Raw genomic sequence first — 45741 nt, forward strand, 5'->3', positions numbered from 1 at the left:
ATTTCACTTTCGCCTCTACCCCAATCTGATGGGAAATAATATTTGTGCAACTTTTTTGTTGAGCTATACAGACTATTTATTTTACCCTGCAATCGTTCTATTTCTTTACGTGTCCCCAATTTATCACTTTGAGGTACAACGTTACCATCAACTACAGCAAGGATGTAATAAAGCTTTTCATCGGATTGATCTGTCATATTGCTTTTTTGAATATTCATCATAGCACTTTCAGCAATTTCTACCGAACATAAATTCACATCCGAAACTGACAAATTCTGGTCTTCTTTCTTATTTTCCTTTACATATTTTTCTTTTCTGCCATGATTGCGCATCATTGGGGGAGCGATTTCGAAAACACCCAGCCATGCAGCACCCTCGCTATATATTTCATTTTCAGGATTATGCTCTTCTTCAACTTTTTGTTGCAGCAGTTGATCGCTTAGATGTACCTGCTCAAGAATACCGGCCAGAGTTGAAGCCAAGCTATACATCTCTTTATTTACGCCCTTATTCTTGCCAACATAGCCTGCCTGAGCTTTCATCAATCGTTCACGAATTGCCACAACGTCCATGTTGTTTTCGCGCCCAAAACGTCTGGCTTCACTCATAATCCCACGAGCATTTGAAATCGTATTCCAAACAAGACCAGAGACAAAATCTGCCCCATTAATGCGGAGTACGTCGATTTTCTGATTAATGAGCGGCTTTGAGGAACCAGCTTGGCCGCTGTTTCCTCGCGCTATATGAGAGCTTTTAAATTTCTTTATAACAGAATCGATTACCTTGTTCGTCATTTCGCGCCCTTACCCCAAAATTACAGGCGTGATCACGATCACAATTACATCACGTTGTGAGTTGCGATTTCGTTCACCGCCAAGACCCCAGAATGACGCACCACCAATACCTGATTTATTTCCTGTATCTGCTGCCTGCTCGTAACCCGCCATTACCAGCGTCTGCCCACTACGGAGTTTCACTCGCTGACTAAAAACTCGGCTGTCAACTTCCGGCATCTCAATTCCATCAGTATCTGTACCGATTTTACGGATCTGAATCAGTGAACTAAGATTGATTGTGTATTGAAGGAGCAGATCGCGTGTGTCAGGCATGATGTACGGCAACAGCGTCATATTGAAACCGGTAGTCACTGCACCCGGAGTCAGGCTTGTCTGGCTACCTACGTTCGCAGAGGTTGTTGTAGAGCGTTCCGCAAGGTAACTGGTCGTTCTGGCAACCTGTACCGGCGCAGGTTGTAAATTAAGTGTTGTGATTGACGGACTAGTGACAACTGATACCTTACCTTGCTCAGACAGCGCTGAAATCAGGGCTGATGTGCCAGAGAACCGATCATTGGGATCGATAATTTTGATTGAACCAGATGTTAAGCCGGTGCTAACTGAACTAAAGGCATTGGTAATGTTAAAACCCCATTTACCGCTCATGGATTTGTAAACAAGATCCATATTGACGCCTAACTCATCAGTGTCTTTTAATGTGACTGAGAGAATTTTTACGTTCAGCAAAACTTGCTGAGTTATTTTTTTATTCTCATTATCAACATAACGACCAATTCGCTGTAATGCAGCTGGCGTGTCAGTTACGGTTACGTTTCCGGTTGAAGCAGAAAGCTGTAAACGCCCAACATTTGGCGTCAAAAGACTACGCAGGTTTTTTTCAATATCAGCAAGCAGATCACTTTTAATTGATGACGAAGTAGACGAGTTAGAACCAGAGTCGCCACTCACGCCACCTGAGCTTGATGAACTGCTCCCAGATGCACCACCGGATGCACCGGTACTTGTCGAAGTGCCTGCCGTCACACGAGTAGCTGTTTCTGTCGCTGAGGGCATAGCCATGATTGAGAACGTTTTGGAATCAATATATGACACTGTAATGCCAGTGCTGTCATCATAATGATAGAACAGCCCCGCCAGTGATGTCAGTCTGTCCATAACACCGGCAAGTGTACCCTGATACGAAAATTTGAAGTTCTGAACAGAAGATGGTCGAGAGCTGTACGATGTAGTTAAACCTGTATTACCATTAGGTACAGGCGGTAATGTCACATTGCCAGGTATCTCTGGCGGTGCAGGAATTTGGGTAGAAGGTGAACCGCTCACAGGCACACTGGCTGTGGATACGGATGACAGTAAACCTACCGCATCTGGAGTAAGCCGGATCGCAACGCCACAGTTTGACGAAATGGTCTCAATTGCGTCAAAAAAGCTGATGGGCATTTTAGGCGCATATGTACAAGGCCGGTTAAGCGCAGCGGGAATATTCTGCATGGACTTTTGCTCAACGACTTGAGTATCAACCCAAACGCCATTCTTAATAGTAAATCCAGAATCAATGTCAGATCGCTGATTACGCATACCACTGGCAATACGTGTTGTCTGATTTGCAGTATTGTCTGCTTTAGCAATTGTATCGTTAATGTTTTTATAAGCGCATCCAGAGAGTGAGGCAATTAAGAACGACAATAAAACTGCTTTAGATAGTGCTAATTTTAATTTCATAATTAACCTTTATTATTACCCTTAAGTGTCACTACTAACAATTTCTGACCAGGATATGCTTCAGTATTAAACGGGTATGGTGCTGAGTCATATAGCGCTAATACTTTTTTCATCGCTTCCATAAAACCTGCATCTGATTTATCTTTCGAAGTGACCGTAAATGGCGTGATAATGTTGTAGTCTTTTTCTTGAGTGCGCCAGACTAACGTCCAGCCTTGTTCAGCTGTCCATTCCGAAACCATCGCTGAAATCATGACACCACTTCTGGCTGTCCAGGTAGACAACGTCACGGGCTTATATGAAACTACAGGTTTTATTTCATTTTCAACTTGAATTTTTTTGCCAGCCAATCGTGATGGGGAGTTTATATTCTGGTCATTAGTAAACGGTGACTTTGAATTTTTTTTATTAGCAATGACTACAATGTTATCTGAAGACTTCCCTGGTGATTTTAATGTAGCTGAGACAACTGTAGTTTCAGAATAAGGAATTATTTTTTCTTTTTCTTGACTTACGTATATTTTTGAATTAGACCAATCAACAACCGCTTTAAGATGATTGTTATCAAGGACTTTATCTAATGAGATTAACCACCGCTCACCACTACTCCAGATTATATGTTGTTTGGTATATTTTTTCTGAACAGAGGGGTACAGCAACACACCATAACCGGTAGGGATGATTTTCTGCAAGCCCCCGCTGAGTGTGGAACTGCTTCCTGTTGACGCAGTTAAAGGGATGGTGGCGGGGAAATTCCCAATAAAAGTAATATGGTTAAGGCTCTTGGATAACGCCTGAATTTCGGTAGCAGACATTGATGACGCCGGTAATGATTTTGGTGTAATCGAATTATTTTTTACTGCCGGACTTGGAGGCAGCATACGTACAGGTGAAACATTCCGGGTGTTGGCTAATTGACCTGCCTGATATGGTTCATCAATAAAAATATTTTTTTCAGGACTCACATTCTGAAGTGCCTTTGTGCTTTGAATTACCGGAGGTTTAGCACCGGTATACTCATAACTTGGGATAACGTCAAATCCAGCAAAAGCAGATGGAATATTGCAATATGAAAATAGTGCCAACGCAAAGGCTGAAACATAATGTTTCATGGTTTTCTCCAGAAAACTTTTAAATTATTAGGTTCATAATTATTCAATTATCTATTCTAAAAAAATATTATTCAACCTAATTTAAAATCAAAACACTTTTATTTAATTAACGCTTACATAAACAACATCACCATTTTGAATCACTGAGGGTAATGTAACCCCAGTAACATTTTGCCCTTTCACATTAAACTGCCCATTACTTGAATGACCAACATTTAATGAATTATCTGTTAACTCGCGAAGACGACCTTCCAAACCACCAGGGCATCCCCCCGTGCAATAAACAAAACCACGCCCCCCGCTTAAATAGTTTCTAATACGAACATCTCGCCCAGAAAACCATTGTGGAACATTTAATTCACTGTCTGTAGCAGCCCCAGATTTGGCAGGGTTAGTCCGCGAATACGATGATACATACCCCCGATAACTAGCCATCTGATTTGCAAGAGAGTCAATCTGGCCTATGACATTAATATTTTGTTCATCATTAAATAGCTTATTCCGACCTGACGCAGTAACGATCAATATTAAAAAGGCGATTGCAGTAATTACTTGTCCAGGTGTCATTAAAATTGATTCCAGTAGATTTGTATTGAATTACATATTAATATAATACCAGTTAATAAATAAAAAACTCTTCATAAATAAACTAATTTTTCGGAGATTTATATGGATGGTTTACCACCGCTTTCTAATGCTCAGATTGAGCATATGCGACAGCTCGAACCCTGCGTAAAAATGGCCTCGGAACGCTATCGAATAAATACTGAAATATTCAGAGCAATAGTTCTGACCGAATACACTAAGCCAGGACAGGTTGTCAAAAACAAGAACGGATCTGTTGACATGAGTGTGGCGGGAATTAATTCAATTCATCTCCCTGAACTCAAAAAATTCCACATTGACAGAGATGTTTTGGTTAACAACACCTGCGTAAACCTGATGGTAGGTGCCTGGATACTTGCTCAAAGAATGGCTGAAGTCAATACAAACGATCCAAAGCAGCTCTGGAGGGCAATTGGCGCTTATAACTCTAAAACAGAGAAATGGAATTTTATTTACCAGAGACTCGTCTGGAATAATATTCAACGCTTGCGCATCTATTATCCTCAAATAAATTACACCTTTAAGGATATGAAAATTGCATCTAACTAAACGATGTTTTGAGTTCACATTATCATCCTTGCTAATTATAAGCCTGGGTGTAACTGTTGATTTTTATTCTGGTGCATTCTTAAACAATAGCATCTTTTTTTTTGTATCAGTTATATATGCATTCATATCACTACCGCTTATGGCAATGACTATGTATTATTTCCCCAAAAAAATAATTATTGAACATATAAATTATTGTAAAAAATTTCTTGGACTAGATAAAAAATTAATAAAAAATATTTCCACCTTCCCCACTGATGACTACATTGTCAATTTTTTTACTTTATTCATATTTTCTGGTATCGCATCTGTATTAGTTGCAATAATTATTATCTTTTCTTTTATTAATTTGCCATTTGAAGTAAAATTAATTTATTTAACATTTTCCCAAACCCTTATTGTGTTGGCTTGGATTGATTTCAAGAACTTCATGATTCCTGAAGAAATAACACTTCCGTTAATGATTATCGGATTAACCATTTCAGTTACAGAATTATCTCCAGTGACTATAAATGATTCTGTAAAAGGTTTTTTATTCCCAGCACTAATTGTTGTCTGTATGAAAACCATAAAAATGCTAGCAGAAGTCTTTAGAGTTTTCCCAGACAAAGAATTTATCGGCATGGGGGATATTTACTTACTTTCCGTGTGTGGTGCCTGGCTGGGAATGTCACGAATGGTTTATATGATGATGTATATTTTAAGCTTTTCTCTAATATATGCAGTCATACTCAGAACAAGAAAGATTCCCCTGGCAGTTCCGATATGTCTTTCATCAGCAACAATTCTGCTAACTCAATTTTAAATTGAGTATTGAGAAAGGGGCGACGTTAGCCCCTTTCAATAAATTATTTATGGTGATGGAGCGTTTTCTGACTCTTGTCCTTTTGATGAAGTAAATCTGCTGATAGCTTCCCGGATTTTCTCAACAATTTCTTTGATACGCATTTTGAACTCTTCCAGTTTAGAGAACATATCTTCTCCTGGCGGTGCGTCTGCTACAACTTCTTCCATCTGCTCTCGCTGTTTTTCCAATTCAGAATCAATGTGTTCAGACGCATCATGATCAACAACTCTTTGCTGCTTATCTTTCAACACCTGGTAGGTTTCAATCCACTCGTCCAGATTATTGTCTGCGGTTTTCAGCGTATCTTTCAGCTCTGTATCATTTTCAACGGCATTCTGAATGGTTTCGCGAATGTAAGCATATTCTGGATCGTGAGATATTTTCTGATTCATCTCTGTTACGCTTATACCATTTTCTCGCGCCAGAGCCTCAATTTGCGATTTAATTGGTTTAACTTTTTCATGCGCCCAGAAAGTATCAATACTTTCACGATATGCATCACGTCGGGCTTCCATTTGACCGAACAGGAAGTTGTCTGGTGATTTTGATGGGCTTGGAAGTGAATAAATTATTGGCGAATCACTCTCAGAAAAATCCCGTTCAGACTTATTCCCCTCCACATCTGCTATGGGTTGTGTCGCTTCAGCCTCAGGTGAATCAGCTTTAGGATGCGATGGCGTCTGATTTTGCAGACCGCTACTGACAGACTTCATAAACGTCCCTGCTCTGTTAGCTAGTACGCCCGTCAGCGCAGCACCACCTCCTATAAGGGAGGCAATCCCTCCAGCAAGATGATCAACACCATTACGCACGTCTGCCATATTCTTACGATAGGTTCCCTGCGGCGCGGGAGCACCTCCCGAGCCGCCGAGAGTGAAACGCTGATGTGGCTCACCGCCATCCATGGGATCAACGTCGACATTCTCGAAATGCAGTGTCCGACTACCTGGAGGGAATGATTGTCCCTGATTTTTATAGACTGTCTGCGGATCGTCTGCTTCATTTGCTAAATCGCGCAACGTCTCTGTTCGAACATGTGCATTTTTATCGGAAAGTTTGACTTCCTCAAAATGCTCGTTTACTGAATCTGCCTTATTAAAGTCGCTGGAATCACGCTCAATTTTGTCCTTTAACTGGTTTGTGATCGTAATAGTTTCACCTGACTCAAGAAATAATGGCGACACCTTATCACTGGACAGCGAGAAATTTTGATTAAAATTTTCAAATTCGGCGTTATTTGCAATATTAGAGAAGTGTGCAATAACATGAACAATTGATACATTCTGATAAACAAGCTGTTCTTTTTGAAAAATACCATATTCCTGTGCAGCTTCCAGCTCGTCTACCACTTCCCATTCATCAGATTCGTTTTTTTTAAGGCCTCCAACAGAAAGATTTGCTTCACCACTCCCATCGTATATAGGGATATCTTTTTCTTTTAATACTTCTTCGATGTTGATTTCTGGAGTCGAAAGCGGTCGTGCCGAATTGACTTCAATTTCATTTTCTTTCGGTGTAAAAACGGGAATATCAAAATCATCATTCAGATCGTCTGAGTAACTCATAACCACCCCCTTTCAGCTATTTTAGATTAACAAAGATGATTATAATATTTAGTAGGCATCACTTGATAGCATTAATAGTATTATTAACACTCGCTTTTTTCATATCCTGACTGACTTTCTCTTTCATTCCATTTAATTGATTTGATGTCAGTAATGCCATTAACCCTTCAATGCGATCTTTCTTTTTCATTATTTGATTATCAATATAATTTTCAAGCCCCTGCGCTCGTACATAATCAAGAATGAGCGCCCGCTGCCCCACACGCGTTAGTTCTGTATTCCAGTCTGAATCAGTAAACCGACGGTATGCCTCTGTCTGCATCATTTCTGATGCAGACAGAGTGCTGTACTTTCCAATAGGTGGCTCTGGAAGCGCACCATATACCCCACTGTCCTCAACAAACGCCGCCGTACTTTCCCCGCTTGCCTGCGCTTTGAGCGCATCGCTGTTACCCGCTGCGATTTGCACATCATCAGCACCATCAACAGGTGTGCCCCCGTCTAGCGCGGAACCAAATAGGATCGCATACTGTGATTTTGTGTCCCCACCAAGAATCTTGGCATCTTCAGGATGACCGTCATTAATCGTAAACGTCTGGCAAAAATGCGGAGACGGATCGGTTTTATAGCCAATGCCCGACTGGAATTTAACAGTGTTAGAAAGGGAAGCTGGATCGAAAGTCCCCCTCAACGCCTGAGGGTTAAATGCCTTTGCCCGGACATCATTTTTATCAGACGACCCATAGGTCAAATGCAGATGTTTAGCCATCGATGTAGAGGGGGTATTCCCCGAAACACCCACCTGCTGCCCAGCTGTGATTTTTTCACCCATATGCACGTTTACCGCACTCAAATGATAAAATGCGATGATATCTTTATTACTCAGTTGCATTAGCACACCATTACCGGCTGAACCGCGAGCACCTGCGTAAACAACGGTTGCATCGCCGGGAGCCTTAACCGGCTTTGACACGCCGCTGGTTGAGAAATCCAGGCCGTCATGCATATGCGCGTTCTGGTTAGCAGACCCGAAGTTATCGGCCCCGCCGCCACGAGATTTACCAAATCGACCCGAGACAATTTCAGCATCGGTTGGAGGCATGAGACAGCTATCCGCAAGAGCATTAAAGCTGGCCATAAAACACAGCGCGACGAAGGGGAGAGAGCGTTTCATCACTGGATCACCGATTGCGTTGTAGTCGTTTGCGCACGCTGGCTGGAAAATTCCGTCTGTTTAACCTGGGCCTGAGCCTGCAAGGCGGTCAGTGCTGCAAGCTGCGCTTCCATGACTTCATACTGTTTGTACAAACGTGCTTTTTGAGCCAGCTCAAGGGATTTCACCTTCAAAACTTCAACAATCACCCCGCGTTCATTCTGAGAAACCAGTGAGCGAGTCCAGGCGGTGTAGCCATCACTGTTACCGCTATAACGTTTTACTTCTTTGTCCATCAACTGGGACATTGGAAGCTCTTTGCCCGTTTCTGTGCCATCAATCCCTGAACTGTCAATCTGAATATCTTTCAGCGCGGTAAGCGCCGGTGATACAAGCGCATCGCGCCGGTTCTTATCAAGGATGTAAGACTGCGCGTCTGCTGATTTTGAAGATGCAGCTGGCAGCGGCTGATCTGGTATACCGGCAAGATTATTGATAAAGGCATTTTTAGCGACGTACTGATCGCTTCCTTCCATAGCTGGGGTAAAGAGCGTCGCTACATTGGTATCAGCGCCCGGTAACGTCCCTTCAGATTTACACATTCCAGACGCTACTTCATCAGCGGTACAATATGCCTGATGCCGTGTTGTGAATACGTTTCGCGCATCAACCACAGAGGCATATTTGCCTGGCCCCGAGTCAATTTCCGTTCTCACCCGTTTCGTAAGTTCAGACGACAAATCAGCGTTTCGTGACGCAATGAGATTACGTCCTGCCATGATTTTGCAGGGATTATACCCCTGCCCAAACTCACCACCATAATCGAAGCGTGCTTTCTTCAGGCGCTCAGCTGTGGAAATGTCATTAAGACCCTGAGCCACCATTTTGGTGGAATTCAGTGTTGCCTCGGATACCTGGTTGGCACTCAATGCTTTCTGCTTTGTCATAACGGCAATTGCGGATGACAGACGCTGACTTTGCATTAACAAAATTGACGACAATGAAGCATCCATTGATACAATCGAACCTTTAATACTGGCAATCGCTGCCTGAAACGCAGGCGCTACGGTATTTTCCTGATACTGTGGAGGGCAATATGCATACGCCACACATGATGCCAGTGAAATAATAACCCCTGCGGAAACTCTGGATCTGAGACTTGCTTTTTTGGTCATTTATTTCACCTGCTGCATGGCTGAGGCAGAATTCATCCTCATTGCTTTATTATCGAGATTGGCTTTTAAAGGCTCTGCCATGAGTAATTCCTGAGCCGCCAAGTTAGCAATGATCCGTTGATTTTGCTCAAACTGTTTTTGGTTGATCCATGCATTTGTACCCTCCATTTTCGCTAGTTCAACGAGCAAACCGCGAGGCTGTTGTCTGGTAAGCGTTGCGGCCCATTGCAGCGCTTCCTTGCCTCCAAAATACTGATTTACCCTCATCTGGAGCATTTCATTAGGGGATTTATTGTCATAATCAGGACTACCGGTATTCGCCTGGGCAATCATATTTAGGGAATAGGCCGGTATGGATAAGAAGGCATCCTTACGTGCTTTGGATAACATATAGGTCTGCCCGGATTGCGATTTACCTGCCTTACTTGTGATTATCTGGTCAGGTGCGCCTAGAACATTTTCGATATAAGACGTTCTTGCTTGATCGACAATCGAATCTGGTGCTGCGGATTCAAAAAGCGTGGCAGCGTTAGTGTCACCACCCGGTAACGAAGAGGCTGTACATAATCCGGCTTTTTCTTCACTCGGCGTACAGAATTTGTCGCGATGTGTTTTAAGACGGTTCTGCATGGCATCATTCGTCGATGCAACCAGGTTACCACCGTACATTTCGGATCGGCGCATACGGGTTTTAACAACCTGAGGCAAACCATCCCATGCATGATCGAGGGATTTGTTTTTATAGAGCACGATACAAGGCTGATACCCCTGACCGGTACTGCCGCTATAATCAAGCACGGCCTTAACAACCTGGTCATTAGTGTTCTGCGTTGTAGTCGCGTTTAGCAATTGCTGCGCTGCCTGCATTGTCGTATCCGATATCTGGCTTGACGCAAGCGCTTCCTGTTTTGTGGAAACGGCTACAGCTGAGATGAGCTGTTCAAAGGTGGTTGTTAACTGACTACCAAAAGACGCTGTAAACGACGCTATATCAGAATTTGCAGAAGCCACTAACTGAGAAATTTGCGACTGAGTCCACATTTCTGCGGGGCCAAAACCATAAAGAGCAGCCCCGCCTGCCGATGTCAGGCTCAGCCCGATAGCAATGGATATAACCCGTTGAGATTTAGTAAGTTTTGCCATTATTTTACCGCCTCTATCTCAGGAATCCGGCGGTCTGTAAGCTGTCCAATCAAACTGTTAGCCACCATTGAATTGATAGCCGAGGACTGCATTTGAGCCAAAGTTGCTGACTGACATGCCGCACTTGTGCAGTCTTGCGAAGTAGCAATACGCTCGTCCGTTATATTTGAGACGTAGGCGTACCCCGCTAATTCTGCTTCAGGTGAAAGCGTTTCCTGATTAAACGCACCGGCATAATCGCTATCCCATGCCTGCATACCGTTAGCTTTCAGCTCACAAGCTCCAGCTGTTGCCTCGGATGCACTGCAATAGGTATCGTGATGAATGCTCAGACGCTCTGCATCTGCTTCGCTCTGTGCCGTATATCGGCGTGTCGCATAATTCTGCATGAGAACAAGCTGGTTTTTAGACGACAGCTCGCTTGCCTGAATAGCGTAAGAATTTTGCATATGAGCCTGGCAGCCATTTGAGGAAGCCTGCCCGGTAGAAGCGTCAAAGTTTGTATAGGCATCTACCACCCGGTTCGACATCTGCATAGCTCCCCGTGCAGTAGAGAGCGTTTTTAATGAGTTAGCCACTGCCAACGATTGCTGATTTGCCGCAACTGCTGCCTGTTTTGTGGCAACAGCGATTGCACTCATCCCTTGCTGCATAGTGTTTACCAGCTCAGTGACTGATAACCAGCTTGCTGCATATGAGAATGACGGAGAAAAAAATGCAACGACGACAGGACAAATAATCAATTTATTTCTAATCGTCGTCATTTAATTAGCCCTGATAATGAGGTCACATATGAACTGCCAGATGAACTACTGCTATCAGAAGCTGACGTTGATGGCGATGTTGCTGAGCTAACAGGCGCTGCTGAAGATGTAGAAGAGGAAACACTGGATTGCGTCGAATTGAACGGGTTAACATCAACCGAATAGTTGTTTGTGTTGCCCGTGTGATATTCTTTGGCAATGTCTGGATCAACTGATGACAGCCCCGAGCCTACAGCACTGTCTGCAAACGAAGAATACCCTTTAACTTTTGTGATCGCCTGGTTCACAGGCGTAGTGACAAGCGATGACACTTGCGAAACGGCGGTACATACCTTTTTAGCAGCAAATTTTACGACTGCGTCCTGCGCAGAAGCAATAATGCTGCCTAATGAGGGGATTGCAAAAGAAAGGTCGAAAAGGCTGCTTGCACCGGAAAAACAGTCAGAATTGACATCGAACAAAGACTCAACATTAGGTGTAGCAGCGGCTAATGCAGTATGTGCGTTGATCGCATCTTTAATGGCAGCACCGATGGTTCCAGCCACATCACCGGTCGCACAGGTGGCGGCTTCAGACTCCAGATTAGACTCCATCGCCGAGGACTGATTTGAAAGAAGTGTGTCGCTGCTAGTTGCAGCCACCACCGGAAAGGCCAGAAACAGAGCCAGTGCTAATATATTTTTATTTAATTTAGCTGATTTCATTGCACAGCACCTCTTCGCATCAGGCGGTTGATATATTCATACCGCGATTTTGAAAACACTTTTTCAAGGAGTTTGGTTCGGTCAACAACCTGTAACCGCTGAGAAATAATATGGCTGTCCGTGGATATAGCCGATTCGCTATCTTCAGAAAAACCTTCATAAAGAAATTTCTCAAGCATTTCTAAAAATAAAGGATTTACTGAACAAAGATAATTAATCAGGTAAAGGCAGCGAGATGTCTTTATATTAGAAAGCACATAAAAAACCTTTTTTGGGAAAAGATGAAGAAGCTCGCTATGTTGAGAAAATATTTTTTCTATGTCAGCAATGGCGGCTGATACAGCTTCATTATCACCCACCCCAAAATCAAAAGCCCAACGATCTACGGAATCCAGTTTATCGATGTAACGTTTGAGAGCATCGTAAACCCCCTGGTCGAAGAAGAAATCATTTATGTTTTCGGTTGATAAATTCAGACTTTTAACGTCTGAGTGATCGTTTTTAATTAATGACATAAAACCTCGAAAATAAAAAACCCGTATATATTTATTTTGATATATATACGGGCCTTTGACAATAATTTAGCCGGTCATTTTCATGTCTATTGTTGTATTATTTCGAAACTCTTTAGCTATCTGATTTTTTGATTTCAAATCTTGAAGAATATCAGCATGGTGCTCAGAAATATAAAACTTACTGATATGCGCACCACTAACCAGACGCTCCATAAATTCGTCAAGAATAACGATATCGAAAGTACACGTCATACTGTTTCTGTTACCAGATAACTTGATACCTAAACTCTCTGAAGGTGTTTTTTCGCCAATATCAAATATTCTCCCGTTGGTAATCAGGCCATTATTCGCCTGTTTTGTCCCTTTAACGAAAACATTCACATCATCAATATGATTGAGGATTACGATTCTGATACCTTCATCTGAATCTTGTTCACGTCGGTTAGTATTAAAAAACTCTATCTTCTTACTTAAACCAGGACGTTGTAAATTTGAGCGATGTTCACGCACATATTGAATTGCATCTTTAGCAGTAAATGCAATAGGCATATGCTTGATCTCATCAGGTGTAATCGCGGCTTTAATATTGACAGCACGTTTACGATTTCCATCGGCATCAGTGTACAGGATTGGATATCCAACCCCCTCTGTTGCCGCCATTTCACACGCCCGGTAAATATTACCTTCAAGAAGATTTCGGACAAGTGTCATTTCACCTTTTGGCGCTATATCAAATTCCTGAATGCGCTTGCTCACACGATCACGCAAAATAGGGGGGTATTCTTCAATAGCTTTCCCCGGCATGAAATCTGGAAGATGTGTTGAAAATTCAGCATCCATTCCTCGCAATGCAGCAAGAGACTTCTCAACCAGTTCATCCTTACCAGCGAAGGCCAGCTTTAGTCTGTATTTTGATAAAGTAAAAAGACCATCGTCATTATTGGGAAAATGGATTTCAGCGATAACACCATAAGTCTCTTCCTCAGTGTCTTTATCGAATAACTTAATGTGTTTCCCAATTTTTAATGATGTGAGAGTACTAAGGAGATAATCCGACTTTTCCAGCGCCGTTTTAGCACCATCAACGCCTTTATCCATATTACGGATTTCAAGCAATGAAGGTTTTTTATTTAACACTCTGACTGGAAGATGCTCATATACAAAGTTTTTTTGCATCAGTGAAAGTACATCTTTAAATTTATTAAGTCTTTTTGGCATATCAACCGAGCCATCTTCATCTGCGAAAATAGTGGAAATATTTCGAGCCATAAGGCCATCCAGCCATGCAAAGCGGATAGGCTCAATAAACTTCTTGTACTCAACTTTCACTAATTTGACAGGCGCATCAAAGGAACTATCCGACGCCTGAATATTACCTGAAATTAATTCTTCAGAGCTGACAACACTTGCTTTCCAGTCATGAACATCAATTTTGAAAGGATTTTTGCCTTCCTGCTCAAGCATTTCAATGGTTTCATTATAGCGGTCCCCTACTTCCCTGAGTATTTTCTCCTGCTGCTCAACCGAGATCATCATGAGGCGACCCATCAACTTGTTGATATAAGGATTTTCACTCATGTGTGCAAGTTCATCTCCTTTTTTGGGCATTTTAATATCAAGAGCATCAGCAACATCAGGGTTCTCGCGAAGGTAGGCCAGCGCAACGTTATCCCCTACTCTGTTTAATAAATCCTCATCGCCTTCAAGATTTTCATTTTCGCGGTTACTTGTTGTATTTGCGGATAATTTTCGCAGTTTACTGTTATGCATCATCGTCTGACGAGTTTCCGCTGGCAAGCCGCTTTCCACATTGGTAATGACCGGATGTACCACCTGGTCTTTACGGTTTACACGCCCCATCCATTGCAAAAAATCGGCAATGTTCGCTGCCTTTTGCAGCACGATAAAATTTCGCTGACGCGCATCAGAATCCGCAAAGCGCTTTGTTGCGTGAAGGCTGATGCCCGTAGAGCCTGAACGCGTAATCACAACACCATCATATGTTCCATTTTGGAATCCAGCGACTGCTGAGACAGCATCTGCTTTTTTATGGAAACTCACTCCCCAGCGGGTAACGCCATCGGCTACTCGAGGAACGAGTGAAACAGTACGACCAGAGACTTCAGCAAATTTATAGCCATGACGCGCCATAGTGTGCTTAATTTCATCGATAGGCGTCAGCGGGAGGCTGTATGGGAAGGCATGGATTTTCTCGCGTACACTTTCCTGTTTCTCCAAATACTCAGGATCGTTATCAGCACGTTCGGTATTCACTTCGCCATAGCGTCCACGAACCGTGATCTTAGCCAGGCGCTCCAGCATGACTTCAAGCAAATCGCTGAACTGCGGAGGCTGATCGAATATTACACTGGCGGTCGCTGAGGATATCTGTTTGGTAATTTCATATCGGCGTTGCTCTTCTTCCCCTGATAATTCTCCTTTGTTGTCCAGCTGATCCAGCTCATCCTCCAAGAAGTCAGTGCCTGAACTGATTGCGATCATCGCACGCAAAAGAGACTCGCCAGTATTTTCAACAGCGATAACCGGTTTCTGACCATTGTTTATTGCGGTAAGTGACGCCTGTATTGCGCTTTCAGTCTTAACAGCCAGAAGGAACTGACGGGTAATATTGTAAAGACGGGAAGAAAAATTCATCGAGCTGGCATTCATACGATTGCCAGTGCGCAGTGCTTCCGGGATATTTTCCCAGGATTCATCTTCTTCGCGGTTCATGGTATTAACAATTTTGTTTACATCCCCTGACAGATAAGACATGTCAGCAAGAATATCGGCGACATAATTCATCAATTCCCGGTTTTTATCGACCATTTCGTCAGACGGATAGAGGGTATCAAATGTCAATTTTGAAAAATCATGCTCGCGACGGATGATCGCCCCGTCGAGTGCCATATTGGTTGAAATAGCTTCCTGCAAATCTTCCCCACCTACTGCAAGGACATCAGCCAGATTCACCGTATCCACGGACGGTGGGAAGCATTTGCTGTATAATCGGAAGTTTTTAACACCCTTTATCGGCGTTGCCGATGAATAGACAACCCCGCCAGACTTACCAACGCAGTCACTGATAATGCTGGATATCTGTGATTCTCCAGCAGCGACGTGTGACTCATCAAGAAAGAGCATTGAATTTTCATTTATGACATCAAGAATTAAACCGGATTTTTTGTTTACATTCCTAGCACGAGCAAACTGTGAATAGGTTGTCATTACAAGATCAACACCATCAGGAAGTTTGCCTGAAGCCAAGGCCTGGTTAAGTTCGTTGGCTGGCGTAGCCGGGTAGAGAACCGTATCGGCGGTGCCATAAACCTTCACATCAACGCCAGTGTTAAAAATAAAAGGTTTTTTAAACAGGTGTTGGCTGTTGATATCCGTTATGTCACGGAAAATATCCGTAAACAGCTCTGGCTTAATGCTCATAAATACAGGCATTTTATCGTTCAGCTTTGCATAACGCAGAAGACCTGCAACAAACCGGCCCTTACCGATACCAGTCTGATCGGCGTTAATAATGCCAAGTCCATCTTCTACACGAGTAATGGCCAACGCGAGCGCATCAACCTGTTCTGGGCTGAAATAGCGCGGCAATTCGTCGGCGGTATACTGCAAACGCTGAGAAACAAAGTCATCAATGTCATCATGACAATCCTGAATTTTTGACAACGCCCTATAGGTCGCAGCACTCATATTAATGGGGATCATCGTGGATGGCTGACCTACCCGGCTTGCAGTCTGATAAGGAGCCTGATACTCATTAACATTGCGCAACACTGGCTTTTCAAGTACAGCCTTAACTGAAGGTTCCTGAAAAATTGCAGGCGGCTCAGATACAACGTCAGCTGTCGTTACTGTTGCTGCAACATTTTTAGGTAAACGCGAACGCGGAGCTTTAACAACCGGCTCTTTATTTGTAACAGTTGGGTTTGGTACAGAGCGGATCTTTGAAACAGGCTCTGCAACAGGTTCTATGACCTTTTCTACAATTAAGTCTGCACCTTTCTTGTATGAATCTATAAGTGTCTGAGACCAGTCCCAAAGCCCCTGATAACTGTCGATAACCGGTAATTTTTCAATCACCGGCGCTTCAACAGGATATGGACGCTTATCTCCTACAACAATGATACGAACGTTATAAGCAGACCCTGCCCTCGCATACAAACGACCATCTACTTCAACGGCACCTTCTACCTGATATAGGTCATTGATATAAGTCAGCACACTTTTAGCGGAACCTTTAACAGTACCGTCCGAACGAGCCTCATCTGCCCCCACAATGATTACCGCACGCCCCTCATTTTTACGGCTTGCCAACGCACGTAAAGCAATAAAATAATCCAGGCGCCGTACTTTTGGGAGTAAATCAAATCGTTCAGGTTGCTCCATCTGTCCAAATGGAGGATTACTGATGACGTAATCTACACCGCCACCATTTCCAAAGACCCGGTTGAAGTTTAAGCGTGTCGCATCCTCATGCATGATCGCTGCATCAGGGAATGCTAAGCGCAAGGTAGCAACACGTTTTTCGTCCAGTTCGACTATTTGTTTCTTCAGGACGGATGGAAGGCGCGTGAGTAAACCACCATTGCCACCTGTAGGCTCCAGAACAGTCGCATCAGTAGAGATAGTGTCTTTGCCGATTAACAGCAGCTGACAAACGAGCGACATTGGAAGCGGTGTTGAATATTGCTGAAGCGAAACGCTTTCAGCAGTGCGCTGACGCGCGCTCGGAAGACCAAAATAAATATTCTGACCTAGCGTGAATGCTTCTGCATCAGAAATTCCAGCCGAATGAACGGAGTAATAGCGATATGCCGCAGCCTCAATACTTTCCTGAAGCTGATGTAATTGAAGAGAACTTACTTCTTCAACATCGAAAATAAGCCTGCCAAATTTTAAAAAATCATTGTAGTTTGCACGCTGTCCCATTGCTACTCGTGCCACAAATGCCTCGCTGCACTCAGCAAGATCCTGATTACTAATGGCACGCAGAAAAAGCGACTGCTTAATAGACGCGCCACCAGAATTCTCGACGGTGACTGAAGATTTCGAGTCACGTATAAACCGCCCAAACGGAGAATCAAATACTGTATCACCAGTATGATTTACTCCGATCACTTGGTTATCTAACGTATAACGATTGATATTTAATTCAAACCGTTCGAATATTTTATTCCTGAACAAACGAGGTACGTCATCACGCAAAACTGTTTTAAGTGGGATTTTTTGCATTTTTAAGGCAGCAGCCAGAACCGATGGCTTTAAAGCTTGTTCTTTCTTGGCAAGGTAATAGATCCCTCCATCCTGCCTGAGCTGCCCTGGAATCGTGCGAAAACCTATTTCGGCAAGTTGCTCTTTTATGTCCTGCTCACCAATATAATCATCAAGATCTACGAGCATGAGACGGGATACTCCGTCAGAAAAACGTTGTTCACCAAGATAAATATTGAAGCTATCAAGATCGAGCCATTGAATCATATCTGTAGGTAACGACTTAGACGCATTCTGTTGCGCGAGATTACGTCCTAATTCCAGTTTTTTCGTTTCAATGATATCCTGGCAATAATCGCCAAACTCATTCATTAATTTAAAAGGGAAATCAAATGTTTTCTGATCTAAAGAGTATGCTTTTTTAGTAGACTGCCAAAAATTAACGATTTGCTCTGCCTTTACTGGGCTAAATTCAAATTGTTTCTCAATGAAGTTATTAATGTTATTTTTGTTTTCGTTGAGGATTTTTTCAAATGGCATTTGCAAATCATCAATGCCAATTTTATTTAGTAGTAATGCAAACATAACAGCATTTGCGACTTCATCACCTACAAACTTGCTAATTCGGGGATTGATACTGGCATGTCTGATGAAACCAGCAAAAACAGCGTTATGAACCATCCAGTCTGCGGCATCATTAAAACCTCTGACATCAGTAATTTTGTGCGAAACACCTGAATTTTCAACACTAAAACTTTCGATGTTTTCACCGATTTGCCACATTACCTTAGCCGTTGATGTTTTTAGGTTATACAGGACGAGAACTTTATCTGAGAACATCTCGCGAGCCAGCATAAGCTTCGCTGAAGTATTAACGGGAGATATTTCAAGCTCTTGTTGAAGTGAAAATGAAATTGGCTCTACAGTTAATACCAAAGAAGGATCGCGCAATCCTTCATCAGGATGAATTGAAATATTTGACTGACGGAGTCTGTCATAAAATCCAACCCAAAGAGGCCGTTTTGATAAGTAGGCATTGTATGAATAATCTTTTAAACCTTGTGGCTTCACATCGCCATTAATTTTGTTTTCGGCTTTTTGCAGGTAAATAATCGCTTCCCGCATATTTTCGTCATTAATCGCCATAGCACTACGTCCTGATCTGTTCTGTAATTAAAAGCAAAAAAAGGGGAGCAAAACGCCTCCCCTTGCCAACTATTTTCATAAATCAATTATTTTCACATTTCCGGTGCTGCATTAGCGCTTTCAGGTTCTTTTTCCGGCTCTGGGTGCTGTTGTAACGAAGTTTCTGCTTCTATTTCAATAACTGCTTCACGCGCAATGGTCGGAGAGATAAACTCTTCCAGGGTGATGTCTTTAAGAGGCTTTGGTTTTGGCCACATTTCTTCGGGTGAAGCAAACACGACGTAAGGTTCGCCATCCGGGTGGCGCATGAATGCAACAACTGTCTGGTCGTAACCTGCAACCTGGCGAATTTCATTGCTGCCTTCTGCCGAAGAGTTGATGTCATAACTCTTCAGCTGTGGTCGGAATGATTTATCTTTGAGGTAAGTTTTTCGGGAGTCAGGCCCAAAATCAAATTTTTCAAAAGAAATAATTTCTACACGCAGAGCGCCCTGTTTAACACCATGATAAATATTAAGGTCACTTGTGGCACGATTAGTGTTAAAAACGGGAACATCAAGATCCTTTAAACCTGCCACAATAGCTCGGACGGTGTCAGCCTGCTGATTAGTAAAATCACTGACGGTACTCTCTCCCGCCATCAATTTAGCAATCGTATTATCTGCATCAACCGGCTTATTAATCTCTTTACTACGCCCCATGTCATTGTCGAATACAGAGGTTTTTTCTACAGCGGGATAAAGACGAACAGTAGTTGCCACCTTTTCATTATAGATGATACGTACCGCCATAAACGGATCTCGAGCACGTTGCTGCTCATCTTTGATAGTGAGAGAGTCATGCATGAGCTGATCAATGTTTTCAGGTGTTGCTACGGCAACGCCTTTTACCATCTCCACGTAAGCCTGACCCGACCCATTTTCATTCTCACGAAGACGGATATGACCCGAACCAAAAATAACTTCTGCATTCGGATCGGTCGAAATCGTTTTACCCCAATGAGCACGATATTCGGTAACACCATGGTCAGTGCCAATTTTGATCGAGTCATCAAATGAAATTAATCTAATGTTGTTTTTCGCTTTATCCGCAATTGAGTCACGGGTATTCTCACCTGAGCGATATTGTTTTAAGATTTTTTCTTTATCAGCTTTTGGTAAGTCTGTACTGCGCTCATCAACCGTGGTCAGTCGAACTTTAACTTGCTCAGCGGGATTTTTGATTGAATGCCCAATGGCATAATGAAAACCATCATTCGGCATAAGATAGCTGTCTACACGAATAATTAAACGCTCAGGTTTAATGCGTTCAGTTTTCTGAGCCGCAGGCTTCTGATTAAAGGCATCTGGATTAAAGCTCATGCTTACCTCGAAATATAATTAACACTGTGTAATAAAAATATATAAGAGTAGAGAACATCATTCAATATATATAGATAACAGCAGTGTTATTTTTTCGCTAAGAAAACACCACAACATTAATACACGCGGCCTGACACAAATCACACATACAAAAAACGCCACTCTAGGTGACGTTTTTTGTATATAAGTAGTTTGTTTTTACCAGCTTTATATTTTAAGAACTATAACTTAAATCCAACACGATATAGATAATTCATTTATACGCCACCAACACGTCAAATTTTCGTCATTCGTCGCGAATCAAGGTGAACACTCAAGTCCTGTTTTTTTCTCTTGTCCCCAATAATTTGATAATAAGTAATGAGTTTTTCTGCATCGCGAATTGGCAGATATGCCTTATCGTCGTATTCTTTCAAATCACTCTGATACTTTTCAAGTATGGCGATACATTGACGCGCCCACTCACCTTCAGCATGAGAATCCTTTATGACTCTCGGTCGTCCGGGCAAGCGTGGACGTAAAGGTTTAGCGGTTTGCGCCTCAGTATCTGAGATAAAAACAAAAACAATACTTTGTACAGATCGACCTTTTTTAATTAGCTTGTAATTAACAGAAAGGTCAGTCTTGTTATTGATACGGTGAATCGCGGGATCAAGCATATCCCTTTTGAAAAATTTAAATTCTTTATACTTATTGTCTAAACCAGTTTTGGATTTAATATCATCTATCTCAAATGGTTCTGTTTCAAACACTCCGTCCCCACGGTTTGATTTACGCAGGCCTTTGAATTTGGACAGCCACTGATAGAGTCTCATTGAAAACGGAGTATCAAGACGGCTGACCTGCTCGAAATCAATTTTAGTAAAATTGGTCGTCAGCTCGTAAATAAGCGGCCTCAATTCTGGTGAGAAGCGAAGCTTAATTGATGAAACATCCCCTTCGGCATCATAAGCTAGACTAGTAAACCAAAGCCGTTTGGTTTTATCCATCTTCTTCTTATCTTCATTCCAGTCAAAGGTGACCAGCGGCTTCATCAAAAGTGAGTTGGCAGTATCAGCCAGGCGCTCGTGAAGTGCGTGAGTTTTGATCCCAAACGCCTCTCTGTACTCACTGACCGATACGGTAATTTCCGGCAAGAGACCATCAGGCCCAACTTCCATACGTCGATTGATTTTTTTCAAAGCGATATAAAGAAGGCGCATTTCTTCGAGGGACAGCCGATAAGCTGCATCGATCAACTTATTCGACTGTACGACAAGACCTTCATTATGACTCACGATCTTCAACTGACTTAAGCTCTTGTTCAGGGGTAAGGTATCATCATCAGATTTCATAGATATCACTGAGTTGATGTGTAAATGATGAAGCCATCATAACATTAAAGGTGATTCAATCAATAGAAAACATCACCTTTAGGAGATAATTTACTGTTAACTGTACGCCACTTCAAACAAACACCCTATTTGATGTCACCTAAGTCAGGTCATAGGTATTGATGTAGTTAGTTTATTCTTATCCAATCAAATATTAGTCATAATTTACAGTAAGATAAAAAAAATTTCTAGCATTGACTGGGTGCCTGCGGTTGCTCACAATTTATATGCTATGGCTTGAAGTGTTCCAAATAACTGATTGATATCTGGACACAAGCTCTTAAATCCATTTTCTGAAGCACTCCTAATTCTTATCACCTTTCCAGCCCTAATTGCTATCACCCTTGTATTTTTCTGTCTTCCTGCCAATCTCATTAGCGGCCTATTTGTTATCACCTTTTAGGCCTAACACATGTCACCTTTCCTACCGCATAATCGATTTCGATGCGTGAAGACAAACAGCTGTGGCAAATCACAGCGATTTGAAGATAATTAGACCTAAATGTCATCACCTGATAAATGATTTAGATAAAGTGATCACTCCAAACGAGGGCTATCAATCGCCCCTATTTGCTATCACCTTTCAGGAAATATTTTTTTAATAACTAAATAACCAATATAAACAATAACTTAATTTTCATAGGCCACGCTACACCGTCACGTCCTACTAGCTATCACCCATAAGTGAAGGATTTTATGGTTATGCAGTAAACGATTTACAATATTGGATCTGAGATCTTACAGCTAATGCCCATTTGATATCACCTTAAGACCTTTCCCCATGAAATTCGACCTATTAGCTATCACTTCAAGGCCACTTAATGAGCATGTTGCGATCAAGTGCAGACTGGACAATCATAAATGATTTATCGCAGGCTTCTCCTCCTAAATCACATCACCTTTAGCTGAAGTGACAATGTTACGGAAAGCAAAAAAATAAATTAAATATCAGAGTTATAGCAACAGAATCAGAATTTCAATAAACCTATATGTTATCACCTGAACCTATAGTTGTTTTGACGTAGCCCAAAAGCTATCACCTAATCGGTTCTAGCCAGCATGTGCAGCCAAACAAAAAAACGTAAAACGCCCTAAGACCTATCACCTAAGGCTTACTCCTCCCCTCCTAAATGCGGTCACCTTTAGGTAAAGGGCTATGGCCCTAAAGATCATCACCTTTAGAACGAACATCTATCCCAATTGCTATCACCTATGAGAGGACTAAAAACCACCCTAAATTTCATCACCTTAGTGAAAAATGACAGTCCTAATTGCTATCACCTATAATCAAGACAGTTACCCTAATTGTTATCACCAAAGGATTTTTTGCTGTCAATAAAAGTTATCCACCCCAGATCAGATCACCTATGCAACCTATTTGAGATCACCTATAACCCTAAATGACATCACCACAAAGCCTATTATTCATCACCTATCACACTCTAACTCCTTGATTCACTGGGTTGAATCCCCCCTTGAATTTAAAGAAGATCTGAATAAAAGATCTAGAAAAAATACGCTAATCGCACAGCAAGCTGTTTGATATTTTTGCTATGAATATAATCTTAAAAACAGGTCTGCCAGGCTAAGGATAACCATTAAACCGCCTCTAACGTCTTTAGGCCGTTTTTTTAACAATAAACGTGCTAGGGTAGCGATTTCAGAATAAAGCTCTCACAGAGCCTTTTAGATGGGTTATTTTAAAAAAGAGGATATTACAAAAAATGCTCACAAAACAAACAGGATCATCATTAGATCCTTTGTGAGATCCATTACAAATCTGTCTCGCTATACACTGTTAATGGAAGTAGGATCTTCACGACTTTTTCGCTAGCGATAAGGACGATCCCCATCGGTAAATTTGCCACACAGGGTGAACTCGTTTATATGGAGATCATACAACTGATACCGACCTAATTCCAGGGCAAAAGGGTGGCAATCAAAGCTAAAGTCATATGGCTACATGTGTTTGGAAGATGCCGAGGGCTTTTGTGGAAGGGATCATAATGAACTTTATCTATACGTTGACGCGAAGGGCCAGAAATCAACCCTATTTTCGGCTTCAATCACATACGTTTCGTCATCAACCAGCTTGTCGATGACGTTCCAGTCATCGAGGGCAAGGATGTCGGTCACCCTCGTTTATTAAGCCCCACGATTGTCAATCAGCAACACGCCCTCGCCGCCATCATTCGTAAGTTCATAGCAGGTGCTGTACTTGGCATCTAGCCAAGGAGAGCCGCGCTTTTCGTCACACGCCTCGGCTTGGGCAAGCTCTCTGGCTCGATCTTCCGACTCTGCACGGATCAGCAAGCCGAAATTCGTGTCATACCATTGTTCCCAAGGATTGTCGTCACTTGTCAGGTCTTCATCACGGGCCTTAAGAATCCAAAGTTTCATAAGATCCTCCATTCCATACACTAAATTGTCAGTATATACTTATTTCAGTACAAAACATGATGTGCACAAAAAAGCCGTTCAAGAGAACGGCTATATAGAGGATTTATTGAGGCTCAGGCATGAGATTATCATAGTCAGCTGAATCGCCTGGTGGTGTCTGATCTGAATAATCCTGAGGCGGCACATCATTGTCGGTTGCATTTTGAGACGCATCGCTCTTGGCGTAACGGATTATTAAAACTTCAGTTGCGATCACATCATTACGGAAATCCGTCAATGCAGCGCCTCCTTCATCGCGTCGGCTTTTAGATTCCCATGAAACGCGGCGCAGATAACCGCCAATCTGAACCTGTGCTCCTTTCAACAGATGCTTTTTCAAAAATTCAAAGCTGCGGTTACGTGCGCTGATCTGAACTGGAAACCAGTCCGTTCCATCAATCCAGTCCCCCGGCTTTTCAGGATCAGGAACGCGTGAGTTTACGGCAAGACTAAAAGATAATCCTGTGATTTCACCGGTGTTTTCATTGGAACGAATATTGCGGTCTTTGCCAACAAAACCTGTCATTCGTAATGCATTACGCAGCATGGTCTAAACCTCTCTGATTAATAACTATTTATAGGTAACTGCTAATTCATTATTTCGGTTGCGTTGAAGCCATTTACCCCACTGGACGACTAGAGGGATAAGCTTCTTCTTGTAAATGTCGTTGTACTGCTTTGTTTTACTATGGTAATTGGCAACACGCGTCCAGTAGTCCTGACCTGTATCTTCATTAATACGCTGACGTAGAAGCCACGCGGCAAGTTCAGCGTTGTAGCAACCTCGTAAAGCAACATCTTCATGTGAAATGCTAAGTCTCCCTGCGAACAGGCCGGTTTTCTTGTCCCAATTGGTTGTGTTGATTTGGAAATGACCCAAATCAATTGAACCATTGGTATTTTTTACAAACTGTCCATTCTTTCCTCGTTCAAGACTGGAGAGTGCAAGCAACACATTCGCCGGTACACCCTGCTTCTGTGAGGCTTTGACCACACAGCTTATTGTTGCTGGTCGAACACCATAAAAATCATCGAACGGTACTGATACACTTGCGTTACAAAATGAAGGGGATAACGTTGCGATAAAGAGAAATAATTTAATTTTCATACAAACCATTTCCCATATTTTAACCAGCGTAAAAAGCTTCCCTTCACATAAAGCGTGTTTGACTGAAGCTGATGGCAGCGATAACTTCGAATCATGCCTGATACAAAAAAAGGGAGAGAAATAGCAACGCAATCTATTGCCAGTATAAGATTACCACCGCTTGCTATAATGTAGATGCTATAGAAAAAGGCTGCTGTGGCGGCATAATACAAAATCCGTGATGTATACTTAAAAGAACGAATATTGTGATCAATATGTTTTGTATTTTTTTGGTTCTGAATGAAGTTAAGGTTATTTTCAACACGATACTGATAAACAATTTCGTTAATTTCAGAAGGCGTTGACGATATTCTGTAACCGCACTTAACACAGTAATATTTAACGAGTACGTTTTTATGCTCACTACGATTTACTAAAAGACCATCATGAGAATTTTCAGTGAACAATACTCCGCTTTCACATGCTGGGCATTTGGGGTTTTTTATACTTTTCCATAAATTTTTAATAACTTCATTGTTGTTTGCTAATTGATTTATTCCTAACGCTCCACCTAATGGAACACCAAGGGTAATGCGCAAAGCATTTTTTAATATAGATGATGGTTTTTTCATTTCTATAATCCATAAATCAGGCACCGAATGGGTGCCCTAATTTATGTATTATTGTATATTTTTTTAATTTGTAGAAGCATTTTCAATTAAAAAATCATCAAGAGTTTTATTTTTTTCTTCCATCTGTTTTTTAATAGGTGTTGGTGTTCTTCCCTGTCCTGTCCAAGTTTTCGTTTGCCCACTTTCATCGATATATTGATATTTAGGGTTTGTCTTCCTGGTTTTTTTATGCGGTCTCATCAGATCTCTTTTTGTCTCTTCTGTGACCAAATCATCCGGCGTTAAACCGTACTTTTCCAGCTCAGCACGAAGCAAATTTACTTTCTCAATTTTTTCCTCTTCCTGTCGCTTGGCTTCTTTTTCAGCACGATCTTTTTCCTCAATGATGATGTTTAATTTATGAACAAGATCGCGCAAATCGTTAGGTGCCATGTCTTTCAGCGCAGCCCGGAGGCTGTGCAGATTTCCCAACGTTTTGTAAAATTCGTCATTCATCTGAATGCCCTTTATCAATAACTTATTGATTTAAAAAAATTTTCATTAAGATCAAAATCCAGAAACCTATCACTGCATGGGAGGTTATCTGTCAATCTTTAAGGTTCTTAAGAACAAAAATACCACATTCTTCACCGAGTAACGAGATAGACTCTCTGATCGTTTCGGCATCTACTTTTTCAGGCTCGACGCCGTTAAGGTATGACGTGCTATTCAAAAGTCGTTGGTATTCATTTTCAACATCATCCTTAATTTCACGGATCTGACGGGCGGTAGGTTTATCCCCACGACTGAAAATTGACATCAGCTGAGCGTGATACATCGCAGACATTACAGAGCGATTTTCACTATCTAGCTTATTTAAACCAAACTGAAGCGGACTATTCTCGTTTTCAGTGGAACTGCTGCCAAAATCAAAATAAACCTTCATATGCTGGTTAAAACCTGCCACTTGTGCAGGTGACAGGTTTTTTAAGTATCGGTCATATGCATTACTATCTCGCAAAAGAGTTATATCATCTTCACTATCATTTTCTTTTTCAACAGGTTGAGAATTAACCAGTGGTAAAATCTCGGGTGCGGCATTGATACGCAGGCCTGCATTATTAAGGTTTTCACCTTCATTTAGCGTCATATGCTGAGCCAGATCTAAAAGCTCTTCGGTGATGCTGTTATCTGCCACTGCTGAGAAAACCAGTTCTGCTTCTAGTAATTCAATCTCACTAAGTGATTTAGCTTCTGTAGACAGTAAAATCTCATCATCGCCTGAATCATCGGAATAAGTTGATGGAGTGCTACCTTCTTCACTATTAACTACAGTCTTTTGTCTGACCGTTGACAGCTTGAAGGGTTTAGCTTCACCGTCAGCAAGTTTGCAGTAATACCCGAGTAATGCCCGAGTGAGGTCATTAGGTGTGAGACATGCCGAACTGCTCTTCAAAGAAATGGAATCGTTAAATTTGATGATCGCTGAAAAGTCATCAAGGACAGGTGATGATTCGATGAACTTATTCAACATTTCCGACAACTGATTTTTAGCGATCAAATTAATAAATGTTTCGAGCTGAAGCTTGGTTTCAGGTAACTCATGAGGTTCAGGGGGCTCTACCGGCACCATATCATTGATGCGCATTTCCTTGGGTGTTTCAGAAGCTGTGTAAAATCCCATTCCCCTGATAACCCTTACGCCTCCAGTTTCACCGCCCTTTTCCTTTTTCCCGATGATGAATGTGAACTCGCCATTTTCCTGAGCAGCAAAATCGTCGTAGTGAATACGCTGCTTATTGGAAAAACTGACTGAACCCGGAGTGGCAAAGCGCTCACCCATTGTACCCATAACGCGATCATATCCAGATACCTCTGCCTGTGTGGCAGTACTCGCAGCCCCAACAATGCGTTTCCATGTCTCGGATTCTTCGCCTGATGTCAATTTTCCGATTGCACGAACGTTGGTGTTCTCCCATGTTGCGTCAGCTTCTTCGGCGCTGGATTTCTTCAGTGAAGAAAAATCCTGAGCCGCAAAGGTAATTGAAAAACCGATACTACGTGCCTGTGCCGGTGCAACAGCAAAACCGGCCACAGCATAGTAACCATATTCATCTAGGATGGTGTAGAAAGGGTAATCCGAGTTAGTTGGGCGACTCTCGATAATCTCGCGCACCACACCTTCAACCCTGTTACCAAGGCATCCAGCCATCATTTGTTTGATTGCACCCACAATCATTTTACCTAGCATTTTCATGCTGTCAGGCGCACGTTCTAATGCTGGAAGAAGCGCGACCAGGCATCGTCGATTCACTACGACATCATAAAAATCTACATCACCGATTTTAACTTTGAAAATATGACCATAGTTGAATGTTAAATCATTAAATATACGTAAAAGTTGCATGGTAATGAAACCATGTTGTTCAAGCGTCTTTGTTTCCTGTTTTTTTCTTTTTGAATCCTGATAACCCGGAAGAGTTTTTAGATATGAACGTAGTGGCGCAACGATGAAATCAAAATTGTCACCATATCTTCCGTTGTGTTCGAAAACCAGTTCTTCCAGGACATGCAACTCGAAATAGTTTAAATATGATTCTGGGGATAATGTAATAAATCCTTTATCTCTCATGTATACTAGAGGTCGTGTAATTGCAGAAACGAAGGATATTGCCCTCCCTTTCCACATATCTCCCCCACCGCCAGAATCATCCATGAGAGAAACGATAAGTTCAATGAGCATACCTGATGATGTATTCCCCATCATATTCATTGTGTTGGTAATTTTATCGGTTTGCTTATCGACTAGATCACGGCCTGACATTATGAAGTTGATAATAAGGCCATCGGCCTCACGTCCAAAAAGTCTGAGTAAACGGAATACCTGGCTTTGTAGTTTAGGATCACCCTTTCCGTCTACGTAGATAAATCCGGTATTTTGAACGAGAGCATTTGCAACAAGACCAAGAAGAAATTCCGTTTTACCAGAACCAGTAGTCCCTAATACAAGATGGTGTGTGCGGCTGTCAGAGTTATCTTCATAAACGGGTAATTCAGATTCAATGTCGTTGCCAAGATAGATAATACCTTCACCTTTTTTTTCCCCTTTTTTGGAACCGTCGAGAAACTCTGCACCTCTCGGAACCCTGTAGGGAAAATCGAAGTGCATTTTAGAAAAACACAGATTATTCCTGATGAACCCAAAAAATAATAAAAGGATAAGTTCACCCATGAACGGCATAAATGAGAATATAACCATTAGTATAGGTATAGCGATGCAATAAAAAACTAACCCATCAGGAGAACCCTTAGAGTCACGATATTTTTGTAGCAGAGTTCTGGTGTCCTTTTTTAAGCTAGAACTCTTTAACTCATTTTCTTTCGATACACCTTTATATTGAACCATGTTGATCTCGAAAATTTAATGGCAAAATAGAATTATTAAATTTGCTGTAAATACTCATTAATTAATTTACTGGCGAGTCTTTCAGATGCCTGTTCAATCATCTCATCATCATCAAACTCAGTTTCTAAAGCTGTATTCATCGACATCATTCGGTCAATTGCGTCAACGGCGCTACCGCTTGGGAACTTTTGAGAAAGTAATTTAATTGCATCTTTTTTTGGCATTTTATCGAAGAGCAATGTGCGTAGCTTTCTGTCTTTAGCTGTACTGTTCAGTCGCCATAAACGCCTTGCCCCCATGGTTTGGGTAAATAGCTGGTAGTGTTTACCTTTTTTCGTCGACAAATAGGCTAAGAACGTAACACCAGTAGACGATGGCCCGGTGCAATGTGAGACCAACGCACTCTCTGCTACGGGAGAAAGACCGATTTTTTGACGAATATACTGTCGGGTTTCTTCTGTACCGGAATCAAGAAACATCATACTTGACGCAAATTCTGTCAAAGCACCAAAGTCTTCAGCTGACTGCGAACCAATGACCATCTCCATAAGCCATTTGCGATTTTCACGAGCAAAAGTTGTAATAAGGTTCGTAATATTTTCGCCGCCGCCAGTATTATGATATTCGTCAATTCCCAGAATTTTAAAATGATCAATTAATTCATTTATTAGCTTTGTATAATATCTAAGGTAAGGCTGACGAATATGCTTTAAGTCTTCACGAGATAATGCAATTTTTTTCATAAATGACTGAATGGCAATCATATACATCAATGATGTACGATGCATTTCAGAAGGACTTTTCCCTTTGACAACAACATCCTGTAAATCGAGGGAAACAATGCGTGAGCTACCAATATCGAATTGTGTTGAACCGTTGAACATAGGGTATGAATCAATAGCAGCAAGTAAACCAAATTTCAACGCTGCAACAAGTGTATTGTCATTTTCAGTTTTAATGTCGCCGTATGCATTTTTAATATTGGAATCATTGAACAACATTTGAAAGTCGCTGAGGCGAGGTACAGCCTCACGCTGAACCATTTCGGCAGCGTGTATTTCCCCTTTTTCAAAGAGACGGTCTACTAAATCATAATATGCTGTTTCGTTTGAAATGGCATCTATACCGTTTCTTTTTAATGCTTTATCAACATCCGGCTGTCTTCCGTATGAATATAAATTAGGCTGACCACCTTCTCCTGTATCTTTTTTGGTATAAACCATTTCAACAAGAGATGTGACGAAGCTTGTCATACCCTCATAAGGTTTGCCAGCTCGCTCAATGGGCGTCACTAGCTGTGTGATAAAATTAACAATAGCAGCTTTGATATGAGGTAGTGGTTTACGCCCCCCCAGATGGATATCACAAATGTTAATGCAATATTCAGATGAGTTCTGCAAGCGACGATACATTGCTAGATATTTTTTATCTTCTGGCAACCCATCGCGAATAGCATCAACACAGCCTTCAGAGCTGATACCTATATCAATTAGCAAGAGCCAGGGTAAATTGGTGATCCCCGGCATCATACAGGCATCAAGATAATAGCTATTCATTGCAACCGACTTACCAAAGCCTGGTCGTCCTGAGTAAAGCTTTAGCCAGGTTGTCTGTAAGTCAGAAAAAGATTCCCATGGCATAAACTTCCCATCCAATGACCGGCACAAAGTAGTCATTCGCGAGAATGGTGATGCAGGACGACTAAGCGGCATAAGCGCTAAAGCCTCTTCCAGCGGTGCGGGTGCCGGTGTACCCAAATGGTTTGTAGTAAGCGCGAGAACATTGCTTTGGAATGATTCAAGAGCGTTGCCAGAGCGGTCGTAAACAGTGCTGTTTCCCCACGTCTCCATGGCTTTCCATAGTTTTTGTTTGCGTAATAACAGTTCTTTGATATTGGCTCCATCAGTCCACGTCATGGCACCAAAACGGATTTTGACTATCTGTCCACTGTCGCGCTGCATCTCACGCAGAGCGTCTCGTGCGGCGTTTATGTTCTTGTTCTCGGTATTCGTTATTGCAAGTATGCCAGTAAAAATCTGCTTCCATTGAAAGACAGACATTCCATCTGATTCAATCATGCATGAAAATGAAAACGGCAAAGAACATCGTCGACCATTTTGCCTGGTTTCCGAGTTATTTAGGTCGTTAAATAGCTTCTGAAAGGACAGGTTTTTGGTATCAGATGGGGGGAGTTTCAGAAGTAATGGTGCAAAATAACGATCGCCGACTTTAACAATAGTGCTGTCATTTAGCGGTGAATTGACATCTGATTTATCACTTCCCCTTTTCCCGATTTGCGCACCAGACACCATAATCTGATCGGGTAAAGGCGGATGCATAATCTCAGACATGTCATCGTCTGCTGTGTTGTCTTTCCAGCGCACAGGAATAGGAATTGCTTTGCCTGTATTACGGTCATAATGTGGAATTGATGGAGTCCAGTTTTCACCCGTTATGTCAGGATATACTTTACGTTTGATCTCCCTGAGACTTTCTGACACATCCAGCTTATCGGCTGAGCAACCAAATTCACGCGAGTTGAGACGATTTATAATCGTATCAACAAATGTTTTATGTCTATCCGTTAAAAATGAAATTGGCCTCAAAATATTCTGTGCATGAGAAGTCGCTTTCCAGTTAACCTCTTCCTTAAGATTTAACCTCTCGCTTGTGGAAAGATTAAGCTCAATGCCACTGAGCAGTGCTGGTCTTGACCAGAAAGCGATATACGATTCTTCCAGGTTAATGTAACGAGCATTAACTTCAACACTTTCATCAATGAGGTCTTCAAGATCCAATTTAAGTCTACGTACAGTAAGACGTTGAGCCTGAACTTGCTGGTTTAGAAACTCAGTAGATTCAATGTCTTTATAAAAAATAAACTGAGCTTGATGGCCTCTGTTATTAAAGAAAACAGAAAATTCTTTTGATAAAAGTTTTATAAATTCAGCATATTCACTTCGCCCCAAAACACTTGATTTTCCATTGAAGCGAACAATTGATACTAAAGAGCCATCAAGAGCAACAATTGAATAATTGTCATCCACCGTTTCCAGTTCACAATAATCTCTTATATCTGTTTTTAAAGCAGATAAAACCTGCATTATTACTGCTGATAATTTACCGGCCATGTTATCCTCTCGCAGGTTTTCGGGATTTTATTGTGCTAACTAATTCGTTTATTTTGGCTGCCTTATCTTGATCTGAAAAATTATTTGCAATGATAATCTTATCCATGACAATAATGTCAGAACTGACACCTTCACTACGAATAAAAGCTTCGATATTAAACAAGGCTTTATCGGTGTCACTCATTTATTGCCTCTTTTGTTTTCTTGAAATTTAGCTGTAGGCGGCATCAAACCATTTTTCACTGATTTGCCAAGATAATGAGTTAAAGCACCTTCAGGGTAAGAGAGAATAACCATTCCAGTGCCATACATACTTATATTGCAACCATCGGCGCTTAACCGTTGAGCATGACGAAACATGATCATGCGGTCAGCTGATCTGAGCCATGCAGCCGCAGCGGTATAATGCTTTGTAGATGCATCATTACCCCGTTTTACTTTTGTTGTTAAAGAAGTCCACATCAATTCTGCTACAAGCCCACAGGTATATGACAGTTCGTCATACATGCCTGAAGGTAGCATTCCATGTTGCTTAAGGACGCAGCCGGGGTTGCGGTTAATCAGGATATCTTTAACTTCGATATCGCAAAACTCGCGCAATACACACCATTCAACATCTGTCATCCATTCACGCGGAACCTGTGATCCAGCTCCCCAGCTCAGTATCTCTGCAATGTCAGGATTGATATTGTTGAGTGAGAAGCGAAGTAAAAAAGGCGTGTCGATGTTTTCAAGCCAAGTATCAGTTTTGGTATTGGGAATGCGAACGCCCTGTTCCCAGCCAACGTCGAGAGGTACCTTTGTAGCGAGTACTTCACGGGCATGTTTCAGTCTGTTAGGTTTGACGGTCATTGATGCATTGGTTGCGCTTCGGGCGAAGCTGCTCACCACTGCAACAAGAGAATGCTGAACCAAGGGTGCAAAGTGCATATACCATGCATCAGGAAGATTGCTGACAGGAGCATTAAATACCTTTGCAAAATCAGCATTGAGTGTCTGAGAATGAGGCATTACACCGAATGTCTGCTGAGCACGATCTACAACACTTTGTACTACCATAGACATCTGTTCAGCGACTATCTTGGTAGTAACATGACTTTCGTCAAGGCCAAGCTCTTGCTGAATTTGTGTAAACTTTGTTCTAAGCCAAGTTTCACTACGGATATTTGGCATACTGAATAATTTCAATGTCTTGAAAATATTAGCATCGAGATTTGTCAGCCAGATAACATCGGTTCGTAGGTCGTGAAGACTTTTCAGGCGTTTGGCTTCTTGGCCCGAAACGCTTGCCCAAAGAGCATCAAGATTTTTAATGTCTCTCTTGCGGTCAATGCTTTCGGGAAGATCGAAAATAGCTACACCACAAATCATAGGTTTTTACCATTGCTGATTAGAGAGTTATAAATATCGAAATAATTATCTATTTTATTATTTTCGGAACCTAATGCGATGAAATATTCTTCCAGTTGCTTAGATTTAAAAGCATTTATTGTTGGCACAAGCACAAAACCGCTCAGTATTCTGTCTTTTTTATTGAAGTCATCGTCAGAACAAAGTGAAAGGTACTGAGCAAAAACCATGGGCTGGCTGATATCTAATTTATTTTTGTCACCATGGTAAAAGACCTTTTTTAGGGTGTCGCCTCCGCGCTCCTGAAAAATACTATATAACCCCTGTAGCTTATTTATATAAGGAGAGATGTCATCCATTTTTCGTAATTGCATAAAAATGACACGACAAAGAGAATTAATATCAGTCTGTTTTAATTCAGGTATGTATGCAATAAATCCCGATCCGCGTAGCGCTGTCATGCCTAGATGATAAACCTGATGACATAGTCCGCAAATTGTTTCTAGATTGGATTCATCCTGATTACTATGATCATCATCAATGTGGTGTACTTCCTGATAATAATTGAATTTAAATCCACAGTGGCTACAGGTATATTTATCTCTCATAAGAATTTTTTCACGCACAGCCTTATATTTTTCATCATGCAGAATGGTGTGCTCATCATCCTGACGCCATACTTTCCGCTTAACACTTAAAACCGGCTGTTTCATAAAAATGCTCTTATCAAAGGGCAGCATTGCTGCTGCCCAGGAATATTAAATAATTGAATTTTTTACTAACCCTGCAATTGTAGAGACAACAAATAATGCACCTCCACATAACAGAGCAATAACTCCCGGAACAGCTGATTCTCGCCCTTCTGATTTACCCGCTTTATGGAAGCGATTGAGCGCCCATCCAACCAGTAAGAGTCCAAATAATGCAAAAATCAAACAAACTAATGTTGCACCAATGCCAATGTTTTGATCCTGCCGATCTGCAAAATCTGAAAAACTTTTGCCACCAGAAGCATCAGAAGTGAGATCCATTTTATCAATTGCCTTTGAGGCAGTTGAATAGATGAAAATACTTGATGAAAGAATTGTCTTGTTTAAAAAATTATTCAAACTAGGAATAGATAATTTCATGATTAAACCTCTTAAGAATTTCAAATATATATTAAATTAACTCCATGGGGTAAACAATGCTATTACATTAAAACCTACCCAGTTATTTACAGAATCAGAGAACCATTTAAAATTCCAGGCAAGAATGGCACCTATTCCCCACAAGGCCACTTTCGACAAGCCAGCATTTTGCTGACCATTGCCTCTGGCATTAAGAGTTAATAAACAACGAAAGAAAGCACAAGCACCTACTGCTTGCATAATGGATAATAAAGCTAGTGTGGCAAGCTGTGCCTGCTCTTCCATAGAACTACCCCCGGCTGAATATGATAATGCGCGGGAGTTAACGTAGTCTCCAGTAATTGAACGACTCATGATGCCTACTAACTGAAGAGTTGCAAAAGACATAAAAAGTCCACCAACAAAGAGTTTGGTAGATGCCCCCATGTTTGTGGCTGTCCTGCTACCTGCAAAATGTTTTTCAGTACCAGGTGAATTCGCGAGCCAGAAATCAAGAAGAGAAGTTCCAATAAAAAAAAGTCCGGTCAATCCAGCTGTACCTTGTACCAGCATGATAAATTGAGGAATAATTTTCCCAATATTTATGACCATAAGCATCAAGTCAGGTGTATTGTTCATTGAGTGATCACTTTAATGTAATTGTGTGTTTGTCAGCATCAATATCTACAATTTGAAGCTGAGAGCCTTTCTTTCTTCCTGAGATAAAGTCACCATTCGTCACCGATCGATCTTTCCCATTGTCAGAAATCCATGCTCGGTCACCAACAATAGATATAATCGATAATCCATTTAACGGAATTTTTTGTTCAAGAACTGCTTGTTGGCTAACCTGATTTTTTTGTAATTTATCAAGATGAATGACGTTTATTTGTCTATTTTTTGTTGTTTCTATCGAAAGTAATCTTTCAAGGGCAGATATTCGCCCGTCTAATGTATCAATCCGTGCCATCATTAATTTATTATTGCGGTCAGTGATAGCAACGATCTGATTTACGGTGTTCTTAAGCTGTTCGTTTTCATGTCGAGCAGTGCTAAGTTGCTGATCTCGTGCTGCAAGTTGCGATTCAACAATATCCTTTGTCATCCTCTCAGTATCAGCCTTTTGCTGCTGTTGGTTTTCGGAATGGCTTTGATGCGTATCCTCCAGACTAATAGGTAGTTCACTTTGTTTTTTAGAGATAAATTTAAAAATGACGATAGTGATTATCAGAAAAAAAACCAGCGATCCAAAGGTGATACCTACAATTGCTCCAAAAGATAATTTATTTTTTTTCATCTTTATGCCTTAATTTTGCTCGTTAACATCACTCATAAAAAATAATGCAAACCCTGTATTTACAGGTGTTTTATAGGTATCAGGACGGTCAAAACCCTTCTTTATTTGATCAGCTGCATTTGAGCCGAATTCACCTAGTGCGCTTGCAAACACTTCTGTGCTGTTAGGACTTGGTCTTGTTTGAGTCGTTGAGTTAGCTGTAGACGTTGTTGTTCCGATATTTTGATAAGGTGCCGCATAGCCTTTTAATATCGATGAAACAAATAGGGAACCCCATTTAGATAACAGATGTCGGTCAATATCTTTAGCCATTCCCTTTCTTGCATCTTCTTCACCAAGAGCTATAGCGTCGATCTTCATCGTCGGCCTTTTTTTATCTTGCGGAGCCATAGTCGTGAAAATCAGATTAACGTTGTCCTGCGTTTTAGCAACTTTACCTATAATGACGCTGCCGTCCCATTCGCCACCATGTACAGTAGCAAAAACGTCTAAGCCATCATCTGTATTCAGCGGAGTGGTTAACGTTGCATACATTGTGTTGCCGGTTTTGATAATAACCTTCTTTGCCGTGCTTGCATTAATAGCTACATTTCTTGTGGAATTTTTGGTAATACTCTCAGCTAATTCATTTTTAATTCTCTGAGGCGTACCATAACTTGCAGTTGTATATCTTCCAAAATTATTTAATGGATCACTTTGTCCATCACCTAATAGTGATTTTATATTATTAAGACTTTGCTGTTGTAGGGCTGCGACATAAGCGTCGCGTTGCTGTTTCTGTTTTTTGTACTCTTCATTAAGATTTTTAAGTTCTTCCGGCGACATCTGGTATGGACTGTTGTTCTGATTGCTATTATTTTGAGTATTTTGAGTATTTTGAGTATTTTGAGTATTTTGAGTATTTTGAGTTGATTGTGAGTTTTGGTTGCTTGGTGAGGCAGTATCAAGATTAAGCTGCTTAAGCTGAGCTTCAGAAAACATTGAACCTTGATTAGAACTGAATACCTCTGTTTCATCATGTTTTGATTCCGAAACAGTAGGTTGAAATGCAGGCTGATATGAATCACCTTTTAACAGTGCAGTATCAGCCTGGTTATTGTTAAACTTATTCTGCCTTTCTGCTTCATTAGTCGTGATCGGCGCAATTGATGCTTTGACCACGGGGGTATTAGCCTGATCCACTTTTGTTTTGGAGTTAATGGTGTCATTACCGGAGCCAAGGTTACGTACAGCAATAGCACCCATAATTCCTACAAAAAATACAGCAGATATTAATCCAATCCGTCCTGGCCCAGATCCGAATACAGCTTTAAGGTTTTGTATTCTTACCTCACTTTTTTTAAGAGGTAATCGCGTTGCTTCTTTCGGTTCTGAAAATTTGATCTGCGGTTCTAATGGATCGTCAGAATTGATTTCGTCGGCCATATCGTCCTCAATAAATTAATTATCGTTATTCTCGATAAATGCTGTTATAGCTCTACCGCCTGCGGTAAAGGTTACGCTGTCGGTCATGCTGTCAAAGCGATAAATGGAAAGCCCTGTTGTGCTTCTGGCACTTTTTGTATAAGCGGGATACTGGGCATCGCCATTGGCTCGCACATAAAGAAAATTATTGAAGACCCATGCATCAACACCATCCATGCCAGTGACTTTTAATTTTCTAGATCCTTTAGGTGGAACACCATCAAGAAATGATGTCAGGTCATTATCTATGCCTGGCATACCTGTCATTGTCATGGTGTATTGAGCATCTGGATTTCTTCCTGGTATTTTGGCATCTACTCGCATATCGACTTCATTTTGGCCACTGGTCAGAATGAAGATAACTGGTGTTGGAAGACCATTTAGACTAACCGTAATGTTCCCATATGACTGTGAACCCAGAGGTTCAAGAGTCAGAATATTGGTTGGTGGACTCTGATTATTGTTTTGTCCCTGAGTTTGCGACTGAGACTGCTGGTTTTGTCCCGAGCACGAGTCCGTCTGGAATAAGGTGCAGTTAACCGAAACTTTACTAATGTACCAGGGTTGGCCATTGGCATCTGAGAAAACAATTGTGCTTAGCTGACCACGCGACAACCGAACGGTTGGCGGTGATACGCCTGCATTAAGGTTTATAAACATGGTGCGCGTAACAGGCTTTGCCGGAGTTACATACGGAGTAGCTTTTGCGCGCTCTCTATTTAACTTTAGTTGTTTGAGGCGGTTCATCTGTTCTGGTGTAAGTTGCAATAATTCGAGATCAGATACCGCATCTTCAGTAACCTGCTGTGGAGAAGGATAAACAATTTGTGGTGGCTCCATCTGAAGTCCAAGCCCACTTTGTGGTGGCCTATCTTCAGGCCGATAGTTGCTGCCTTGATCGGTAGTGTTCAATGGATTAACACGGGATCTGTCTATATTCGCATTTACAGCTCCAGCAGGAACCTCTGTCGTCAGCGAGTTACCTTGTGGTGCTTGAGCCTGTGAAGAAGCAGGAAGTGATGCAGGTGGCGTGTTTATGGTTGGTTGTGCGGCAAGTGTTGCAAAACCAATCGACAACATAGCCATGGTAATAAATGATTTATTCATGGCTGCCATTTCACCCTCTTCCCGTCTTGAGTAGTACTTGCTCAATAGCTATAGCCTTCTTGCGTGTCTTGGAAGGTTTCTCTTTAACTACCCTGACAATGGCAATGTAAGGTGTGGTCGCAATAGGTTTATCAGACCCGTTTGCATAAAACTCAATAGTGATAGGTACGTTAACGATCCAAAAAGTTTTTGCTTTATCCTGTTTTTCGATCTGAGGCACATTCGTTGCCATCGATTTTAGAATTAACTTTCCTTTGATAACTCTAGTAAGGTTTTCTGAGTCATCTAATGAATGGAATAAAGCAATTCTACCTTCATTATTATAATAGCGGTTTGCGGTATCGTTTATTTTAGAACGATAGTTGACGTAGTCATATGAGTAAGTGTTAAGGACTGCATCTTTAGCATAATCGAGAATGGATTCAGGAGTGGTGTCTGGGTTTTCGGATGAAGGAATTGCACAAATAGAAGCGTTATCCAAGGTGGAGACAAACCTGTATTGTGGGAAATAAAAGACCCACAACCACAAAAGGAATAAAAAAGTCAAGCCAAGAATAATTAATGCAGAAATATTTTTCTTTGCTCGACTACGAAGATCAATATTTTCACTCGCTAATCGTGCATTTTCACGAATAATGGAGGCTGACGGTTTATTAGAAGAAAAATCAATCGAAAGCGCTTCATTGTTAGATGCAATACTATCAATATTGTCATTCGGAGTCTTTCTTTTAGTTTTGAAAAACATAGTTAATCTCGCCAGTTTTGCCATTTATTATACACATACTGTTTGTACCATCATTTGTGATTAAATCAATGAAATCAGCATTAATAAATATCAGTATTAATGATAGGAGGATTGATGCAGCTAAAATGACATGGGCCATTTCAAGACAAGAATTAAAACCCCTTAAAAAACTATTAAATTTACGAATAGCTTTGATGTCGATTTCATTCGAGGGGTTACCCCAACTGCTGCCATTGTTTGAATTGGTTTTCATATTTTAGCGCCAGTTAATATATATAATTTATTTAATTAGAATTAAAATTAAAGGTAAAATGTATTTTTAAAACTTTGACTTCAACCATCTCTCAGCAAATTCAGCACTTTCATTTCTAAGCTCAAGATCGTTTGCAACTTCTTTAAGTAATTGCTCTTTTACCATCTGAATAGACTCATTAGAGGGTTTGATAACCACTCTGCCTGATCCATGTACTTTTTTACCATAGTGAATTCTGGCTGTTTCTGTTGTCTTATGTCCAAATAAAGCGGCAATTTCAATATCTGTTAAATTAGCAGACTTAGCGTTAGCAATACATTGATGGCGGGTGCTATACAAAGTTGGTCTTTTAGTTATTGGATATTTTATGCTTTTAAGTGCTCTATTTAAAGTCTGTTGGGCATTCGTAAAAATATCTTCAGCACGTTTTCTTCTTTGTTCACCATATAACCCATTTAAATGTGTTTGCATTAGTTTAGAAAATTGTAATATGTCGCCAAGTTCTTCAACAGTGATAGCATTAAAAATAATATCACGTTCAATTCCATTTCCTCTCCCATGAGTTGCCTTAGCATTACTTACAACAAGTGCAGGAGTAGTCTTAGTACCCTTTTTAACCGTGCCAGGTTTATCAATGTAAGAGAAGATGGATGTGTTAGCCCATTCTACTGGCCTAAGACCAACCAGCAAATTTGCCTTTAAAAAAAGAAGTACGAAGGTTAAATTTTTGAATCTGTTGTCAGTTAAATTCAACTTTTCAAGTTTAGGGATCAGGTCATCTGGGAATCTTTTAAGTTTAAGTGCTGAAGTTTGAGTTGAATGACTTGCGGCTATTCTTGTATTTATCTTATCTGCATTTTCATAGTTATGCATATAGCTTTCAATCGACTCGCCTTTATCGATAGCCTGTTGCGCTTCGTGAACTATTCTATTTAGTAAAGCTGATTTATACAGGCGTGCAGTACTTCGGGTGATTCGTTTTTCTTGTATCATACCTTCTAAAATTGCAACCATGTTTTTTACTGAACTTATAAGTCCATTTTTCTCACAAGCCCTGATCAACACTTTGGATTTAAGTGTGTATGTGTCTTGCGTCGATGTTTCCAATTGTTCTAATTCTGCAATTTTTGTCATCAAATTATTTTGTGCGAATGGTTTCATTTTGTTATTGGCTTCAGTTTTATCTAAATGTTGTAATCATCATCCGGGATGCTAGGGCATGTATAGTGCCATTACGAATATGTCGTCATTGCGAGTATGTCGCCATTGCATGTGTGATGCCATTACGGGTATGCCGTCATTTATATTATATCTGCTTTCAATAATCTAATTATTTTGATGCCATTTTTACTAACAATGGTCACATTCGTTTATCTATGGCTTCATCGGGCGTTACTCCCCGTTATGCGCCCTGTTTCCATAATTATCTGCCAGTTTCCAAACTTTCTGATAAATCATTTTTACGTTTGACTTCATCCTGTTTTCCATATGATGGAAACAAGGGGGGAGTAACGCCATAATCCGTTTCGTGACCAGTTTATATGTGTATATGGCATCAAATTATGGGCATAGCATTCTATCAGGCTGTGCTGACATTAACGGTAGTCTGTTTTCATCACTTCTTGGATGACGTGTAAGGCATCAATTGGGTGATTGTGGTGTTGGGTGTGTCAAAGTGGTTTTGTGTGTAATGGTGTGAGGTTTTTTTTGTGATTTAAAAAGTCTGTTTCAACAGTATTGAGTAGAATTCATTTATTTCTATTAAATAAATCGCAATAATTAATTAAATGCATTTATTTGCGCATTGGTTTTTGATTTAATATTTACTATCACATAAGGAGTGAATATGAATGCATTTAAAATAAAAATACCATTGTTGTTGCTAACAAACCTGATGATTTCAGGGTGTGCACCGCATATGAGTAAAAACGCTAATGAGGATGCACTTGCTAATAAAATCATTTCTGAAAAGGTTTCTGAAGCAGCGGAAGCTCAACGACAGTACACAGCCATCATTAATAACGACAAGGCTGTGCTTGGCCGTAAGCAGTCTTCATTTTATTCTGATCTTGTCGATTTTGATTTTTACGGTCAACCGCAGGAAGCTTTGCAAAGCTTTTCTTTCAGATATGGGTATCGTTATGTCGAAAATGGAAAGTGGAGAAAGTTAAAACCAATTAATATACGTGTTGTTAACTCTTCTCCTGAAGAGATTCTCAGAAATATTGGTTATCAAATCGATAAGGGTGGCGATATAACCCTAGATCAAAAGTCAAAATTCATCAGACTTACTTATAAGTAATAATCTGGAGTTATTATGTCAGACATGCCACCAGTAACACTTGAGCAACTTCAGGGTATCTACACTGGAAATGAAAAAATTGTTGACCCATCTTCAACGCTTTCTGACCAGCAATTGCAGTCTTTGAAAAACTCAGGTAATGTGGCTGAGTCTGCACGTAAACAAGCCTTATATGACACGGGATTAAATATTGGAGTGCGTGGTGGTTTAGCATTTCAGTTAAATAGCATTAGAAACAGTATAGAATCACATCAACGAGATTTTGATATTGCTTACGACTTTAGTAATCTAATGATACAAGATCGTGTTATTCCTCCCGTCATTGCTCAAATGAAAGATGTCTATAATCAGGATGGTGATTTGACACTAAGGTTATCAGGTGCATCGTATGAAATAGTTAGCCAGGCAAAATTTTCTTCTGTACCTCCTAACTGGCGTGGATATCTCTCATTTCCAAAATCAAACTTTACTGCTGAATTTTTAAATACAGCGCTCCGCCCCAAAGGTAGTGATGAACAAAAACTATTTAATTTAGCTATGGCGGATGGATGGAATCAAGGTGTTGAGAATGCAAATCTAATGCTTACTCAGGCGCTTGATAGACTTAATAGAGATTTAAAAGGTATGCTTCTTTTCCATCAGTTTGTTGTTGAAGGGAAAGTGACTATGCCTATCATTGCATCATCTGAAATTCCAGTTACGCATGATGGTAACACTATGACTGTTGATAATACGTTACTGCGCATTACCCGTTTGCCTGATTTTAACGCTAAGCCTGGCGAGTGGCATAGTACATTTTCTTCACGAACATCCCCTAACCGTGTATTTTCTAAAATAAATCCTTTGGGCACAAGAAAATGACTGACGTAGTAAAAAAAGAATTTAAAACTATTGAATTATCAGAAGGTTTTAAATTTTCGGGGCGTGTGGATTCAAAGGAAGATCTTCGCCGTATTCTGTTAGAGTCTATCAAACATAAAACAAGTAATATTTTCATCCAGCCGCGACGCCCTATCCTTTTCATGATAAACGGTAAGTTGCAAGCATTGAGTCATGATCATATTACATTTCAGGATATGGAAGGTCTTTGTATCTGGGCATCTAATCAAGATGGTGCTATGTCTACTATAAATGGTGGAGGTAATATCAATTGCCGTCTTGAGGTTATGATACCATCTGATGAACAATTGAAAGCACCTAAACGTCTTGGCTTTCGTGTCAACATATCGAGTATCACTGAAGCTGGAACTATCACTGCACAAATAGTTATACGTCCTATTCCAGAAAACCCCCCACCTCTTTCTAAAATTGGTTTCAGTGAAACTATTGTTAATGCAATGTGTCAGAAAAATGGAATTAGTATTATTGCCGGTGAAACCGGTGTAGGTAAAACAACTACGTTTGCAAGTATCATTAGCTATATATTGCAAAATGACACACCGATTAAAGGCAACATTATTGAGCACGCGGAACCGATTGAATATACCTATTCATCTATATTCAGCGAACATTCCATCATTGTTCAAAGCTCAATACCTGAAAATTTCTCTTCATTTGCAGCTGCAAACGCAGAAGCTATGCGGCGTAAGCCTGCGCTGATTCTTATTGGTGAGTTGCGTGAGGAATCAAGTATTCAGGCTGCTGTAGAAGCCTCCAAAACAGGGCATCCTGTCTTTGCCACTGTTCATGCTCTTGATCCAACCATGGTGGTTAGTCGTTTGATTACCCGTTTTCCACCTGAACAACACTCTGCTGCTATCAATGACATTTGCGCAGCACTGCGCGTTATTGTTTCACAAACGCTTGTACCGTCAGTTAGCGGCCTGCTCGTTGCTGCTCGTTCTTGGATCGCATTGACCAAGGAACACAGAGCAAGGCTGTCATTACTGAACAAGGTAGAGGATGTAACCCGAGCTATGTCAGAAATTATGGACGCAGATGGTCATACTTATGAGGATGAGGCTAAACGACTTCTGCAAGAAGGAACTATTAACGAGGAGGTTGCGCTTAGTATCAGACGCTTATAAAACTATAAAATGGTGCGCCAGTACACCCTTGGAGTACCATTTCAGATGTTCAAAACTTTAGTCTGGAAACTATACCTGCTTTCACTCCTGTTAAATTTCTTGTGCGAAATGTTCCCTGCTCGCACCGTATCAAACATACCCATCTGTTTATCATCTTTGCCAAATGAGTGGTTAAAGCATTTTTTATGTTTGCCTACGGTTCCTCCCTTCCCTATCCTCTTTGCTTCTTGAGCAACTCATAACCCTGCATTAGAGCTTGTGTCATAGTCATGCCATGCTGAGTCGCCCATGTCTTGATCTCGGTATGTTTACTTACTTTAACTTTGAACTGGATCGTTTTGATATCGTCGTCTGCTCTGTTGCTTGTGACATCAAGTGTCGGCGCATCATCATCTGGGGGCAGAATTTTAGGTACTGGTTGCTTTGGTGCTTTCATTTTTGTTCCTTACTGAGGTGAAGCTAACTGTCATGATATACTGATGTCAGTACAGTTTCATGTCAATTATCGATTATGTTGTAGACTTCGTCTACAAAAGCTTCTGCCTCCTCATTCAACGATTTCGACGTTGTCTCACAGAGAGATTTACCGACATCCAGAGCTTGCCCATATGCTGTCTGAAATCTTATCACTGAATCGAACGCCTTAAACTTCCAGCTCTCAATGGTAGCTCGTGCTTTAGTGGCTTCTGATTTTGAGGGGGATTTAGCGATCAGGAAAATTATCTTTTCTCGGTCTATTCCCTTCTGTACTAACTCTCTTCCTAATTCAAGGGATGGTTCGAGGTCATCAAGCGTTGGGCCTGTAGAAACAATTACTAGTGCTGATTCCATTGCAACATCAAGAGTTGTTGCTTCCGCAGCTGGCTTACCATCAATAATGATCAGGTCATAAAGGTCTTTTACTTTTAATGCTTGTTCTATACGTTTGTATAAAACGCACTCGATACGCTGTAATCCAGCTTTCTCTCTTCGATCACACCACTTGAAGCATGTCTGTTGTTTGCCATCTAAGTCAGCAAGATGGGTTGACCAACCACCTTTAGTAAATCCGGCAGCTAAAGTCCGTGCCGTAGTGGATTTTGATCCCCCACCCTTCTGGCCTATGCATGAGATTATTTTCATTTATTCGCCTCAAAAAATGACTGTGTATACAGTGAAGATGATGTCATGACAAAATCAAAAAAGGAAGAAAATGATACTGATATCATTTTATCAGTAAATCATGATGTACTGACGGTTAGAGCTTGATGTAATTAGTTAAATGAAAATAATTTTTAAAATTAAGCATTCGGCCCTATATCACTATATACTGATATCAGTACTTAGTTACATCATACATGATTTTGTCTTTTGTATAAACTTCAGCACCTCTGCCTGCCTGGCATAGATAGCAAAGCAAGACCGCATATCCATACCTTTTTAGCTTTTGATTTACTCTAACAGTAGTAAACCAAGTCGCAGCTTAGAATTGTAATCAATTTATATTTGTGCGTAATGATATCAGTATATAGTGATGTCTGCATATAGTGATATCTGTATATGCTGATATCGGTACGTAGGAGCATCATTTTGCAAGCACATCAGTTACTACAAAACCATCAATAGTTGTGTCTGCTAGATGAGTGTCAGCATGTAGTGATATCAGTATTTAC

General features: G+C 41.0%; 39 protein-coding genes (1 of these 39 cut by a window edge). 5 read left to right on the top strand and 34 right to left on the bottom strand.

Annotated elements, in window-relative coordinates; translation table 11 throughout:
- The 4 genes from pilO2 to pilM form a co-directional block, all read right to left on the bottom strand.
- A protein-coding gene (gene pilO2 / locus SJI19_RS16840) for a type 4b pilus protein PilO2 (protein ID WP_323479434.1) crosses the window boundary here: on the bottom strand, window positions 1–794 show its beginning. The gene continues 862 nt to the left of window position 1, outside the view; 794 of the gene's 1656 nt are visible here — the first part of the coding sequence; it begins with the start codon at window positions 792–794; its stop codon lies off the left edge, out of view.
- Window positions 795–803: 9 nt separating this feature from the next.
- Complete coding sequence (locus SJI19_RS16845) at window positions 804–2519, bottom strand: PilN family type IVB pilus formation outer membrane protein (RefSeq protein ID WP_323479435.1); 1716 nt, start codon at window positions 2517–2519, stop codon at window positions 804–806.
- Between the two features lie 2 nt (window positions 2520–2521).
- Window positions 2522–3631: a TcpQ domain-containing protein gene (locus tag SJI19_RS16850; protein ID WP_323479436.1), complete on the bottom strand. Its 1110-nt coding sequence runs from the start codon at window positions 3629–3631 to the stop codon at window positions 2522–2524.
- A gap of 102 nt (window positions 3632–3733) precedes the next feature.
- A complete protein-coding gene (gene pilM, locus SJI19_RS16855) occupies window positions 3734–4198 on the bottom strand; it encodes a type IV pilus biogenesis protein PilM (RefSeq protein ID WP_323479437.1) in 465 nt (154 codons plus the stop codon).
- Window positions 4199–4300: 102 nt separating this feature from the next.
- On the opposite strand from pilM, the gene SJI19_RS16860 reads away from it, so the two are divergent.
- Window positions 4301–4786, top strand: a complete 486-nt coding sequence (locus SJI19_RS16860) for a lytic transglycosylase domain-containing protein (RefSeq protein ID WP_323479438.1) — start codon at window positions 4301–4303, stop codon at window positions 4784–4786.
- Window positions 4773–5591, top strand: coding sequence for an A24 family peptidase (locus tag SJI19_RS16865; RefSeq protein WP_323479439.1), 819 nt, complete (start codon window positions 4773–4775; stop codon window positions 5589–5591). The genes SJI19_RS16860 and SJI19_RS16865 overlap by 14 nt, the downstream gene beginning before the upstream one ends.
- Window positions 5592–5638: 47 nt before the next feature.
- Here the strand turns inward: SJI19_RS16865 and SJI19_RS16870 are convergent, their stop codons facing one another.
- The 28 genes from SJI19_RS16870 to SJI19_RS17005 form a co-directional block, all read right to left on the bottom strand.
- Complete coding sequence (locus SJI19_RS16870; protein ID WP_323479440.1) at window positions 5639–7198, bottom strand: hypothetical protein; 1560 nt, start codon at window positions 7196–7198, stop codon at window positions 5639–5641.
- A 58-nt stretch (window positions 7199–7256) separates the two neighbouring features.
- The gene (locus tag SJI19_RS16875; protein WP_323479441.1) at window positions 7257–8372 is read right to left on the bottom strand and encodes a M23 family metallopeptidase; all 1116 of its coding nucleotides are present in this window, start codon (window positions 8370–8372) and stop codon (window positions 7257–7259) included.
- The gene (locus SJI19_RS16880) at window positions 8372–9526 is read right to left on the bottom strand and encodes a hypothetical protein (protein ID WP_323479442.1); all 1155 of its coding nucleotides are present in this window, start codon (window positions 9524–9526) and stop codon (window positions 8372–8374) included. The genes SJI19_RS16875 and SJI19_RS16880 overlap by 1 nt, the downstream gene beginning before the upstream one ends.
- Window positions 9527–10669, bottom strand: coding sequence for a hypothetical protein (locus SJI19_RS16885; protein ID WP_323479443.1), 1143 nt, complete (start codon window positions 10667–10669; stop codon window positions 9527–9529). It lies immediately after the preceding gene.
- On the bottom strand, window positions 10669–11433 hold the full coding sequence (locus SJI19_RS16890; protein ID WP_323479444.1) for a hypothetical protein: 765 nt from the start codon (window positions 11431–11433) through the stop codon (window positions 10669–10671). The genes SJI19_RS16885 and SJI19_RS16890 overlap by 1 nt, the downstream gene beginning before the upstream one ends.
- Complete coding sequence (locus SJI19_RS16895) at window positions 11430–12137, bottom strand: hypothetical protein (protein ID WP_323479445.1); 708 nt, start codon at window positions 12135–12137, stop codon at window positions 11430–11432. The genes SJI19_RS16890 and SJI19_RS16895 overlap by 4 nt, the downstream gene beginning before the upstream one ends.
- Entirely contained in the window at window positions 12134–12652 is a 519-nt protein-coding gene (locus tag SJI19_RS16900) for a hypothetical protein (RefSeq protein ID WP_323479446.1), read from the bottom strand. Before SJI19_RS16900 ends, SJI19_RS16895 begins: the two co-directional genes overlap by 4 nt.
- 66 nt (window positions 12653–12718) lie before the next feature.
- Window positions 12719–19027 carry a strawberry notch C-terminal domain-containing protein gene (locus SJI19_RS16905; protein ID WP_323479447.1) on the bottom strand — a complete coding sequence of 2103 codons (6309 nt, stop codon included), beginning with the start codon at window positions 19025–19027 and terminating at the stop codon, window positions 12719–12721.
- Between the two features lie 92 nt (window positions 19028–19119).
- Window positions 19120–20388: a hypothetical protein gene (locus tag SJI19_RS16910; RefSeq protein ID WP_323479448.1), complete on the bottom strand. Its 1269-nt coding sequence runs from the start codon at window positions 20386–20388 to the stop codon at window positions 19120–19122.
- Window positions 20389–20663: 275 nt separating this feature from the next.
- The gene (locus SJI19_RS16915; RefSeq protein ID WP_323479449.1) at window positions 20664–21722 is read right to left on the bottom strand and encodes a replication initiation protein; all 1059 of its coding nucleotides are present in this window, start codon (window positions 21720–21722) and stop codon (window positions 20664–20666) included.
- A gap of 2184 nt (window positions 21723–23906) precedes the next feature.
- Window positions 23907–24161: a hypothetical protein gene (locus SJI19_RS16920; protein ID WP_323479450.1), complete on the bottom strand. Its 255-nt coding sequence runs from the start codon at window positions 24159–24161 to the stop codon at window positions 23907–23909.
- A gap of 103 nt (window positions 24162–24264) precedes the next feature.
- Window positions 24265–24747: a single-stranded DNA-binding protein gene (locus SJI19_RS16925; protein WP_323479451.1), complete on the bottom strand. Its 483-nt coding sequence runs from the start codon at window positions 24745–24747 to the stop codon at window positions 24265–24267.
- Window positions 24748–24771: 24 nt separating this feature from the next.
- Window positions 24772–25308 (bottom strand): conjugal transfer protein TrbN, encoded by a 537-nt coding sequence (locus SJI19_RS16930; protein ID WP_323479452.1) that lies wholly within the window; start codon window positions 25306–25308, stop codon window positions 24772–24774.
- On the bottom strand, window positions 25305–25919 hold the full coding sequence (locus SJI19_RS16935; RefSeq protein ID WP_323479453.1) for a hypothetical protein: 615 nt from the start codon (window positions 25917–25919) through the stop codon (window positions 25305–25307). The genes SJI19_RS16930 and SJI19_RS16935 overlap by 4 nt, the downstream gene beginning before the upstream one ends.
- 63 nt (window positions 25920–25982) lie before the next feature.
- Complete coding sequence (locus tag SJI19_RS16940) at window positions 25983–26414, bottom strand: H-NS family nucleoid-associated regulatory protein (RefSeq protein ID WP_323479454.1); 432 nt, start codon at window positions 26412–26414, stop codon at window positions 25983–25985.
- 91 nt (window positions 26415–26505) lie between these two features.
- Window positions 26506–29304: an FtsK/SpoIIIE domain-containing protein gene (locus SJI19_RS16945; RefSeq protein WP_323479455.1), complete on the bottom strand. Its 2799-nt coding sequence runs from the start codon at window positions 29302–29304 to the stop codon at window positions 26506–26508.
- Window positions 29305–29339: 35 nt separating this feature from the next.
- Complete coding sequence (locus tag SJI19_RS16950) at window positions 29340–32435, bottom strand: type IV secretion protein DotO (RefSeq protein ID WP_323479456.1); 3096 nt, start codon at window positions 32433–32435, stop codon at window positions 29340–29342.
- Between the two features lies 1 nt (window position 32436).
- On the bottom strand, window positions 32437–32619 hold the full coding sequence (locus SJI19_RS16955) for a hypothetical protein (RefSeq protein ID WP_323479457.1): 183 nt from the start codon (window positions 32617–32619) through the stop codon (window positions 32437–32439).
- Window positions 32616–33806 (bottom strand): hypothetical protein, encoded by a 1191-nt coding sequence (locus tag SJI19_RS16960; RefSeq protein WP_323479458.1) that lies wholly within the window; start codon window positions 33804–33806, stop codon window positions 32616–32618. Before SJI19_RS16960 ends, SJI19_RS16955 begins: the two co-directional genes overlap by 4 nt.
- Entirely contained in the window at window positions 33803–34498 is a 696-nt protein-coding gene (gene icmJ, locus SJI19_RS16965) for a type IVB secretion system protein IcmJDotN (protein ID WP_323479459.1), read from the bottom strand. The genes SJI19_RS16960 and icmJ overlap by 4 nt, the downstream gene beginning before the upstream one ends.
- A gap of 45 nt (window positions 34499–34543) precedes the next feature.
- Window positions 34544–34915, bottom strand: coding sequence for a hypothetical protein (locus SJI19_RS16970; protein WP_323479460.1), 372 nt, complete (start codon window positions 34913–34915; stop codon window positions 34544–34546).
- Between the two features lie 36 nt (window positions 34916–34951).
- Window positions 34952–35533 carry a type IV secretion protein DotIE gene (locus SJI19_RS16975; RefSeq protein ID WP_323479461.1) on the bottom strand — a complete coding sequence of 194 codons (582 nt, stop codon included), beginning with the start codon at window positions 35531–35533 and terminating at the stop codon, window positions 34952–34954.
- Between the two features lie 7 nt (window positions 35534–35540).
- On the bottom strand, window positions 35541–36191 hold the full coding sequence (locus tag SJI19_RS16980) for a hypothetical protein (RefSeq protein ID WP_323479462.1): 651 nt from the start codon (window positions 36189–36191) through the stop codon (window positions 35541–35543).
- A gap of 9 nt (window positions 36192–36200) precedes the next feature.
- On the bottom strand, window positions 36201–37616 hold the full coding sequence (locus SJI19_RS16985; RefSeq protein ID WP_323479463.1) for a DotG/IcmE/VirB10 family protein: 1416 nt from the start codon (window positions 37614–37616) through the stop codon (window positions 36201–36203).
- Between the two features lie 15 nt (window positions 37617–37631).
- The gene (locus SJI19_RS16990) at window positions 37632–38771 is read right to left on the bottom strand and encodes a DotH/IcmK family type IV secretion protein (RefSeq protein WP_323479464.1); all 1140 of its coding nucleotides are present in this window, start codon (window positions 38769–38771) and stop codon (window positions 37632–37634) included.
- Window position 38772: 1 nt separating this feature from the next.
- Window positions 38773–39531: a DotI/IcmL family type IV secretion protein gene (locus SJI19_RS16995; protein ID WP_323479465.1), complete on the bottom strand. Its 759-nt coding sequence runs from the start codon at window positions 39529–39531 to the stop codon at window positions 38773–38775.
- Window positions 39491–39760: a hypothetical protein gene (locus SJI19_RS17000; RefSeq protein WP_323479466.1), complete on the bottom strand. Its 270-nt coding sequence runs from the start codon at window positions 39758–39760 to the stop codon at window positions 39491–39493. The genes SJI19_RS16995 and SJI19_RS17000 overlap by 41 nt, the downstream gene beginning before the upstream one ends.
- A gap of 66 nt (window positions 39761–39826) precedes the next feature.
- Entirely contained in the window at window positions 39827–40921 is a 1095-nt protein-coding gene (locus tag SJI19_RS17005; RefSeq protein ID WP_323479467.1) for a hypothetical protein, read from the bottom strand.
- Window positions 40922–41606: 685 nt separating this feature from the next.
- Between SJI19_RS17005 and SJI19_RS17010 the strand changes: the two genes are divergently transcribed.
- The 3 genes from SJI19_RS17010 to SJI19_RS17020 are packed head-to-tail and all read left to right on the top strand — an operon-like array spanning window position 41607 to window position 44089.
- A complete protein-coding gene (locus SJI19_RS17010; protein ID WP_323479468.1) occupies window positions 41607–42062 on the top strand; it encodes a DotD/TraH family lipoprotein in 456 nt (151 codons plus the stop codon).
- A gap of 15 nt (window positions 42063–42077) precedes the next feature.
- Window positions 42078–42923 (top strand): type IV secretory system conjugative DNA transfer family protein, encoded by an 846-nt coding sequence (locus SJI19_RS17015; protein ID WP_323479469.1) that lies wholly within the window; start codon window positions 42078–42080, stop codon window positions 42921–42923.
- Window positions 42920–44089 carry an ATPase, T2SS/T4P/T4SS family gene (locus SJI19_RS17020; RefSeq protein WP_323479470.1) on the top strand — a complete coding sequence of 390 codons (1170 nt, stop codon included), beginning with the start codon at window positions 42920–42922 and terminating at the stop codon, window positions 44087–44089. The genes SJI19_RS17015 and SJI19_RS17020 overlap by 4 nt, the downstream gene beginning before the upstream one ends.
- 211 nt (window positions 44090–44300) lie before the next feature.
- Here the strand turns inward: SJI19_RS17020 and SJI19_RS17025 are convergent, their stop codons facing one another.
- Both SJI19_RS17025 and SJI19_RS17030 read right to left on the bottom strand, forming a co-directional pair.
- Window positions 44301–44525 (bottom strand): hypothetical protein, encoded by a 225-nt coding sequence (locus SJI19_RS17025; protein WP_323479471.1) that lies wholly within the window; start codon window positions 44523–44525, stop codon window positions 44301–44303.
- Window positions 44526–44587: 62 nt separating this feature from the next.
- Window positions 44588–45211, bottom strand: a complete 624-nt coding sequence (locus SJI19_RS17030; protein ID WP_323479472.1) for a ParA family protein — start codon at window positions 45209–45211, stop codon at window positions 44588–44590.
- Between the last annotated feature and the right edge of the window lie 530 nt (window positions 45212–45741).

The sequence above is a fragment of the Acerihabitans sp. TG2 genome (assembly GCF_035013185.1).
Classification (GTDB): Bacteria; Pseudomonadota; Gammaproteobacteria; order Enterobacterales; family Enterobacteriaceae; genus Acerihabitans.

Coding starts and splice junctions, on each gene's coding strand:
- SJI19_RS17025 (WP_323479471.1), bottom strand. CDS start 44,525: ATGAAAGCACCAAAGCAACCAGTACCTAAAATTCTGCCCCCAGATGAT.
- SJI19_RS16905 (WP_323479447.1), bottom strand. CDS start 19,027: ATGGCGATTAATGACGAAAATATGCGGGAAGCGATTATTTACCTGCAA.
- SJI19_RS16925 (WP_323479451.1), bottom strand. CDS start 24,747: ATGCTGCGTAATGCATTACGAATGACAGGTTTTGTTGGCAAAGACCGC.
- SJI19_RS16955 (WP_323479457.1), bottom strand. CDS start 32,619: ATGAGTGACACCGATAAAGCCTTGTTTAATATCGAAGCTTTTATTCGT.
- SJI19_RS16900 (WP_323479446.1), bottom strand. CDS start 12,652: ATGTCATTAATTAAAAACGATCACTCAGACGTTAAAAGTCTGAATTTA.
- SJI19_RS16880 (WP_323479442.1), bottom strand. CDS start 9,526: ATGACCAAAAAAGCAAGTCTCAGATCCAGAGTTTCCGCAGGGGTTATT.
- pilM (WP_323479437.1), bottom strand. CDS start 4,198: ATGACACCTGGACAAGTAATTACTGCAATCGCCTTTTTAATATTGATC.
- SJI19_RS17015 (WP_323479469.1), top strand. CDS start 42,078: ATGTCAGACATGCCACCAGTAACACTTGAGCAACTTCAGGGTATCTAC.
- SJI19_RS16950 (WP_323479456.1), bottom strand. CDS start 32,435: ATGGCCGGTAAATTATCAGCAGTAATAATGCAGGTTTTATCTGCTTTA.
- SJI19_RS16875 (WP_323479441.1), bottom strand. CDS start 8,372: ATGAAACGCTCTCTCCCCTTCGTCGCGCTGTGTTTTATGGCCAGCTTT.
- icmJ (WP_323479459.1), bottom strand. CDS start 34,498: ATGAAACAGCCGGTTTTAAGTGTTAAGCGGAAAGTATGGCGTCAGGAT.
- SJI19_RS16975 (WP_323479461.1), bottom strand. CDS start 35,533: ATGAACAATACACCTGACTTGATGCTTATGGTCATAAATATTGGGAAA.
- SJI19_RS16945 (WP_323479455.1), bottom strand. CDS start 29,304: ATGGTTCAATATAAAGGTGTATCGAAAGAAAATGAGTTAAAGAGTTCT.
- SJI19_RS16870 (WP_323479440.1), bottom strand. CDS start 7,198: ATGAGTTACTCAGACGATCTGAATGATGATTTTGATATTCCCGTTTTT.
- SJI19_RS17000 (WP_323479466.1), bottom strand. CDS start 39,760: ATGAAAACCAATTCAAACAATGGCAGCAGTTGGGGTAACCCCTCGAAT.
- SJI19_RS16960 (WP_323479458.1), bottom strand. CDS start 33,806: ATGATTTGTGGTGTAGCTATTTTCGATCTTCCCGAAAGCATTGACCGC.
- SJI19_RS16930 (WP_323479452.1), bottom strand. CDS start 25,308: ATGAAAATTAAATTATTTCTCTTTATCGCAACGTTATCCCCTTCATTT.
- SJI19_RS16910 (WP_323479448.1), bottom strand. CDS start 20,388: ATGAGCTTTAATCCAGATGCCTTTAATCAGAAGCCTGCGGCTCAGAAA.
- SJI19_RS16935 (WP_323479453.1), bottom strand. CDS start 25,919: ATGAAAAAACCATCATCTATATTAAAAAATGCTTTGCGCATTACCCTT.
- SJI19_RS16885 (WP_323479443.1), bottom strand. CDS start 10,669: ATGGCAAAACTTACTAAATCTCAACGGGTTATATCCATTGCTATCGGG.
- SJI19_RS16990 (WP_323479464.1), bottom strand. CDS start 38,771: ATGGCAGCCATGAATAAATCATTTATTACCATGGCTATGTTGTCGATT.
- SJI19_RS16995 (WP_323479465.1), bottom strand. CDS start 39,531: ATGGCAAAACTGGCGAGATTAACTATGTTTTTCAAAACTAAAAGAAAG.
- SJI19_RS16940 (WP_323479454.1), bottom strand. CDS start 26,414: ATGAATGACGAATTTTACAAAACGTTGGGAAATCTGCACAGCCTCCGG.
- SJI19_RS16850 (WP_323479436.1), bottom strand. CDS start 3,631: ATGAAACATTATGTTTCAGCCTTTGCGTTGGCACTATTTTCATATTGC.
- SJI19_RS17010 (WP_323479468.1), top strand. CDS start 41,607: ATGAATGCATTTAAAATAAAAATACCATTGTTGTTGCTAACAAACCTG.
- SJI19_RS16920 (WP_323479450.1), bottom strand. CDS start 24,161: ATGAAACTTTGGATTCTTAAGGCCCGTGATGAAGACCTGACAAGTGAC.
- SJI19_RS16860 (WP_323479438.1), top strand. CDS start 4,301: ATGGATGGTTTACCACCGCTTTCTAATGCTCAGATTGAGCATATGCGA.
- SJI19_RS16890 (WP_323479444.1), bottom strand. CDS start 11,433: ATGACGACGATTAGAAATAAATTGATTATTTGTCCTGTCGTCGTTGCA.
- SJI19_RS17005 (WP_323479467.1), bottom strand. CDS start 40,921: ATGAAACCATTCGCACAAAATAATTTGATGACAAAAATTGCAGAATTA.
- SJI19_RS16845 (WP_323479435.1), bottom strand. CDS start 2,519: ATGAAATTAAAATTAGCACTATCTAAAGCAGTTTTATTGTCGTTCTTA.
- SJI19_RS16985 (WP_323479463.1), bottom strand. CDS start 37,616: ATGGCCGACGAAATCAATTCTGACGATCCATTAGAACCGCAGATCAAA.
- SJI19_RS17030 (WP_323479472.1), bottom strand. CDS start 45,211: ATGAAAATAATCTCATGCATAGGCCAGAAGGGTGGGGGATCAAAATCC.
- SJI19_RS16970 (WP_323479460.1), bottom strand. CDS start 34,915: ATGAAATTATCTATTCCTAGTTTGAATAATTTTTTAAACAAGACAATT.
- SJI19_RS16895 (WP_323479445.1), bottom strand. CDS start 12,137: ATGAAATCAGCTAAATTAAATAAAAATATATTAGCACTGGCTCTGTTT.
- SJI19_RS16980 (WP_323479462.1), bottom strand. CDS start 36,191: ATGAAAAAAAATAAATTATCTTTTGGAGCAATTGTAGGTATCACCTTT.
- SJI19_RS16915 (WP_323479449.1), bottom strand. CDS start 21,722: ATGAAATCTGATGATGATACCTTACCCCTGAACAAGAGCTTAAGTCAG.
- SJI19_RS17020 (WP_323479470.1), top strand. CDS start 42,920: ATGACTGACGTAGTAAAAAAAGAATTTAAAACTATTGAATTATCAGAA.